The following is a 57,209-nucleotide window of genomic DNA, read 5'->3' on the forward strand; positions in this document are numbered from 1 at the left end:
TTAGAACGAAAGACTTCGTCGCCAGCAGCGCCGCCGCCCTCGTTCAGTGAGTGGGCTTATAGAACTAACCCTCCCAAACAGTCAACAGCCATGCCGAAAGTTTTTTGACAATTTTGTAACAGGCTGAAAATGAAGGGCTTTTAGCGACAGTCGCAAAAATAGACGAAATCCGCCGCCCCAATGGGTGGTTTTTGAGATTCGTTTTCGCCAAATCCTGAAGAACGGCTTCGGCGAGGGAGACAAGGTTGATATGGGAAGCCTGATGTTGAATTCCAGGTGCTTGCCTATAACGCGCCTCAGTCGCTAATTTGGCGGCGATAGACTATCCGGCGGAGTGAAGAATGCTTGTCCTCGATGAAGAACAGACGCGCGCGGCCCTGCCCTGGCCGGAACTGATCGAGGCGATTGCCCGCATGTTCCAGAGCGAATGCGTGATGCCGGTGCGCCACCACCATGAGATGGATGTGCCGGGTGAAGAGAGCGCTACACTGCTTCTGATGCCGGCCTGGCTTCCCGGACATTATGCCGGGGTGAAGACCGTCTCGGTCTTTCCTGGCAACATGCGGCGCGGCCTGCCGGCGATCTTCGGAACCTATCTTCTTTCCTCCGGCGCTACCGGCGAGATGCTGTCTGCGATCGACGGTGGCGAACTGACTGCGCGGCGGACGGCGGCAGCATCGGCGCTGGCGGCCCGTTATCTCGCCCGTGCCGATGCGGAGGAGATGCTGGTCTGCGGGACCGGTCGACTGTCGCTCAACCTGATACTTGCTCACGGCACGACCCGGCCGATCAAGAAGTACCGCGTCTGGGGTCGCAACCGGCATGCCGCGGAAACGATCGCCGCCGAAGGGCGGGCGCTGGGGCTGGATGTCGAGGCGGTTGCAGATGTTGAAGCCGCGGCGCGAACCGCCGATATCATTTCCTGCGCCACGCTTTCCAGCGAGCCGTTGATATCGGGCGAATGGTTGAAGCCCGGCGCCCATCTCGATCTCGTCGGTGCCTTCAAGCCAAATATGCGCGAAAGCGACGACGAGGCCATCCGCCGTGCTTCGGTCTATGTCGATACCCGCGCCGGCGCCGTCAGCGAGGCAGGCGATATCGTCCAGCCGCTGAAAAGCGGCGTGCTTAGGGAAAGCGACATCAGAGCAGAGCTTGCGGAACTGGTCAGCGGTGCCCATGGCGGGCGAAGCCATGGTGAGGAAATCACGTTGTTCAAATCGGTCGGCGCCGCTTTGGAAGATCTCGCCGGAGCGATTCTTGCCTATGAGACAGTGACGGGCCGAAAGTGACGATCAGTGCATCATTGCCGGAACTTCCGGTTTCACATGTTCTGCCGGCCGTCGGCGCGGCGTTGGCCAATGAGGGACGCGCCGTCCTTTCCGCGCCGCCCGGCGCCGGCAAGACGACGCTGGTGCCGCTTTACCTGCTTGACCAGGCCTGGCGCGGCGACGGCAAGATCATCCTGCTGGAGCCCCGGCGGCTGGCGGCGCGGGCGGCGGCAAGCCGGATGGCGTCATTGCTCGGCGAGCAGGTTGGCAGCACGGTCGGCTACCGCATGCGCCTCGACAACAGGATATCGGCAGCGACACGGATCGAGGTCGTGACCGAGGGGGTTTTTGCCCGGATGATCCTCGACGATCCGGAATTGGCCGGTGTCTCTGTCGTCATCTTCGACGAATTCCACGAGCGTTCGCTGGATGCCGATTTCGGACTGGCGCTGGCGCTCGACGTCCAATCGGCCCTGCGCGAGGATTTGCGTATCTTGGTGATGTCGGCGACCCTCGACGTCGAACGTGTGGCGGCCCTGCTCGACCATCCGCCTGTCATCGAAAGCCTGGGGCGCAGCTTTCCGATCGATATCCGCTACCAGGATCGGCCGGGCGGCGAGCGCATCGAGGATGCGGTCACGCGGGCGATACTCGATGCCCATGCCGATGAGACCGGCTCGATCCTCGCTTTCCTGCCCGGCCAGGCGGAAATCACCCGAACGGTGGAACGGCTGCAGGGACGATTCGGAGCCGAGACACTGATTGCGCCGCTCTATGGCAATCTCAGCCAGAAGGAGCAGGATGCGGCAATCCGACCGGCATCCACGGGAACACGCAAGATCGTGCTTGCGACGTCGATCGCCGAAACCTCCATCACCATCGATGGCGTCAGGATCGTGATCGACAGCGGGCTGCAGCGTCTGCCAGTGTTCGAAGCGTCGACCGGGATCACCCGGTTGGAGACGGTGCGCGTGTCGCGGGCTTCCGCCGATCAGCGGGCGGGCCGCGCCGGCCGAACGGAACCGGGTATCGCCGTCAGGCTGTGGCACCAGGGACAGACCGCGGCCCTGCCGGCCTTCACGCCGCCGCAGATCCTTTCCAGCGACCTTTCCGGACTGGTGCTCGATCTCGCCCATTGGGGCGTTCAGGATCCGGCGTCGCTTGCCTTTGTCGACCAGCCGCCGGAGACGACGCTCAGGGAAGCGCGGGTGCTGCTTGGCCAGCTCGGCGCGCTCGACAAGGATGGGGCGCTGACAGTACGCGGCAGGGTGATGCGTGATCTCGCTTTGCCGCCGCGGCTTGCCGCCATGGTCGTTTCTGCAGGCGAATCAGGGCACGCCCGCGATGCGGCAATGATCGCCGTGCTTCTCACCGAACAGGGGCTCGGCGGAACGAACATCGATATCGAGGAGCGGCTGCGACGCTTCAAGGCCGAGCGTGGCGAAAGAGTAGAGGCCTCGCGGCGGCTGGCGGCGCGGCTGGCGAGCGGCCTCGACACCGTTACCGCAACGGCGCCGGCACTTGCGGGCCAGCTCCTGCTGCATGCGTTCCCGGATCGGATCGCGCTTCAGCGCGGCGGGCGCGGCCGATTCGTGATGGCGAACGGGCGCGGCGCGGAGCTGCCGGAAACCGAGAGGCTGGCCGGCAGCCAGATGCTGGTTATCGCCAATCTCACCGGGCGGGCGGCGCGGGCGCGAGTATTGGCGGCAGCCGAGGTGACGCGCGGCGATATCGACGCCGAGCTGCCCGGCGAGATCAAAACCGGCGATCAGATCTTTTTCGACCGGCAAAGCCGGCAGATACGAGCGCGGCGGGCAACCCGGCTCGGTGCGATCGTCTTCGAAGAGACGCCCTTGCCACGGCCTTCCGGGGCCGCGGTCACTCAGGCACTGGTGGAGGGCGTGCGCGAGCTGGGGCTCGATCATCTCGCCTTCTCCAAGGAGGCCGTGCAACTTCGCGAGCGGATCGGATTCCTTCACAGGACGATCGGCGAGCCCTGGCCCGACGTCAGCGACGATGCCCTGCTTTCGCGGCTGGATGATTGGTTCGGCCCCTTTCAGACGGAGGCTCGCGGCCTTTCCGAGATTTCAGCAGCCGGGCTGTCGAACGGGCTGCTGTCGTTGGTGCCGCACGAGGTGCAACGCGACCTCAACCGACTTGCGCCGACCCATTTCGAAGCGCCGACCGGCCAGAGGCACCCGATCCAATATGAGGGCGAGGAGCCGGTGTTGACGATCCGCGTGCAGGAGTTGTTCGGGCTGAAGCAGCACCCGGCCATTGCCGGCGGCCGTCTGCCGCTGCTGCTCGAACTGACCTCGCCGGCGCATCGGCCGATCCAGACGACCCGCGACCTGCCCGGCTTCTGGGCGGGCACGTGGAGAGACGTGCGTGCCGATATGCGCGGACGTTATCCCCGGCATCCCTGGCCGGAGCGGCCGGAAGACGCGTTGCCGACGACACGGGCAAAACCGCGTGGTACATGAGGGCCATCCAAGGAGCCCCCGGCATGATCGACACGCCTGGCATGATTGACAAGACACAAAGCCTTACACTGGAGGACCGGTACAGCAGCCGCAGGCTGCGCCTGCAGACGCTGGTGCGGCTGCGCTGGCTTGCCGTTTGCGGCCAGGCGCTGACGGTGTTCATCGTGGCCTTCTGGTTGAAATTTTCCTTACCGCTGATTGCCAGCTCTTCGCTGATCGCTGCCCTTGCCTGGGTGAATTTCTACCTGACGATCCGCTATCCGCCGACCCACCGGCTGGGACCGCCGGCCGCCTTTGCGCTGCTCGGCTTCGATCTTCTGCAGCTCTGCGCGCTGCTCTTCATCACCGGCGGCCTTGCCAACCCTTTCGCAGCCCTCGTCTGCGTGCCCGTCATCATTTCGTTTGCCTCGCAGCCGATCCGTTACAGCACGGCGCTGATCGGCTTCGCGATGGTGTGCATCACGATGCTTGCCTTTTCGCCTTTTCCGCTGCCCTGGTTCGACGGTGTCGAGATCAACGTCCATAACGTCATGCAGTTCGGGGTCTGGTGCTCGATCGCCTCGACGATGGCCTTCGCCGCCTTCTATGCCTACCGTGTCTCGCTGGAAGCGAGCCAGCTTGCCGATGCGCTGGCTGCAACCGAACTGGTGCTGCAGCGGGAAAAACACCTTTCACAGCTCGATGGATTGGCGGCCGCCGCTGCCCACGAGCTCGGCACGCCGCTTGCGACGATCAGCGTCGTCGCCAAGGAAATGGAGCGGGAGCTCAAGGACGACGATCGTTTCCGCGAGGACGTGATGCTGCTGCGCAGCCAGAGCGAACGCTGCCGTGACATCCTGCGGCGGCTGACGACGCTTTCCTCCGAAGGCGAAGCGCATATGCGCCGCCTGCCGCTTTCCTCGATGATCGAGGAGGTCGTCGCGCCACACCGGGAATTCGGCATCATCTTGGAGCTGATCGAAAAGAGCCCGCGCAAGGACGAACCGGTGACCGACCGCAATGCCGGCATCATGTACGGGCTCGGCAACCTGATCGAAAACGCCGTCGATTTTGCGCGGGAGAAAGTGATCGTCACCGTCGAGCATGATCACGACAAAGTGCTGATCGTCATCGAGGATGACGGCAACGGCTACGCTCCCGATATTCTGACGCGGATCGGCGAGCCTTACATGACCAAGCGGCAGAAAGAGGATACGGCGGGCGGGCTCGGCCTTGGGCTTTTCATCGCCAAGACGCTGCTGGAGCGCTCGGGGGCATCGCTGATTTTCGAGAATCGCGACCCGGAAAGTGCGGGCGCGCGTATCCGAATCGAATGGCCGCGCATGCTGATCGACGCAAATTCGACAAAATGACTTTGTCGGCATAAGTAGGATATAAACGGTTGACGCAGATCGGGCGTTCAAGCGCCAGGACCAAGACGATGACAGAACAAAATCACGAAAATTTCGCCGCGGCAGATGAAGACCATATCGGTCCTGACGCTAGCCTGCTGATCGTCGACGACGACGGGCCGTTCCTGCGCCGGCTGGCCCGGGCGATGGAGACGCGCGGTTTTCAGGTGGAGACGGCCGAATCAGTGGCGGAGGGCGTTGCGAAATCGAGAGGCAGGCCGCCGAAATATGCGGTGGTCGACCTTCGGCTCGGCGACGGCAATGGGCTCGACGTCATCGAAGCTATCCGCCAGCGGCGCGACGACACCAGGATCATCGTGCTGACCGGCTATGGCAATATCGCAACCGCGGTCACCGCCGTAAAACTCGGCGCCGTCGATTACCTGGCAAAGCCAGCGGATGCCGACGACGTCTTTTCAGCGTTGACGCAGCGGCCGGGCGAAAAGGCCGACCTTCCCGAGAACCCGATGTCGGCCGACCGGGTGCGCTGGGAGCACATCCAGCGGGTCTATGAAATGTGCGAGCGCAACGTGTCGGAAACCGCGCGCCGACTCAACATGCACCGGCGCACACTGCAGCGTATCCTTGCCAAACGGGCGCCGAAATAGACGAGACATCCGTCAAACATCATCGACGGTATACGGCTTTCCGTTGGCCCATTCGGCCATCATCAGCCTCTGCGCGGCGGCACGTGAGAAATTGAGCGTGACGGATTTTCGCGTGGCCGGGGCCAAACGATGTTCCGGCGCCTCGCGAATCATATGAGCGCCATAACCGTCCGACAGGAAAAGCCCGCACTCCTCGGGAAAGATGTCGAGCGGCACACCTTCGTGAGTCGCGAAGAACAACCGGTCGCAATGCAGCCTGTATTCCGGCCATTTGCGATCCACCCTGAAATCCTCGATCGACGTCTTGATTTCTATAATCCAGACCTCGCCCTTTTCCGAAACAGTGATCAAATCGGCACGGCGGCCGCTGGCGAGCGGCAGTTCGGGCAGCACGGCATGGCGCATTTCATGCAGCAAAATCTGCGTTCCGCGCCGCACCATCATGGCTCTGTCCGATTGCCGGCCATCGATTAACGGATTGTTATTGTAAACGCTCAAAATCGTCATGGATAACCCTAGCAGGGGCTGGCGTGTTGTTGCAAAAAAACCATGCGCTTCTAATTTGCGCCGCAGATGGATTTGTCGCGCAGCAGTAGCCTTGCAAAGCGCAAGTTAATCGAAAATAAACCATAATCAACGATGGTCGAAAGACTGTTCTCCTTGCCCCAAAACTTCAAGAGTCATCTATGCGCATCCGCAATGCATTCCCGGTATTTGGCCTGCTGACGACGCTGGCACTGGCCGGTTGCTCCTCGACATCAGACAGCGCATCCGTCGACGACAAGGGCGCCGGCCCGACGGTACAGACAGCCCAGATCTTCAATGACGCCTATGGCGTGACGAAGGATTCCGGATACTCTCTGCCGGCGATCCCGATCGACCGGGTCAAGCCGCAGTTCCGCCGCCAGGTCGTCAGCTACCAGACCACCGAGCGCCCCGGTACGATCATCGTCAACACTCGCGAGCGCTTCCTCTATTACATCCTGGCCAACGGCAAGGCGATGCGCTACGGCATCGGCGTCGGCAAGCAGGGCTTCGCATGGGCCGGCACCGCCTACGTCGCCTGGAAGCAGGAATGGCCGACCTGGCACCCGCCGAAGGAAATGGCCGTTCGCCGTCCTGACGTCGCCAAGTATGTCGAAGACGGCATGGGCCCGGGTCTCAGCAATCCGCTCGGCGCACGCGCCATGTATCTCTTCAACGATGACGGCAAGGACACGCTGTTCCGCCTGCACGGCACACCGGAATGGGCTTCGATCGGCACTGCCGCTTCCTCGGGCTGCATTCGCCTGATGAACCAGGACGTCATTGACCTCTATAGCCGCGTCCGTCCCGGCAAGGGCACGTCCAAGGTCGTCGTTATCCAGTAAGCTAGATACTGAATTCGGTATAAAAAAGGCCGCCGGGCTGTCGTTCCGGCGGCCTTTTCATATTCTCACCTATGCTCTCACCCTTCTTGCTTCGCCTTGAGTTCAAGGCGGCGGCGGTGAAGCACCGGCTCGGTATAGCCGTTCGGCTGCTCCCTGCCCTTCAGGACGAGATCGAGGGCGGCCTGAAAGGCGATCGAGCCGTCGAAATTGCCGGCCATCGGCCGATAAGCGGGGTCTTGCTCGTTCTGCCGGTCGACGACAGCGGCCATGCGCTGCATCGTTTCGGCGATCTGAGCCTCGGTGACGACCTTGTGGTGCAGCCAGTTCGCCATGTGCTGGGCCGAGATGCGCAATGTCGCACGATCCTCCATCAGGCCGACATTGTTGATGTCTGGCACCTTCGAGCAACCAACGCCCTGATCGACCCAGCGCACGACGTAGCCGAGGATGCCCTGGGCATTGTTGTCGAGTTCGCGCTGGATTTCCTCCGGCGTCCAGTTCGGCCGCACCGCAACCGGCACGGAGAGAATGTCGGAGAGCTTGGCGCGCGCACGGTCCTTCAGCCCCTGCTGAACCCTGGCGACATTCACCCGGTGATAATGGGTGGCATGCAGGGTGGCGGCCGTCGGCGACGGGACCCAGGCGGTGTTGGCGCCGGCCTTCGGATGGGCGATCTTCTGCTCCAGCATCGCCGCCATCAGATCCGGCATCGCCCACATGCCCTTGCCGATCTGCGCATGGCCGGCAAGACCGCATTCGAGCCCGATGTCGACGTTCCAGTTTTCATAGGCGGCGATCCAGGCCGCCTGGCGCATGTCGCCCTTGCGAATCATCGGGCCGGCTTCCATCGAGGTGTGGATCTCGTCGCCGGTGCGATCGAGGAAGCCGGTATTGATGAAGACGACGCGCTCGCGGGCAGCACGGATGCATTCCTTGAGATTGATCGTCGTGCGGCGCTCCTCATCCATGATGCCCATCTTGATGGTGTAGCGCGGCAGGCCAAGCGCGTCTTCGACCCGCGAGAAGATCTCGTCGGCGAAGGCCACCTCTTCCGGCCCATGCATTTTCGGCTTGACCACATACATCGAGCCGGTGCGGGAATTCTTCCTGCGGCCGGCCGGGCCGATGTCGTAAAGCGAGATCAGCCCGGTGATGACGGCATCCATGATGCCTTCCGGTACTTCGAGGCCGTCGCGGTCGAGGATCGCCGGATTGGTCATCAGGTGGCCGACATTGCGCACCAGCATCAGCGAGCGGCGATGCACCTCGAACGAAGCGCCGTCCGGGCCGGTATATTGCACATCCGGATTGAGCTTGCGGATGAAGCTCGTTCCGCCCTTTACCACCTCTTCCTGGAGATCGCCCCTCATCAGGCCGAGCCAGTTGCTGTAGACGACGACCTTGTCCTCGGCGTCGACGGCAGCGATCGAATCCTCGCAGTCCATAATTGTCGTAATCGCCGATTCCAGCCAGACATCGGAGATATGAGCCGGATCGGTCTTGCCGATCGCCGTCGTCACATCGATGACGATCTCGATATGGATGCCGTTGTTCTTCAGGAGAATATGCGTCGGTGCGGCGGCATCGCCGCGATAGCCGGCAAAATGCCCGTCATCCCTCAGCATTGCCTGCTCGCCATCGATCGATCTGATCGCGAGCGCTCCGTCCTTGACGGCGAAACTGCCGATATCCTTCCAGCTGCTATCCTGCAGCGGCACAGACATATCGAGAAAATCTCGCACCCAGGCGATGACCTTCTCGCCGCGCTTCGGATTGTAACCCTTGCCCTTTTCAGCGCCGTCGGTCTCGGGAATGGCGTCCGTGCCATAGAGCGCATCATAGAGCGAGCCCCAGCGGGCATTGGCGGCGTTGAGCGCATAACGGGCGTTCATGACGGGAACGACCAGCTGCGGGCCTGCAATCGAGGCGATCTCAGGATCGACGTTATCGGTCGACACTTGGAAGTCCGATCCCTCAGGCAAGAGATAGCCGATTTCGCGGAGGAAGGACTGGTATTCGTCCATATCCGCAGGCGAGCCATGCCGGCGATACCAGTCGTCGATCTTAACCTGCAGGTCGTCGCGTTTTGCCAGCAGCGCACGATTCCTAGGGGCGAGATCATGGACGATCGCCGAAAAATCGGCAAAGAACTTGTCCGCGTCGACCGCTAGCCCTGGCAGCACCTCCTTGACGAGGAAATCATGAAGGACGGCTTCGACGGCAAGACCGTTCTTATCAATGCGGTTCATGCGGCATTCTCCTTGGCACGACTTTGAATGCTGCCACTTTGCCCGGCTTTCATTCACAGTCAATTCGGCAATAATTCGAAAGATTTATGCTTTTGTGGAAATTATGCGCGGCGTTACGCACATCGGAAGCCCATTCTGCGGCTGCGTCGTTAATTTCTGCACCGGCCAGGGATTGGTCTGAGCGGTGGAATCGAAGCGATAGCGATGCATCAGAACAGCAAGGGCAATCACCGCCTCCTGAAGCGCAAAGGTTGCGCCGATACAGACACGCGGACCGGCGCCGAAAGGCAGGAACTGGAAGCGGCCGATGGAGCCGCGATTTTCCGGCAGGAAGCGTTCCGGCATATAGGCGCGCGGCCTGTCCCAATAGAGTTCGTGGCGATGCAACGTCCAGGGCATGATCAGCAACGTGACATCGGCATCGATCTCGACCCGCTCGCCCTTAGGGCTTGTCCAGGAATCAGCCGCTATGGCGGCGCGATTGATGGATGGTGCCGGCGGATAGAGGCGTAAAGCCTCCTCGAAGGCGGCGCGCGTCAGCGGCATTAGATCCAGCCATTCCACCGGTTCGGCGCCAGTGGCGAGCACTGCGTCGATTTCTACTTCCATCGCCTCACGGATGTGCGGGCTGTTCGATACGCAATACAGCGTCCAGGCCAATGCCCGCGCTGTGGTCTCATGCCCCGCGCCGATAAACGTCAGAATATTGTCTTCGATTTCTTCTTTCGTCAGCCCGTCAGGGCCGGCCTGCTCCAAGAGCAGGGTCAGGAAATCTTCGGGCGCGGTGGCGCGATTGGCCTTCATCTTTGCCAGTCGCGTATCCATCGTGTTGCGCACAATGGCGCGGAATTTCTCCAGCACTTTCTGACCGCCGATGCGTGTCACACGTGGAACCCAGGACGGGGCGCGCATCAGATCCATCGGATCGACGCGGCCCATGCGATTCAGGAGATCATTGACATCATCGGCGAAATTGCCGCTTGAGGTGACGATTTCACCGGAGAATAACGTGTCAGCGAGAATCGCGAAGGTCAGCTCGGTCATGTCGGTGCTGATATCGAAAATCGCTCCCGCCTCGCCTGCGCTCTCATATTTGCCGGCATAGTCTTCAGACTGGCGCAACATCTGCCCGGCGAAGCCTTGGGCATGGCGGGGCGTGAAAACCGGCGCCACCGCCTTGCGTGATCTTTTCCAGACGGGACCTTCGGCGGTCAGAAGACCGTCGCGTAGGATCGGACGCAGGACGAGCTGGCGCACATCCGACATGCGGTAATTATTGGCATTGTCGACCAGCACATGCTTGATCAGGCCGGGATCATTGACGATCAGCGTCCTCTGGCCAAAGAAATTGGTGTGGATCCAGGGCAGCGTGTAAGACGGCTCGCCCCAGAGTTCGAGCGGGTTGCGCAGGATGACGCGGATGATTTCCAGCCGGCTCGGCGGTACGGTGCGCGGCAGCGGTGCCGGCGGAACGAAGGGGTCCGGACGCATGTCCATCGGAAAAGCCTTTCGGGGAAAATCTACGCTTCCCGTCAGGCGTGAAGCTAGAGCAGGCCCTTGAGTTCGTCCAGCTTGTCGTTGATCAGCCAGCCGTAATAATTCTCCTCCGGCCAGACGGTCGCGCCGGCGGAGCGGTTTTTCGCGGCAAGGGCTGCGGCGCGCTGGCGCGAGTTGCCGACATTATAAAGCGTCGCGGTCAGGCCGGGATTGCCCGAGATGTCCATGCCGGCGATCTCCTTGTAATCGTCGATCGACCGGCGGATCGAGGCGGCGACAAAGGCGAGCGAGATATCGGGATCCATGATGGACTTGTAGACGGCGCCGGCATTCTTCTCGTTCAGCTTCGGATAACCGGAGACACGGGCCACGAGATCGGAGAGCATCAGCGCCGTCAACGGATTGACCTGGCCGAGGCCGAAGGTCTGACCGGCGTAGAAGGGCTGGAAGAAGACCGCGCTGAAGCGGTTGTCGGGAAAGCTCTTGCCACCCACGGTCTTGCCGCGAAAATCACTTTCCCAGACATCTTCGCGGCAGGACCACAGCGTGTAGGAATCGCTCTTGCCTTTGCACTCGGCAAATTGCGGCCGCACCACGAAGTCGTCGATGTTTTCGCCGTCATAAGCGAAGCGGAAGCTTTCTCCAGCGTAAGAAGCAGCCTTGACATAATAGGACTGCAGCCGGTCGTAGGCGTCGACATTATAAGTGTGTTCGCCAACGATCGCGCCGACGACATGGATGGGATTGATGCCGTAAGCGCTGGAGACCTTGCGGATCTTGCCCATCAGCTCGCGATCGGTGGCCAGGAGCTCGTGGACCTTTTCATACTTCAGATCGAAGCTGCTCTTGGTTCCCTTGGTGCGCCTGACGGACGCGCCCGGAATATCCGGCTGCTCGGCATGGCGGTTGCCGGCCGGCACCGTCTGCATTGCGAAGGCGGGCGCCGAATTCACCAGGGCAACGGCAATCAAAAGGCTTGTCAAAAGGCGTCGCACGATCCGCTATCCCGTCCGGTTCCATCGTCCTGTTTGCGATGCGGCTGACTGGACCAGAATCTTGGCCGAATAAAGCCGCAGCGGAAAACAAACGGGCCTTCACTAAAAAGTAAAAGGCCCGCTGTCGAGAGTGGAGTTCGTCACAATCCGGCATTCACATCGGGAAAGACATGGACCGGTGCGCCGATATCACAGAATGAAGCGCGAGAGATCGGTATTCTGCGCGAGATCGCCGACATGTTCGCGCACATAGGCGGCATCGATCGTCACGGCCGTTCCGCCCCGGTCCGGCGCGTTGTAGGAGATCTCGTCCAGCACCCGCTCCATCACCGTCTGCAGACGGCGGGCGCCGATGTTTTCGACGGAGGAGTTCAGATGCACGGCGACATCGGCAAGCGCATCGATCGCGTCATCAGTGAATTCGAGGCTCAGGCTTTCGGTTTCCATCAGCGCACGATACTGGCGGATGAGGCTTGCTTCCGTCTCGGTCAAGATTCGGCGGAAATCCTCCTTGTTCAAAGGACGCAATTCGACACGGATCGGCAAGCGACCCTGCAGTTCCGGCAAAAGATCCGAGGGTTTGGAGACATGGAAGGCGCCGGAGGCGATGAAGAGGATATGATCCGTCTTCACCGGCCCATATTTGGTCGAGACCGTCGTGCCTTCGACGAGCGGCAAGAGGTCGCGCTGAACGCCTTCGCGCGAAACGCCGGCGCCCATGCCGCCGTCACGGGCGGCGATCTTGTCGATTTCGTCGAGGAAGACGATACCGTCATTCTCGGTGGAGCGAACGGCCTCGCGCTGGATCACCTCATTGTCGATCAGCTTGTCGGATTCGTCGCGGATCAGGTCGCTGTAGGAGGCCTTGACCGTGGTGCGGACCTTCTTGGTGCGTCCGCCCATGGCTTTGCCGAACATTTCCGACAGGTTGAGCACGCCGATATTGGCGCCCGGCATGCCGGGTATTTCAAAGCCACCCATGCCGGAACCGGCATCGGCCACCTCGATATCGATTTCCTTGTCGTCGAGTTCGCCATCCCTCAGCTTCTTGCGGAAGTTTTCGCGGGTGGCGGGCGAGGCGGTGGTGCCGACCAGCGCATCGAGAACACGCTCCTCGGCGCTGACGTGGGCCTTGGCCTGGACCTCGGTCCGCTTCTTCTCGCGCACCAGGCCGATACCGACCTCGACAAGATCGCGGATGATCTGCTCGACATCGCGGCCGACATAACCGACTTCGGTGAATTTGGTGGCTTCCACCTTGATGAAGGGCGCGCCGGCGAGTTTTGCCAGGCGGCGGGAGATCTCGGTCTTGCCGACACCGGTCGGGCCGATCATCAGGATGTTCTTCGGCATGACTTCGTCGCGAAGGCTGGGGTCCAACTGCTGGCGACGCCAGCGGTTGCGAAGCGCAATCGCGACGGCGCGTTTGGCGTCATGCTGGCCGATAATGTAGCGGTCGAGTTCGGAAACGATCTCGCGGGGGGAAAAAGTCGTCATTGCGTGTCATTCTCCTGGCGGTCCGGGGCCATCAGCACCCGGCCGTAATTCGTCTTTGCTCGCCGCCGCAGCGGCCGCAAGGCCCGAGGTTCAGCCTTCGACATCCAGCGATTCGACCACGATATTGTGGTTGGTGTAGACGCAGATGTCGGCGGCGATTTCGAGAGCGCGGCGCGCGATCTCTTCGGCCGATTTGTCGGTATCCATCAGCGCGCGGGCGGCGGCTAAGGCAAAATTGCCGCCCGAGCCGATCGCCGTCGTGCCATGCTCGGGCTCGAGCACGTCGCCATTGCCGGTGATCGCCAGCGTGATCGACTTGTCGGCGACGAGCATCATGGCTTCGAGATTACGCAGGTATTTGTCGGTGCGCCAGTCTTTGGCAAGCTCGACGGCGGCACGCATCAGCTGACCGGGATATTGCTCCAGCTTCTTTTCAAGCCTTTCGAGCAGGGTAAAGGCATCGGCAGTGGCGCCGGCGAAACCGGCGACGACTTCACCCTTGCCGATGCGGCGCACCTTGCGGGCATTGCCCTTCATGACGGTCTGGCCGAGGCTCACCTGGCCGTCGCCGGCCATCACCACCTTGCCGCCTTTTCGAACTGTAATGATCGTTGTCATCAAACACCTGTCTGCCCACGACGCGGGCGTTTACGCGAGACCACACATTGGCCCTGTTGAGCCCTATGTAAGAGGGCCGGCGCCGTTTGCAAATGGGCCGGCTTTTCTCTTGCCCGGCTTCTGGATATTTGCCGATGCGCCTGATAAGGAACGGCCTTATTCCGATGGAGGGCCATATGGCCGAGACCGCAGCAAGCCGTACGGGCAGCGTTTCCCGCAAGACCAACGAAACCTCGATTTCCGTCTCCGTCAATCTCGACGGCACCGGCAAATCGAAGATTTCGACCGGCGTCGGCTTCTTCGACCATATGCTCGACCAGCTGTCGCGGCATTCCCTCATCGATATGGAGATCGAGGCCAAGGGCGACCTGCATATCGACGACCACCACACGGTCGAGGATACCGGCATCGCCATCGGCCAGGCGATCTCCAAGGCGCTCGGCGACAGGCGCGGCATCACGCGCTACGCTTCGATCGATCTCGCCATGGACGAGACGATGACCAAGGCCGCGGTCGATCTTTCCGGCCGGCCGTTCCTCGTCTGGAACGTTGCGTTCAGCGCGCCGAAGATCGGCACGTTCGACACCGAACTCGTTCGCGAATTCTTCCAGGCGCTTGCCCAGAATGCCGGCATCACCTTGCATATTCTCAATCATTATGGCGCCAACAACCACCATATTGCCGAGACATGCTTCAAGGCCGTTGCCCGCGCATTGCGCACGGCGACAGAGATCGATCCGAGACAGGCGGGCCGTGTTCCCTCGACCAAGGGCACGCTCGTCTGAGCCCTTCAAGGGAGCGGCGACAATGACATCAAGCTATATTTTCCTGACACCACCCGGCAGCACGAGCGCCGCGGTCAACGAGACGCGAACCATCCGCGACGGCTTCACGCTGCTCGGCTTTCTCTTTCCCTGGCTGTGGCTGCTGGCCCATCGGCTTTGGCTGCCTGCGGCCGCGGCCTTTCTGCTGCAGGGCCTCGGTGGTGCGCTGATGGAAGAGCCGGATCTCGGGCTGGCGGGAGCGGCCATCATGCTAGGTGTGAATGTGCTGGTCGGGCTCGAGGGCCAGAATTTGCGTATCCGCACCCTCGCCGCCAAAGGCTGGAACGAAGACGCACTCATAGCAGCCGATACGATCGGCATTGCCGAGCAGGTCTATTTTTCGGACAGGCCGGCCATCGCGAATAGCGATGACGCCGCGGCACCGGACTGGGACAACAAGACCCGGCCGAACAGCCCGCCTGGCCATGCCACATCGCTTGGCCTCTTTGGTTTTGATGGAGGACGCTGACGATGCGCGTCGCGATTATCGACTACGGCTCCGGTAACCTTCGCTCGGCGACCAAGGCTTTCGAGCGGGCCGCCCGCGAGGCAGGCATCAATGCGCATATCGATCTCACCGATAGGGCAGAGGATGTTGCCGCGGCCGATCGTATCGTGCTTCCCGGTGTCGGCGCTTATGCCGATTGCCGGCGCGGCCTCGATGCGGTGCCTGGAATGGCCGAGGTGTTGATCGAGGCTGTCGAGAAGAGGGCACGGCCGTTCCTCGGCATCTGCGTCGGCATGCAGCTGATGTCCTCGCGCGGCCTCGAGAAGACCGTGACGCATGGTTTTAACTGGATTGCCGGCGACGTCGTCGGGATGACGCCTGATGATCCTCAACTGAAGATCCCGCAGATCGGCTGGAACACGCTCGACCTGAAGCGCGACCATCCCCTCTTTGATGGTATCGCGACCGGCCCGGAGGGACTGCATGCCTATTTCGTGCACTCCTACCAGCTTGCCGCCGAAAACGACGACGACGTCATCGCGACCGTTGACTATGGTGGTGCAATGACCGCCGTCGTCGGGCGCGACAACATGGTGGGCGCCCAGTTTCACCCTGAAAAGAGCCAGAAGCTCGGGCTGGCGCTGATCACGAATTTCCTGCGCTGGAATCCGTGATACCTCCGCCTTATTTCCCCTTTAAGGAAACGGCGGGACAGGAGTGCGCTCGATGCCGGCGTCGCGGAAATCAGGCAAGGTAATCTACACGTTGCGGCCTTCCAGAGAGGGCCTGCCTGCCTTTTCTGATATCAAGCTTCCGGGCGGCACGATCATTCGCCGTGTCGATGAGGCCCTCCACAGGAAGGCGCTTTTCAATGCGACCAAGGCGCTGAAAGAAAGGCTGGACCGATGACCCACGAATTCCTTGCCGGCAACGAAAATTCGCAGCTGCGCGCCAACGGGATCAACGCCGGCGACGTCGCAGAGGCCGTGCTGGAATTCTATATCGAAGGCGAGGACGATCTGATCGGCTTGCTAGCCTACGCCCTCTACGAGCGACAGAAGCGTGATTTCGTTGTCAGCCATCGCAAGCGCAACGCCGGCCGTTCGCCCAATGAAGCCGAGCTTGCCGCCGTCACCAGCAATTATCTCTCGACCGACTTGCGCAATACGCTGCGCGACCGGGCCTCGCAGATCCTTTCGAGCTATGCCGAAACCTATGTGGAGGCGATGGAACCGGAGATCCGGCTGGCCGCCGTCAACAATGATGCGCTGCGAAAGATGCGTGACATCGAAAAATCGATGAAGCGGCGCCTCGGCTTCTGGCGCCAGGTCCGTGCCGGCTTTGTCGTCGCCCTGCTGCTGCTTCTGCTTTTCGGCGCGGCCACCTTTGCCGCTGTCTTTTTCCACTCGGATATCGTAGATGCGTGGAATGCGCTGATGGTACCGACCACTCTACGGACGTAAGACGACATGATCCTTTTTCCCGCGATCGACCTGAAGGGCGGCCAATGCGTCCGCCTGAAGCTCGGCGACATGCAGCAGGCGACGGTCTACAACACCGATCCGGCCGCCCAGGCGAGATCCTTCGAAGACCAGGGGTTCGAATGGTTGCACGTGGTCGATCTCGACGGCGCCTTTGCGGGGCATTCGGCCAATGGCGACGCCGTCGAGGCGATCCTGAAGGCGACGAAAAATCCGGTGCAGCTCGGCGGCGGCATCCGCACCCTCGATCATATCGAAGCGTGGCTGTCGCGCGGGCTGCGGCGCGTCATTCTCGGCACCGTCGCGGTCAGAAATCCTGATCTGGTCATCGAGGCCTGCCGGAAATTCCCGGGCCATGTCGCCGTCGGCATCGATGCCAAGGGCGGCAAGGTCGCCGTCGAGGGCTGGGCGGAGGCTTCCGAACTCGGGATCATCGAGCTCGCCAGGAAATTCGAGGGCGCCGGCGTCGCCGCGATCATCTACACCGATATCGACCGAGACGGCATCCTTGCCGGCATCAACTGGACCTCGACGCTGAAACTTGCCGACGCCGTCTCCATTCCCGTCATCGCCTCCGGCGGCCTTGCCTCTCTCGATGATGTCAGACGTATGTTGCAGCCCGATGCGCACAAGCTCGAGGGGGCGATTTCCGGCCGGGCGCTTTATGACGGCCGCATCGATCCCAAGGAAGCCCTGGCGCTGATCCGGGTGAACAGGGCAAAGGAGACCGCGTAAATGACCCTTAAAGCCCGTGTCATTCCCTGCCTCGACGTCAAGGACGGCCGCGTCGTCAAGGGCGTCAACTTTCTCAATCTCGTTGATGCCGGCGATCCGGTCGAAGCGGCGAAGGCCTATGATGCGGCCGGCGCCGATGAACTTTGCTTTCTCGACATCACTGCGTCCTCGGACAATCGCGAGACGATCTTCGATGTCGTGTCGCGCACAGCCGACCAATGCTTCATGCCGCTGACAGTCGGCGGCGGGGTGCGCACCATCGCTGATATCCGCAAGCTCTTGCTGTGCGGCGCCGACAAGGTCTCGATCAATTCGGCGGCGGTCAGCAATCCCGACTTCGTCGCTGAAGCGGCCGACAAGTTCGGCGACCAATGCATCGTCGTTTCGATCGACGCCAAGCGCAGGCGCACACGGGCGGTCGGCGGCGACAATCTCAGCGCCTGGGAAATCTATACGCATGGCGGCCGCAACGCGACGGGCCTCGACGCCGTCGAATTCGCCCAGAAGATGGTAGAGCGCGGCGCCGGCGAGCTGCTGGTCACCTCGATGGACCGCGACGGCACCAAGGTCGGCTACGATCTGGAACTGACGCGGGCGATCGCCGATGCGGTGCGTGTGCCGGTCATCGCGTCGGGCGGCGTCGGCGACCTCGACGATCTCGTCGCCGGGGTGAAGGAAGGCCATGCCAACGCGGTGCTCGCCGCCTCGATCTTCCACTTCGGTACCTATACCGTCGGCGAGGCGAAACACTATATGTCGAAGTGCGGCATCGACATGCGTCTGGACTGAACCTTGAAAGCGGACCTATGAGCGGATTTTCTCTTTCCGATCTCGAAAGCATCGTCGCAGAACGGTCGAAAGCCTCGCCAGAGCAATCCTGGACAGCGAAGCTCGTGGCCGCCGGTCAGCCGAAAGCGGCAAAGAAGCTCGGCGAGGAGGCGATCGAAGCCGTGATGGCGGCGGTGACCGGCGACCGCGATAATCTGACCTATGAAGCCGCCGATGTGCTCTATCACCTATTGGTCGTATTGAAGATTGCTGAAATACCGTTAGAGAATGTCATGGCCGAACTCGAGCGCCGAACCGCGCAGTCCGGCCTCAAGGAAAAGGCCGGCCGGCAGAGTTCATGAGTATCGCGACTGAGATCATCGGGGTGCCGGAAACGTTGGATCATTTCCAGTCGGACTCCTATTCGCCCTACCACTTCTTCTCTTCCGAACAATGGGCGAAATTCCGCGCCGATACGCCGCTGACGCTGACCAGCGACGAGGTCAAACGGCTGCGTTCGATGGGCGATCCGATCGATCTCGACGAGGTCCGGCGGATCTATCTGTCGCTGTCGCGGCTGCTGTCGGCGCATGTCGAATCTTCGCAGATGCTGTTCGAACAGCGCAACCGCTTCCTCAGCCTGTCCGATGTGACAAAGACGCCCTTTGTCATCGGCATCGCCGGCTCGGTCGCCGTGGGAAAATCGACCACGGCCCGTATCCTCAAGGAGCTCCTGGGGCGCTGGCCTTCCAGCCCCAAAGTCGATCTCGTTACTACCGACGGCTTCCTCCATCCGAACGCCGTGCTGCAGCGGAAAAAGCTGATGCAGCGCAAGGGTTTTCCGGAGAGTTACGACACGGCGGCGATCCTGCGCTTTCTCTCGGCGATCAAGGCCGGACAGCCGGATGTGAAGGCGCCTAGCTATTCGCACCTTGTCTACGACGTGCTGCCGGACGAATACAAAATTGTCGACCGGCCCGACATCCTGATCTTCGAGGGCATCAACGTGTTGCAATCGCGCGACCTGCCGGCCGGTGGCAAGATCGTGCCGATGGTCTCCGACTTCTTCGACTTCTCGATCTATATCGATGCCGCGGAAGACCAGATCCACAACTGGTACGTCGCACGTTTCATGCGGCTGCGCGAGACCGCCTTCCGCGATCCGAACTCCTATTTCCATCGCTACGCCTCGATCAGCGACGCGGAAGCGCTCGAAATCGCCGGGGATCTGTGGGCGAATATCAACCTGAAAAACCTGCGGCAGAACATCCTGCCGACGCGGCCGCGTGCCGATCTCATCCTGAAAAAGGGCAAGGATCATCTGATCGAGCAGGTCGCGCTGCGGAAACTATAGCAGGCGATCCTATGCTGATTGTCAGTTCGGGGGATTGACGCGGCGTAACGTCAGATTGATGCGCCCGCCATTCTTCAAGAGCGTCGAGGTCGCCGGATGAATGCGGTCGACGCCGTGGAAACAAAGTCTCCCCTCGCCGCCCAGAACGACCAGATCGCCGCTCGAAAGTTTGAAGGATAGCGTAGGATCATTGCGGTTGAGGCCGCCGACGCGGAAGAGGCAGCTGTTGCCGAGCGAGATCGAGACAACCGGCGCCTGCAGATCCCTCTCGTCCTTATCCTGATGCAGGCCCATGCGCGCGTCGTCGGCGTAAAAATTCACCAGACAGGCTTCGGGCGGTTTGTCGTAGCCGGCAACATCATTCCAGATATCAAGCAATTCCCGCGGCATGTCAGGCCAGCGCCTGCCGGTTGCCGAATGCGTCGGCTGATAGCGATAGCCGCGCTCCTTGTCGGTCACCCAGCCGAGCGGCCCGCAATTGGTCATGCGCACCGACATCGGCTTGCCGGTGCCGGGCATGACGGGCACATAAAGCGGCGCCTCAGTGACAATAGTGCGGATTACCTCGACCAATGCCTCCTGACGCGCCCGGTTGAGGTAGCCGGGGAGATGGCGAATGCCGCTCAAGAGCTCCGGCATGTCATTCGCCTCCGCTGCCGCCAGGGCGGCCACGCATTTTCTTGACTTCAGAACGGCCGGATTTTTCCTTCAGGCGGCGCTCGACCGAACCCTTGGTCGGCCTGGTCTTCTTGCGTGGTGGCGGCGGCGGCTTGGCGGCCTCCAGTAACAATTCCTTCAGCCGGTCGCGCGCATCCTCGCGGTTGCGGTCCTGGCTGCGAAACCGGCTCGCCTCGATCATCAGCACGCCTTCCTTCGAAAGGCGGCGGCCGGCAAGCTTGACCGCATTGGTTTTGACACGATCATTGAGGGACGGCGAATTCGGGATATTGAAAAACAGCTGGACCGCGGTCGAGACCTTGTTGACATTTTGCCCGCCGGGACCGCCCGCCAGAACGAACTGTTCCGTCAGCTCCCATCCGGCGATGGTGATTCTGTCGTCGATATAAAGTGCGTCGCTGGCCATGCGGCGTTCTATCTCACATCGGCGGCGAATTGAAAATATCGGCTGCAATCAAAGAAAACCCGGCGATCCTGCGATACCGGGTTTCACGTGAGTCAGAGAATTTTGTTGTTCTTATTCGGCGGCGACCTTTACGCCGGGGGCCGCATCGCGGACGCCGCCGTCGACGTGACCCTCGAACTTGGCGAAGTTGGCGATGAACATCGAGACCAGCTTTTCGGCCTGCACGTCATAGGCCGATTTGTCGGTCCAGGTCGAGCGCGGATCGAGAATGCTGCCGTCGACGCCGTTGACGGAGACCGGCACAGCGAAGCCGAAGTTGGTATCCGCACGGAACTCCACCCGGCCGAGTTCGCCGGTGAGAGCCGCAGCGAGAAGGGCACGCGTCGCCTTGATCGGCATGCGCTTGCCAGTGCCGTAAGCGCCGCCGGTCCAGCCGGTATTGACCAGCCAGCACTGGACGCCATGGCGGCCGATCAGCTCCTTGAGCAGATTGCCATATTCGGCCGGATGCCGCGGCATGAACGGGGCGCCAAAGCAGGTGGAGAAGGTCGCTTCCGGCTCAACCACACCCTTTTCGGTGCCAGCCACCTTGGCGGTATAGCCGGAGAGGAAGTGATACATCGCCTGATCAGGCGTCAAGCGAGCGATCGGCGGCATGACGCCGAAGGCATCGGCGGTCAGCATGATGATCGTCTTCGGATGCCCGGCCCGGCCGGTTTCCGAAGCGTTCGGGATGAAATCCATCGGATAGGCGCAACGGGTGTTCTCGGTCAGCGAGCCGTCATTGAAATCCGGCTCGCGGCCTTCGTTCAGAACGACGTTTTCGAGCACGGTGCCGAAGCGCTGCGTCGTCGCATAGATTTCCGGCTCGGCCTCGGCCGACAGACGGATGGTTTTGGCGTAGCAGCCGCCTTCGAAGTTGAAGATGCCGTTTTCACTCCAGCCGTGTTCGTCATCGCCGATCAATGTGCGGGCCGGATCGGCCGAAAGCGTCGTCTTGCCAGTGCCGGAAAGGCCGAAGAACACCGCGGCGTCACCGTTCGGACCGACATTGGCCGAGCAGTGCATCGGCATCACGCCCTTGGCCGGCAGCAGGTAGTTGAGCACGGTGAAGACCGATTTCTTCATTTCGCCGGCATAGGAGGTACCGCCGATCAGAACGAGACCGTTGGTCAGGTCGCAGGCAATCACCGTTTCCGAACGGCAGCCGTGGCGGGCCGGATCGGCCTTGAAGCTCGGCAGATCGATGATCGTCAGTTTCGGCGCGAAGCTGGGCAGCGCTGCGGCATCGGGGCGGATCAGCAGATTGCGGATGAACAGCGAATGCCAGGCAAACTCGGTGACGACCCTTGTCGGCAGAGCATGGCCTTCCTCGGCGCCGCCGACGAGATCCTGGACGAACAGGTCCCTACCCGCGGCGTGCGCCAGCATATCCTCGCGCAGCAGGGCGAAATGTTCCGGCGAGATCGGCTTATTGTTGTCCCACCAGATTTCGCTGTCGGTATTGCTGTCGCGAACGACGAACTTGTCGCGCGGCGAACGGCCGGTGTGCTGGCCGGTGATAGCCCGCAGCGCACCCTGAGCAGTCAGTTCGGCTTCGCCCCGGCGGATCGCTTCTTCATAGAGCGCGGCGGCAGAAAAGTTGTAGCGAACGCTGGCTGCGCCGCCCAATCCAACCGTTGCCAGCTCTGTTGCCGGGTTATGAACTCCGAACATTTCCATGGCTAATTCCCTTCGCTCAGGCTCGGTGCCGTTTAACTAAGCGCGAAAATACGGGCAGGATTTTTAAAACACAAGACGCTAAATTTGATAAAATGTAGTAATATCAGATATTTAATCGATTTAAATTTATTGCTTCTATTTTAAATCGTTTTAAAGACCGCGTTGAAACATTTTGCCGCACTACTCCAGATTGCTGGAGAATTTCACGACAATCTTTCCCTTTATCTTTGCCACAATTTGTTCCACCTTTATCCTCCATAAGCGCATCCGGTCACTGAGACCGCCTGGGGAGAGCAAATCCGGGAGATTGCGCACTGATGACGGAGACCAACACCATGCCGACAATCGCGCTCGTTGATGACGACCGCAACATCCTCACCTCGGTGTCGATCGCGCTGGAGGCCGAAGGATACAAGGTCGAGACTTATACGGATGGAGCTTCGGCGCTCGACGGCCTTCTGGCGCGGCCACCGCAGCTGGCGATCTTCGACATCAAGATGCCGCGCATGGACGGCATGGAATTGCTGCGCCGTCTGCGGCAGAAGTCGGATATTCCCGTCATCTTCCTCACCTCCAAGGATGAGGAGATCGATGAACTCTTCGGCCTGAAGATGGGCGCCGACGATTTCATCACCAAGCCTTTTTCGCAGCGCCTGCTGGTCGAGCGCGTCCGCGCCGTGTTGCGCCGCGCCTCAAGCCGTGAAGCCGCAGCCGCCGGCACCAGCCCCGCCGGCGCGCCGAAGAACGGCGCTGTGCAGCAGGCCCGATCGCTGGAGCGCGGGCAACTGGTCATGGACCAGGAACGCCATACCTGCACCTGGAAGGGTGAGGCCGTGACCCTGACGGTGACCGAATTTCTGATCCTGCATTCGCTGGCGCAGCGCCCCGGCGTCGTCAAAAGCCGCGACGCGCTGATGGACGCCGCCTATGACGAACAGGTCTATGTCGACGACCGGACCATCGACAGCCACATCAAGCGGCTGCGCAAGAAATTCAAGATGGTCGACAACGACTTTGATATGATTGAAACGCTCTACGGAGTGGGATACCGCTTCCGCGAAGCGGCCTGAGCCCACGCGGCGCAGGGCGACTGCATAATTCCCTAGACAGAGTTATGCAGCAGTTCAAAGTGTTACAGCCTCCTTTGCGCGTCTGAAAAGACGCGCGGCGCTGTCGGAATTGTTGAGGGCTGCGGGCCGATTTATCCGGCCCCGCCCTTCGAAAGGGCCTGTCGTTGGCACAGTTGGTGCAGGAAAGGGATCTCGACGATGCGGAGGGCGTGAGCGCCCCTCGCGTCAAGGGCCGCCGTTGGTCGCATCCCTTCACGCTGATACGCCGTATCTTCGGCAATGCCGTGTTTTCGAGCCTGACGCGGCGCATCCTGTTCTTCAATCTCGTCGCGCTGGTAGTGCTTGTCTGCGGTATCCTCTACCTCAACCAATTTCGCGAGGGACTGATCGATGCCCGCGCCGAGAGCCTGTTGACGCAGGGCGAAATCATCGCCGGCGCTATTTCGGCTTCCGCATCGGTCGATACCAACTCGATCACCATCGATCCGCAAAAGCTGCTGGAGCTGCAGGCCGGACAGAGCATCACCCCGGTGCCGAACGACGAGGACCTCGAATTCCCGATCGATCCCGAGAAGGTCGCGCCGGTTCTGCGCCGGCTGATCTCTCCGACGCGCACACGCGCCCGCATCTTCGATGCCGATGCCAATCTGCTGCTCGATTCGCGCCATCTTTATTCGCGCGGCCAGGTGCTGCGTTTTGACCTGCCGCCGGTCGAAGAGGAGAAGCAGACCTGGAGCGAGTGGTTCGCGACCCTGTTCAACAAGGCGCTGCAGCCCGGCAACCTGCCGCTCTACAAGGAAGCGCCGGGCGGTGACGGCTCGATCTATCCAGAGGTGATGAATGCACTCACCGGCGTGCGCGGCGCCGTCGTGCGCACGACCGAAAAAGGCGAGCTCATCGTTTCCGTCGCCGTGCCGATCCAGCGTTTCCGCGCCGTGCTCGGGGTGCTGTTGCTGTCGACACAGGCTGGCGATATCGACAATATCGTGCATGCCGAGCGGCTTGCCATCATGCGCGTCTTCGGTGTCGCGACGCTCGTCAACGTTCTGCTTTCGCTGGTGCTCTCGTCGACGATCGCCAATCCGCTGCGCCGCCTTTCGGCCGCCGCCATCCGGGTGCGGCGCGGCGCCAAGGCGCGCGAGGAAATTCCTGACTTTTCTGCCCGTCAGGATGAAATCGGCAATCTTTCCATTGCATTGCGCCAGATGACGACAGCGCTCTACGACCGCATCGATGCGATCGAGAGTTTCGCGGCCGATGTCAGCCACGAGCTCAAGAATCCGCTGACTTCGCTACGCAGCGCCGTCGAAACGCTGCCGCTTGCCAAATCCGACGATTCCAAGAAGCGGTTGATGGACGTCATCCAGCACGATGTCCGCCGCCTCGACCGGCTGATCAGCGATATCTCCGACGCCTCCCGCCTCGATGCCGAACTCGCTCGTGTCGATGCCGGTTCCGTCGACATGGAAATGCTGTTGCGCGACCTCATCGAGGTTTCGCGCCAGGTCAGGAGCACCAAGAAGCAGGTGGAGATCGAATATGCGATCGAACGCAAGCCGAACGTCAAGACGCGCTTCGTCGTCAACGGCCACGATCTGCGCATCGGCCAGATCATCGCCAACCTGATCGAGAACGCCCGCTCCTTCGTACCGGAAAAGGGTGGAAAGATTACCGTGCGGCTGGTGCGGACACGGTCGCGCTGCGTCACCACGATCGAAGACAACGGACCCGGCATCCAGGCCGAAAATATCGACCGCATCTTCGAGCGCTTCTATACGGATCGACCGGAATCGGAAGGTTTCGGCCAGAATTCGGGGCTCGGCCTGTCGATCAGCCGCCAGATCGCCGAAGCCCATGGCGGCTCGCTGAGAGCAGAGAACATCACCGATGCCGAAGGCGGACAGGTGCTCGGGGCCCGCTTTATCCTCGCTCTGCCTGTCGGCGCCGCCGCATGACGACGGCTCCGAACATCCATGCGACGGCGATCATCGTCGGCAGAACGGGGCTGCTGTTCAGCGGACCTTCCGGCTGGGGAAAATCAATGCTGGCCTTCACCTGCATGACCGAGGCACGCCGGCTCGGGCTGTTCACGGCGCTGGTCGCCGACGACCAGGTTCTTTTGTCTGAAGAGGCCGGCACGGTGATCGCGGCATGTCCGCCGTCGATCGCCGGGCTGATCGAACTTCGCGGCACCGGCATCGTCCGGCAAGATCATATTCCACGGGCGCCGATGCACTACGCCGTGCTTCCGGGCAGCGCCACTGGTGAGGAGCGCGTGCCCCCCGAAGGCGAAATCGTCAGCCTCGCAGCCGGTCTTTCGCTTCCCGCATTGCGGTTGCTCACTGGCGTTTCGTCACCCCTTGCAATCCTGATGGCGAAAGCACCCGATATCGGGCATTGAAGCCTTCCGGATTGATCAATCTGCCTTATATATTCGCATTTTTATCTTGCACTTCGGCTTTTCATGGCCAAGATGTGCCCCCACCGGTGGACGTAATTGCTGCATTGCGATATTGGGGCCACCGTTGGCGTATATGGGAGCAGTAATATCATGATCGGACTTGTGCTTGTCACTCATGGCAAGCTGGCTGAAGAGTTTCGTCATGCTGTCGAGCACGTCGTCGGTCCTCAGAAATTCATCGAGACGGTCTGTATTGGCCCCGAAGACGACATGGATCAAAGACGGCAGGACATTCTCGAAGCTGTTTCCGGTGCCGATGATGGCCATGGCGTCGTCATTCTGACCGACATGTTCGGCGGCACGCCGTCCAATCTTGCCATATCCGTCATGAGCAGCGGCCATACCGAGGTCATTGCCGGCGTCAACCTGCCGATGCTGATAAAGCTCGCCGGCGTGCGTGGCGAGAACAACATGGAGAAGGCGCTGGTGGAGGCTTCCGAAGCCGGGCGGAAATATATCAATGTCGCGAGCCGCGTGCTTAGCGGAAAATAACGGCCCTCCATGACATCGCTATCCCGAGAACTCCTGATTATCAACAAGCGCGGTCTCCACGCCCGCGCCTCGGCCAAATTCGTGCAAATGGTCGAGACCTTCGATGCCGCCATCACCGTTTCCAAGGACGGAATGACGGTCGGCGGCACCTCTATCATGGGCCTGATGATGCTTGCGGCCAGCCCCGGCTCGAGCGTCGTCGTCTCGGCAAGCGGCAGCCAGGCCGAGCAAGCGCTGGAGGCCCTGGACCAGCTGATCCAGAACCGGTTCGGCGAAGAGATGTGATCGCCAACAGCGATCATATAAACATATAAAGACTTCTTTATATCCTTATTGCCTTCCCATTCGAAGCCTGCTAAACGGCGGATATGCCGTGCGCTAAAGTGCGATGCATCGAACTTGCTTCATGCGGACGCGCTTAGCTCTCTGTCCTTGTGCATGTCGTTATCCCGGAGCCACTGCACACGTCCGGGCGATATACATGAACACGCGGCCCATCCGTCGCGCGGCCATCTTCGCGCCTGCGCCAATTTTTGAGACGTTTTTCAGCCTGGAGACCCCTATGAGCACTGAAAAAGATTATGTCGTCGCCGATCTCGGGCTTGCGGATTTCGGCCGCAAGGAAATTACGATCGCCGAAACCGAAATGCCGGGGCTGATGTCCTGCCGCACCGAATTCGGCCAGGCAAAGCCGCTGAAGGGCGCGCGCATCACCGGCTCGCTGCACATGACCATCCAGACGGCCGTGCTCATCGAGACGCTGGTGGCGCTCGGTGCCGAAGTCCGCTGGGCCTCGTGCAACATCTTCTCGACGCAGGATCATGCCGCTGCCGCGATCGCCGCCGCCGGCGTGCCTGTCTTCGCCATCAAGGGCGAGTCACTTGAGGATTACTGGGTCTATACCGACAAGATCTTCCAGTGGGCCGATGGCGGCCTTTCCAACATGATCCTCGATGACGGCGGCGATGCAACCATGTACATCCTGCTCGGCGCCCGCGCCGAAGCCGGTGAAGATGTGCTGTCGCATCCGCATTCCGAGGAAGAGGAAATCCTCTTCGCACAGATCAAGAAGCGCCTTGCCGCCTCTCCGGGTTGGTTCACCAAGCAGCGCGACGCGATCAAGGGCGTCACCGAGGAAACGACGACAGGCGTCAACCGCCTCTATCAGCTCAGCCAGAAGGGCCTGCTGCCCTTCCCGGCGATCAACGTCAACGACTCGGTCACCAAGTCGAAGTTCGACAACAAGTACGGCTGCAAGGAATCGCTGGTCGACGGCATCCGCCGCGGCACCGACGTGATGATGGCCGGCAAGGTTGCCGTCGTCTGCGGCTACGGCGACGTCGGCAAGGGTTCTGCCGCTTCGCTTTCCGGCGCCGGCGCCCGCGTCAAGGTGACCGAAGCCGATCCGATCTGCGCATTGCAGGCTGCGATGGACGGTTATGAAGTCGTGCTGCTCGAGGACGTCGTTTCCTCTGCCGATCTCTTCATCACCACCACGGGCAACAAGGACGTCATCCGCATCGACCACATGCGTCAGATGAAGGACATGGCGATCGTCGGCAATATCGGCCACTTCGACAACGAAATCGAAGTCGCCGCGCTGCGCAATCTCAAGTGGACCAACGTCAAGCCGCAGGTCGACCTGATCGAATTCCCCAAGGGCAACCGCATCATCCTTCTTTCCGAAGGCCGTCTGCTCAACCTTGGCAACGCCACCGGTCACCCGTCCTTCGTGATGTCGGCTTCCTTCACCAACCAGACACTGGCGCAGATCGAGCTCTTCACCAAGCCCGACCAGTATTCCAACCAGGTCTATATCCTGCCGAAGCATCTCGATGAGAAGGTCGCACGCCTGCATCTCGACAAGCTCGGCGTGAAGCTGACTGAGCTTTCCGAGGAGCAAGCTGCCTATATCGGCGTCTCGCCCAAGGGTCCGTTCAAGGCCGACCACTACAGATATTGATCTTATCGTTAATATCCACAAGATGTAGAAGCCGCGGCATTGACAACTGCCGCGGCTTATTTTTTGGGCGCTCCCTTCCCGCCGATTCCCATCCGAAGTATTGTTTTAAGACTTGATTCGTGGCGCCGGACCCTGTCCGACCGCTCCGAAAATGGGATGTCTTGTCGTAATGCGGCACATTGAAGGACGGAGACATACCGCGGATGTCGGAAATGAAAAGCAGCCTGCCCGGTCAGGCGGATGACGGCGTTCGCGCCGGCCGCCGCCCGCTGATGGCGGGCCAAGAGCACAAATCTGCAACGGCACACGAGGCCGCCAAGCAAGAGCATGGATCATTGGCGCGCTTTCTGAAAGCTTGCGCGGCCGGCACGGCGCTTGCGGCGCTGGCGCGGCCGGTTCTGGCACAGACAGAGCAACAGGCGGCAGCCTCGGCTCACCTCTTCACATCCTCGCAGGTCGTCGGCGTTTCCGTGGTCATCGGCGTCATATCGGCAGCACTGCTTTCGACGCTGTGGCTGGTGCGCCAGCGCGGCAATCTGGAAAGTGAGAGCCGGGAAATCCGCTCGGCGCTTTCCGATGCCCAGCAGCGCATTTCGCAATACCAGGCTTTGATCGCCGACAAGAACCGGCGGATCGTCATCTGGGACGGCAATGCGCGCCCCGAACTGCTCGGCCAGCTTCCGCCCGAAACCGGCGCACCGCAGGACGGTGAGTTCCTGGCCTTCGGCCTCTGGCTGAAGTCCCGCTCGGCCTCCGAGCTGGAAAAGGCGATCGACCGGCTGCGCGACGGAGCACAGAGTTTCGACATGGTGGTCGAAACCATCCGCGACGAAATCCTCGAGGCGCAGGGCCGGGTTTCCGGCGGGCGCGCCTTCGTCCGTTTCGTGGCGCTTAACAATCTGCGCGCCGAGCTGGCAGAGCTCAGGATCGAGCGCGACCGGCTGATGACGTCGATCTCGGCCTTCCAGACCATGCTTGACGCGATCGACATGCCGGCCTGGCAACGCGACCCGGCGGGTCTGCTGACCTGGGTCAACCAGGCTTATGGCGAGGCGGTCGAAGCGCGATCGCCGCAGCAGGCGATCAATGAAGGCCGCGAAATGCTGACGACCGTGGCGCGCGAACGTATTCGCGCGGCGACGACGCCGGAATCACCCTTCCACGACACGATCTCGACGGTCGTGCGCGGCAACCGCACATTCTTCGACGTCGTCGACGTCAGGCTGCCCAGCGGCTCGGCCGGTATTGCGATCGACGTGTCCGACATAGAGGCGGTGCGTGCCGAGCTGGAACGGACGCTCAAGAGCCACGCCGAAACCCTCGACCATCTCGCCACGCCCGTTGCCATCTTCGACGGCGACCGCCGCCTGCAATTCTATAACCAGGCTTTCGTCGCGCTCTGGGAGCTGGATATCGCCTTCCTCGAAGGCCGGCCGGACAATAGCGAGCTGCTCGAGCGGCTGCGGGCTGCCAAGAAGCTGCCGGACCAGCTCAACTGGAAAAGCTGGAAGGAAGCAGCCCTTTCCGTCTATCGCGCGCTCGACACGCAATCCGATCTCTGGCACCTGCCGAACGGGCAGACATTGCGCGTCTTCGCGACCGCCCATCCGCAGGGTGGGGCCACCTGGGTGTTCGAAAACCTGACCGAGCAGGTCGATCTCGAAACGCGCTACAACACACTGGTCAAGGTGCAGGGCGAAACGATCGACCATCTTTCCGAAGGTGTGGCGGTGTTCGGCCCGGATGGACGCATCCGCCTGTCGAACCCGGCCTTCCGCGCACTCTGGGGAATCACCGAAACCGAAGCCAAGCCCGGCACGCATATCCGCGGACTGGGCGAGGCCTGCGCGCCGTCCTATGACCGGCCGGACGGCTGGAAGGCGTTCGCGGAACTGATCACCAGCTTCGACGACGAACGCCGCTCGGGCCAGGGGACGCTGGAACTCTTCTCCGGCCTCGTGCTCGACTTTGCCGTCATCCCGCTGCCGAACGCGCAGACCATGCTGACCTTCGTCAATATGACGGACAGCGTGCGTGCCGAGCGGGCGCTAACCGAGAAGAACGAAGCGCTGCGCAAGGCCGACGAGCTGAAGAACGACTTCGTCCAGCATGTGTCTTACGAGCTGCGCTCGCCGCTGACCAATATCATCGGCTTCACCGATCTACTGCGGACGCAGGGCGTCGGGCCGCTGAACGAACGGCAGGCCGAATATATCGACCACATCTCGACCTCGTCCTCCGTTCTGCTGACGCTCGTCAACGATATCCTCGACCTTACGACCGTCGATGCCGGCATCATGCGCCTCAACTATGCGGATATCGATCTCAACGATCTGCTCGACGACGTCTCGATGCAGATCGCCGATCGCCTGCACGAAAGCGGCGTCGCGCTCGAAATCACCGCGCCGGCCTATCTCGGCTCGATCGTCGCCGATCCGCAGCGGCTGAAGCAGATCCTTCTGAAGCTGCTTTCCAACGCAGCGAATTTTTCGCCGGAAGGCACCTCGATCGCGCTGGAGTGCCATCGCGAAGGCACGGATTTCGTCTTCTCCGTCAGCGATCGCGGCCCCGGCATCTCGCCTGACATGATCGCTACCGTCTTCGACCGGTTTGCGACCGGTGCGAAAAGCGGCAAACGCGGCGGCGCCGGCCTCGGCCTTTCGATCGTCGACAGCTTCGTCACTCTGCATCATGGCGACGTGACGATCGACAGCGAGCCGGGCAAGGGCACCACCGTCGTCTGCCGTATCCCCTCGATCAATGTCCCGCATACCGCGGCTGCCGAATGACGACCAGCGATACGATCTCGCTTTTTCTGAAAGACGAGGCGGCTACATCTCGACTGGGTGAAGACCTGGCGCTGGCCTTGAAAGCCGGCGATTGCCTCGCCCTTTCCGGCGATCTCGGCGCGGGGAAATCCTCGCTGGCACGGGCGATCCTGCGCGCCATGGCCGATGACGAGGGGCTCGAGGTCCCGAGCCCGACCTTCACCCTGGTGCAATCCTACGATCTGCGCCTCCCGGTTTCGCACTTCGATCTCTACCGGCTCGGCAATCCCGCCGAATTGACCGAACTCGGCTTCGATGAAGCCCTGGAGAACGGGATCTGCCTCGTCGAATGGCCTGAGATGGCTGAGGGCGAACTACCGGCCGAGCACATCACGCTGAGGCTCGCACATGAAGGCAGCGGCCGCCGAGCAACAATCAAAGCCGCCGGCGCACACGCCTTCCGCATCCATCGTGTCCTGGCGATCCGCGATTTCCTCGACAAAGCCGGCTATCCCGAAGTCAAACGCCGCTTCCTGACCGGCGATGCGTCGTTGCGCGCCTATGAAGCGATCTATCCGAACGCTGCTCAACGAAAAATACTGATGGATTGGCGCCCGCATCCCGAGGGACCGCCCGTCTATGACGGCAAGCCGTATCCCAAGGTCGCGCATCTCGCACAGAATGCCTATCCTTTCGTCGCGATCGCCAATGTGTTGCGCGAGCGGGGATTTGCGACGCCGGAGATCTATCAGGTCGACTATGAACAGGGCATCCTGCTGATCGAGGATCTCGGCACCGAGGGCGTGCTCGATGACGACGGACGGCCGGTCACCGAACGTTACCGGCAAAGCGTCGCCTGCCTTGCCCATCTTCATTCCATGCAGATTCCGCAGGATATCCCGGTTTCCGCGATACATACGCATCACATTCCGGACTTCGATCGCACGGCAATGAAGATGGAAGTGCAGCTTGTGCTCGATTGGCATATTGCCTGGAAGCGCGGTACAGCACCCACGGATGCCGAACGTGCGGACTATCTGGCGATCTGGGACTCGCTGATCGACGAGCTCGCGGCGGCCGAGAAGAACCTGTTGCTGCGCGACTTCCATTCGCCTAATATCATCTGGCGCGAAGAGGAAAGCGGTATTGGCAAGGTGGGCCTTATCGATTTCCAGGACGCGATGATCGGCCCCACCGCCTATGATCTCGCCTCGATCGTTCAGGATGCGCGAGTGACAATCGAACCGGATCTCTTCCGGCAGCTGATGGACGATTATCTCGCCCTTCGCCGAGGCCAGGGCGGCTTCGACGAAGCCGGATTCATGAAGGCCTGGTCCATCATGTCGGCGCAACGTAATTGCAAGCTTGCCGGTCTCTGGGTGCGGCTGCTGCAGCGTGACGGCAAGCCCGGCTATCTCAAACATATGCCGCGAACGCTCACCTATCTGCAGGTCGCACTCGAGCATGAAGCGCTTGCCCCCTTGCGCGATTGGTGCGCAAGGGCTGGAATAGGCCAACGCGAATCATAAGTTCCGGATCAGCATGAGCATCAGACAAGCTATGGTACTGGCCGCGGGTCTCGGGACCCGCATGCGCCCGATCACCGAGACGATCCCGAAGCCGCTGGTGAAAATCGACGGCAAGCCGATGATCGACTACGCGCTGGATTCGCTGGTGGCGGCCGGCATCGAACGAGCCGCCGTCAACGTTCATCACCACGCCGACCAGATGCTCGATCATCTGAAGAATTATCCTGGCCTCGACATCGTGATTTCCGACGAGCGGGACGCGCTGATGAACTCCGGCGGCGGACTGGTGAAGGGGCTGAGGCTGCTGACCCGCGACGATATCTTCGTCATGAATGCCGACCTGTTCTGGATCGGCGAACAGCCGGGGCGGCCAACGAACCTGCAACGCTTAGCCGGATTCTTCGATGCCAAGCGCATGGACATGGCGCTGCTTTGTGTGATGATAGAGGATACGACGGGCCACAACGGCAAGAACGATTTCAGCCTCGCAGCCGATGGCCGGCTGACGCGTTATCGCGACGATCCGTCCAATCCCGTCGTTTACGCCGGAGCGATCGCCATGAACCCATCGCTGTTCGACAACGCGCCGCAGGATGCCTTCAACCTCAATACCTATTTCGACAAGGCAATCGCACGCGGCCGCCTTTTCGGCATGGTGCTCGACGGCCATTGGCTGACAGTGGGAACGCCGGAGGCGATCGGCGAGGCGGAGGAAACGATCCATCGGTTGCGGGCGTTTGCGTGAGCCATGGCGGAGCGGCATCAGCCACGCATTCTGACGATCCCGGCGGGCCTCTCCTTTCTGAAAACGCTGGCGACGACGCTTTGCGACGGCCGCCTGACGCCGCTCTTCCGGCATCAGGCCGATGATCCGCTGTCGCTCGCCAGGGTAACGATCTATCTGCCGACCCGGCGTGCCGTGCGTGTGCTGCGCTCGGAATTCGTCGACCTGCTCGGCGGCCGCTCGGCGATCCTGCCGGTCATCCGTCCTCTCGGCGAAACCGATGACGACAGCGGCTATTTCGACGAGGCGCTGCCGGCGACGATCGACCTCGCCCAACCGCTGTCGAATACCGCCCGTCTGTTGGAGCTTGCGCGGCTCATCCTCGCCTGGCGAAACAAACTGCCCGAAATCGTTCGCCACATTCATTCGGACTCACCGCTCGTTGCGCCGGCAAGCCCGGCAGATGCGATCTGGCTCGCCCGCAACCTTGCGGAACTGATCGATTCCATCGAAACCGAGGATCTCGACTGGTCTGAATTGTCGAAACTCGACACCGGCGACTATGCCGCCTGGTGGCAGCTGACGGCGGAGTTTCTGCAGATCGCCAGCGCCTTCTGGCCGGAGAGGCTTTCCGAACTCGGCAAATCCTCGCCGGCGCGGCACCGAAACGCCATCCTGCGGGCCGAAGCATCAAGGCTTTCCACGACGAAACCGACTGGGCCGATCATCATTGCCGGTTCGACGGGCTCGGTTCCCGCCACCGCCGATCTCATCGCCGCCGTCGCCAATCTGCCTGAGGGTGTGATCGTGCTTCCGGGGCTCGATCTCTCTATGCCCGAAAGGCACTGGCAGATGGTGGCGCCAGAACCGGCACCCGGCCAACATGCCAATCCTGCAAACCGGAGCCATCCGCAATACGGCCTGTCGTTGCTGCTCAAGCGGCTGAAGCTCACGCGTGCCGACGTGACCCTTCTTGAACGGCCCGAGGCCGATCTTGAGCGGCGCGCCGAAATCCTGTCTCGGACGCTCGTCCCGGCGGAGGCGACCAGCGATTGGGGCGCTTGGAAGAGCGACCTGCCCGATGGCAGCCTGTCTTCCGCCTTTGCCGATGTTTCGCTGATCGAAGCCGCCAACGAACGCGAGGAAGCGACCGCGATTGCGATTGGGCTGCGGCTGGCGTTGGAAAAGCCGGGGCAGGACGGCGAAAGCCGGGCTGCCCTCATTACCCCGGACCGCAATCTCGCCCGACGGGTTATGGCGGAGCTTTCCCGCTTCGACATCCTCGCCGACGATTCGGCCGGCACACCGCTTGCAGCCATGCCGCAGGGCACGCTGCTGCAATTGCTGCTGGAAGCAGCGCTGCGCCCGGGCGATCCGGTGGCGATTATTTCGCTGCTCAAACATCCGCTGGCCCGTTTCGGCCTGGAACGCGACGCATTGATTTCCGCTACCGAGGCGCTCGAGCTGCTGGCCCTGCGCGGCGGCGTGGCGGAGGTGGATATCAGCAGGCTCGAGCCGCTGCTGACCCATCAGCTTGCCGAACAGGCCCAGGACAGGCACGCACCGCAATGGCGAAAGGCGCTTTCGGCTGACGCTGCCGATGCCGCGTACGATCTTGCCCGGCGGGTCACACAAGCGACCGAGCCGCTGGCTTCGACGCTGATCCGGCACCGGCCGGAAGATCGCGCAAGGACGGTAAGCTTGTCTTTGTCGGAATGGGCGGAGCGTAGCGGTCGTTCGCTCGAAGCAGTCGCGGCCGATCCGCACGGCAATCTCGCCGATCTCTGGTCTGGTGAAGCGGGAGATGCGCTCGCCGCCCTGCTCGGCGAGGTCATCGGCACGGACGGCCAGATGGAAGCCGACGGGCCGCAATGGATCGACATTATGGCAGCACTTGCTGCCGGCCATGTGGTGAAGCCACGGGCACTCAGTCATCCCCGCCTCTTCATTTTCGGCACGCTGGAAGCCCGCCTGCAGAGCGTCGATACGCTGATCCTCGGCGGCCTGAACGAGGGCACCTGGCCAGGGCAGACCGCCAACAATCCCTTCATTCCGCGCATGATGAAGACGGAGATCGGCCTCGAGCCGCCGGAACGGCGTATCGGCCAGCTGGCGCATGACTTCGAGATGGCGAATGGCACGCGCCATCTGATCTATTCGCGCGCGCTGCGCCAGGGCTCGACACCGACGGTCGCCTCCCGTTGGCTGCAGCGGCTGCTAGCGCTCGCCGGAGAGGCGTTCGAAGCGGAGTTGAAGGGACGCGGCAACCGGTTCCTCCAATGGGCCGGCCTGATCGACCGTGGAGAAGCCCAGGCACCGACGCAACGCCCCTCGCCGAAACCACCGTTGGCACTGCAGCCGAAATCCTACTCCTTCAGCGAAGTCGGCCGGCTGCGCCGGGACCCCTATGCCATCTATGCGCGCCGCATCCTGCGCCTCGATCCCGTCGATACATTCAACCGCGATCCAGGAGCGGCCGAACGCGGAACGCTCTATCATAAGATCATCGACCGGTTCATTCGCGAAGCCCATGTCGCCGGCACGCCGGATGCGGCAGCGGCGATGGAGCGCATCCTTTCCGAGCTTTTCGACATGGAGCAGCTGCCGGCGCATATCGATGCCGTGTGGCGGCCGCGCTTCCGCGCGGTTGCCCGCGCCTTCCTCGAATGGGAAACCGGACGGCGACCCGGCATCCACAAAACACTGACGGAGGTGCGTGGCGGCTTCGAATTGGAGCCGATCAATATCCGGCTTAACGGAGTTGCGGACCGGATCGACATCACCGGACCGAACGCCGCCGATATCATCGATTACAAGACCGGCTACAATCCGTCGCCAGCGCAGGCCCGCGTGCTTCTCGATCCGCAGCTTGCGCTCGAAGCGGCGGCCTTGAGCGCCGGCGCCTTCCGTGATGCCGGTCGTCTTGTGCCGCAGGACCTGCTCTATGTGCGCCTGCGGCCGGGACGTCGTTTTCAGGTCGACACCGTCAACAACGAAAGCTCGGCACGCAGCGACAAGGCGAAATCGGCGATGGATCTCGCCGAGGAATCGATCGACCAGTTGGTCAAGTTCGTCGGATTGCTGCAGTCCGGGGAGAAAGGCTTCACCTCGCGGCTCATTCCGGCGCAGCAATTCGATTTCGGCGGCGACTATGATCACCTCGCCCGCGTCTCCGAATGGTCGACAGCCGAAACCGACGAAGGCGGCAGCGATGAGTGATGTAACGCCTCTTCCCAACGACGATGATCCTGGCGCCTGGATCGGCTGGACGACGATCCAGCAGGCGATTGCCTCCGATCCCTTGCGTTCGGCATGGGTCTCGGCCAATGCCGGCTCCGGCAAGACGCATGTGCTGACACAGCGCGTCATCCGTCTTCTGCTGGTCGGGGCGCGGCCTTCTGCCATTTTGTGCCTCACCTATACCAAGGCTGCGGCTTCCGAAATGTCGAACCGCGTCTTCGAGCGGCTGGCGGACTGGGTGGTGCTTGACGATGAAGACCTTAGCCGGCGGATCACCCAGATCGAGGGGACGGCTCCCGATGGACTGAAGCTTGCCGAGGCCCGCCGGCTGTTCGCGAAGGCGCTGGAGACACCCGGCGGGCTGAAGATCCAGACGATCCATGCTTTTTGCGAGGCGCTGCTGCACCAGTTTCCACTGGAGGCCAACGTCGCCGGGCATTTCTCGGTTCTCGACGACCGCGCGGCGGTGGTGCTGCTTTCCGATGCGCGCCGGGCGCTGCTGACGGCAACCGCGCCGGAGGGAGACAGCGCGCTTGCCGAGGCGTTCGCCTATGTGCTCGATCTCGGCGACGAATCCGGACTGGAGAACCTGCTCGGCGACATCGTCGCCAATCGCAACGCAATCCGTCGTTTCACGGCAATCGCCGAACGGCAGGGCGGCGTGGAAAAGGTCCTGCGAGAAAGGCTTGGCCTTGCCGCCGGCGACACGGAAAGCCGGATCGCCGCGCAATATTGGCCTTTGCCGGAGCTTTCGGGCGGCATGCTGGAGCTTTATCTGTCGCTTGCCGACCAGAAGGGCGGCACGAAAGCGCAGGAGGTTGCCTACGGCCTCAAGCTTGCCGGGCGGGAACGCGATGACGCAAGGCGCGCTGAGTTTCTCGAGAAAATCTTTTTGACAGCCAAGGGCGAGCCGAAGGCGGACTCGCAATTCTCAGTCAAGGCGATGCTTGCCGACGCACCGCAGCTGGCGGGCGCCATTGCCGCTGCCCGCGCCCATGTCGCCGCAAGCCGCGACCGGCTGAAACTGATGCGGATGTACGGCGCCACACATGCAGCGCTCGTGCTCGCCGACCGGCTGAACCACGACTACGAAGAACTGAAGAAACAGCGCAGCCAGCTCGATTTCGAGGATCTCATCACCCGCACCGCCGACCTGCTGACGAAAAGCGGCGTCGGCCCCTGGATCCACTACAAGCTCGATCGCGGCATCGACCATATCCTCGTCGATGAAGCGCAGGATACCAGCCCGATCCAGTGGAGCGTCATCCAGTCGCTCGCCGAGGATTTCTTCTCCGGCGAAAGCGCCCGGCCGATCGTGCGCACGCTGTTTGCCGTCGGCGACGAGAAACAGTCGATCTATTCCTTTCAAGGAGCGCGGCCTGAGCGTTTTTCCGAGGAAAGCGACCGAACGCGGCGGCGGGTGTCCGACAGCGGGCAGAGCTTTTCCTCGGTCCGGCTGCCGCTTTCCTTCCGCTCGACCGCGGATGTGCTCGAGGCCGTCGACCATATTTTCAGGGAACCAAACAATGCGCGCGGCCTCAGCGCGCTCGGCGAACCGTTGGTGCATCGCTCCAGCCGCATCGGACATCCCGGCGCCGTCGATCTCTGGGAGATGGTCGCGCCGGAAGCGGTGATGAAGGAGGAGGATTGGACGGCGCCCTTCGACGCAACGCCGGAAAGCGCGCCAGCCGCAATCCTGGCGCGGCGGATCGCCCATTCGATCGGCACGCTGGTCGGGCGCGAGACGATCGTCGACAAGGGCAAGGAGCGTCTGATCGAAGCCGGCGACATCCTTGTGCTGGTGCGCAAACGCGACGCCTTCGTCAATGCGTTGACGCGCGCGTTGAAGCGCCGCGGCGACATTCCGGTCGCCGGCGCCGACAGACTGGTGCTGACCAGCCATATCGCCGTGCAGGATCTGCTGGCGCTCGGCCGTTTCCTGCTTCTGCCGGAAGACGACCTTTCGCTCGCCGCCGTGCTCAAGAGTCCGCTGTTTGATCTTTCCGAGGACGACATCTTTGCGATCGCCGCGCTACGCGGCGATAATGAGAGCGTCTGGCACCATCTCAAAAGTTTCGCCGCCGATGGCACCGAGCGTTTCCGCGCAGCCGTCGAGAGGCTTGAATTGTTCCTTCGCCAATCCAGGAGCCTGTCGGTCCACGATTTCTATGCGCGTGTGCTCGGCAGCCATGGCGGGCGGCGGCAATTCCTTGCCCGGCTCGGCACCGAGGTCAGCGATATCCTCGACGAATTCCTGACCTTCACGCTCGACCACGAGAGCTCCGGCCTCCCCGGGCTGCAGTCCTTCATCTCGACGCTGGAGCTCGAAGCGCCCGTGGTCAAGCGCGAGCAGGACAAGGGGCGCAATGAAGTGCGGATCATGACGGTGCATGCCTCCAAGGGTCTTGAGGCACCGATCGTTTTCCTCGTCGACGGCGGTTCGAAGGCTTTTACCCATACCCATCTGCCGAAGCTTCGCCTGATCGAGACCGACGCCGACGAGCCGCCGATGCCCGTCTGGGTTCCTGTCTCCGATCTCGCCAATTCGCTGACCCAGGACGATGCTGCGCGTATCCAGATGCTGGCGGAGGAAGAATATCGCCGATTGCTCTATGTCGCCATGACGCGAGCCGCCGACCGGCTGGTCGTCTGCGGCTATCGCGGCGTGCGTGTGAACAACGACACCTGGCATCTGATGATTTCGACGGCACTGCGCGACAATCATCCGCTGGTGGAGACGACCACATTCTCGAGTCCCGATGGGGAATGGCCGGGTATCAAATGGCGCGTGCCGCGGGTGGAACGACGCTTCGAACGCACCGACCGCAGCCAGGAGCGCGACAGCATGGACACCCTGCCGGACGGTCTGTTGCGGCCGTTGCCGCCGCAGGCCGGGCTGCCCCGGCCGCTCAGCCCCTCCGGCGCCGGGACGATCATCGATGAAGACGCGGGTGGCTTGCTCGTCGTTTCGCCGCTGTTTGGCGAGAAGCACCGCAGCGATCGTTCGCTGGAGAAGGGCAGGCTGATCCACCGCATGCTGCAGGCGCTTCCCGAAATTCCGCTTGCCGAACGGCCTGATGCCGCAGGCCGCTATGCCGAACGAGCGGCTCGGTTCTGGCCGGAAGCCGAACGGCGCAAACTTGTTGATTCGGTTCTGAAACTATTGGACGAAGAGGGTCTGCAGTCCGTCCTCGGTGCGCAGGCCCAGCCCGAGGTCTCGATCATGGGAACGTTGACGCTCGAAGACAGGCGCTATGCCGTCTCCGGCCGCATCGACCGGCTTGCCGTCCTTGCCGATCGCGTCGTCATTCTCGACTACAAGACCAATCGGGTGCCGCCGGCGACAGAGGAGGCTATCCCCTTCGCGCACCGGGCGCAGCTGGCGATCTATCGCGAGATCCTGGCGCCGCTCTATCCTGATAAGCGTATCGATTGCATGCTTGTCTATACCGAGAACGCCTCGCTCTACACGCTGAGCGAAAAGGCGCTCGGTTTGGCGCTTGCAGCAGTCAAGACAAAGTGAAATACCGGACATTGAAAATTCGGCACCGCAGCATCACATGTGGTTCAACACCGAGACAAAGGAGCAGCCCATGGCTACCGTGAAAGTCGATATCAACAACTTCCAGTCGGAAGTTCTGGAATCCGCAGAACCCGTCGTCGTCGATTTCTGGGCTGAATGGTGCGGCCCGTGCAAGATGATTGCGCCGAGCCTCGAAGAAATCGCCGTTGAGATGGAAGGCAAGGTCAAGGTGGCCAAGCTGAATATCGATGAGAACCCGGAACTCGCCGCACAGTTTGGTGTGCGCTCTATTCCGACCCTGGCGATTTTCAAGGGCGGCGAAGTCGCCGATATCTCCGTGGGCGCCAAGCCGAAGACCGCGCTTTCGAACTGGATTTCGAGCGCCGCCTGACTGATATCGCTTAAATTAAATCGCATTGGCGAAAAAGCCCGGCATCGACCGGGCTTTTTCAATTTGCCTTCATTTCGGCGGCGTGCCGTTGTCGGAAAGCACATCGCCGACGAGATAGAGAGAGCCGCCGATGAGGATGCGCGGGGGTAAACCCTCCGGATCGACGACGGCTTTTATGGCTTCCAGCGCATCGCCGACCGTCGACATCGGTTCGGCAACCAAGCCGGCATCATAAGCGGCATTCGACAATATCACCGGGTCGATTATCGCGTCGCTGCCACGGATCGGCACACAGAAAACCTTCTCGACCAAGCCGGCGAAGGCCTTGAAATAGCCGATTGGATCCTTGGTATTAATCATGCCGGTAATGAGGAAAAGCGGCCGAGACTGGCGTTCCTCGAAATTGGCCATGGCTTCGGCGATCACTTCGCCTGCCCCGGGATTATGCCCGCCGTCGATCCAGATCTCGGCGCCGGCGGGTGCATGCGGCAGCAACCGGCCTTCGTTCAGACGCTGCAGCCGGCCCGGCCATTCCACAGAACTCATCGCCTTTTCCATCATCGCCTCGGTGACGGTGAAACCCGCCGCCTTGACGGCGCGAATGGCGGCGGCGGCATTGGCATATTGGTGGCGGCCGGGAAGCCGCGGCAGCGGCAGGTCGGCAAGACCGAATTCATCCTGATAGACGAGCCGGCCATATTCCTCATGCGCCATGAAATCCTGGCCGAAGACGGCGCTGGGACAATGCAGCCGTTCGGCCGTCGCCATCAGCACGTGGAGCGCCGCGTCATATTCCTGATGACCGATGACAACCGGAAATCCCGGCTTCATGATGCCGGCCTTTTCGGCGGCGATCAGCTCGACCCTGTCCCCGAGATAGGGCTGGTGATCGAGTGAGATCGGCATGATCACCGAGACGGCCGGATCGGAAATGACATTGGTGGCGTCGAAGCGGCCGCCGAGACCGACTTCGATGATCGCGGCATCGGCCGGCTGTTCGGAAAACAGGATGAAGGTGACCGCCGTCAGGATTTCGAAGACGGTGATGTGCTGTCCGGCATTGGCATCGGCCACACGACGCAGGGCCTTGGCAAAGACGGCGTCATCGACAAGCTGCCCGCGCCCGCCCTTGACGCCGATGCGGTAACGCTCGTGCCAATTGACGAGATGCGGCGAGGTGTGAACATGAGCGCTGTAGCCGCCGGCTTCGAGCAGAGCGCGGCAGAAGGCGGTGACCGACCCCTTGCCGTTGGTGCCGGCGACATGGATCACCGGCGGCAGATTCCGGTGCGGATTGCCGAGCACATCGAGAAGACGGGTGATGCGATCGAGAGACAGATCAAAACCCTTGGGATGTAACCCCATGAGCTTGTCGATCTCCTGTGCTGCCTCGCTCACCGCGGTTTGGCCTCTGGGTATCAATTCGGCACCCCGCTTGCTTGTCGGTTTTCAGGCGCTCGCCGCCAGAGCGATCGCACCGCTATTCATGTCGTTCGCCGCCGAAACCGGCTTCTTCGTCAGGATCTTCAGGACGCGCGCCAGCGTTTCCGGGATATCGTGACGTTTGACGACCATATCGACCATACCATGCTCCAGCAGGTATTCGGAGGTCTGGAAGCCTTCGGGCAGTTTTTCGCGCAGCGTCTGCTCGATGACGCGCTTGCCGGCAAAGCCGATTTCGGCGCCGGGCTCGGCCAGATGAATATCGCCCAGCATGGCATAGGAGGCCGTGACGCCGCCGGTGGTCGGGTTGGTCAGCACGACGATATAGGGTTGGCCGGATTCCTTGAGCAGGTCGAGGGCAACGGTCGTGCGCGGCAGCTGCATCAGCGACAGGATGCCTTCCTGCATGCGCGCGCCGCCGGAAGCGGGGAACATCACCAGCGGGCACTTTTCAGACGTCGCACGTTCGAAAGCCTTAACGATCGCCTCGCCGGCAGCCATGCCGAGCGAACCGCCGATGAAGTTGAATTCGTGCACCACCGCCACGAGTTTCAATCCCTGCACCTTTCCGACGCCGGCGAGGATGGTATCCTCCTGCTCAGTCTTCAGGCGGCTGTCGCGCAGGCGATCGCTATATTTCTTAGAATCGCGGAACTTCAGAGGGTCCTGGGCGACCTTCGGCTGCGGCAGCGATTCGAACTCGCCGTTGTCGAACAGATCGATCAGGCGGGCCTTGGCCGGCATCTTCATGTGATAGCCGGAGGCTGGAATGACCCATTTGTTGCCTTCCAGATCCTTGTGGAAGACCATCTCGCCGGTTTCCGGGCACTTGATCCAGAGGTTCTCCGGCACTTCGCGACGGCCCAGCATGGAATTGATCCGCGGGCGAACGTAGTTGGTGATCCAGTTCAACTCGAATACTCCTGATTGACGAAAGCGCGTCGCGATCTTTCAGATCGTTTGCCACACTTTGAGGTCTTCGGTTTCCCGCATGTCGTTGCCGCAAGACCGCTGCACATTTTGCGCGACATTGCTTTGCTCCAATGTGGGCAAACTATTCGGCAGCAACAAGGCGCGCCGAACGTGTTCCCGTGGAAAGTCCGCGGACCAGTGTGGCAACGGCCTGAACGGTATCGGCCGTTGCCTTGCCGTCGCCCGTCAGACTGGTCGCGACCTGATTGACGATGGCGGTGCCGACCACGACGCCGTCGGCCGAACCGCCGATGACCTTTGCATGTTCCGCCGTCTTGACGCCGAAGCCGACGCAGACGGGTAGCTTGGTGTGCTGCTTGATGCGTTCGACCGCGCCCGACACCAGCGACGGATCCGGCAGCGCCGAACCGGTGATGCCGTTCATCGAGACGTAATAGACGAAGCCGGAGGTGTTCTTCAAAACCTTCGGCAGGCGCTTCTCATCCGTCGTCGGCGTCGCCAGGCGGATGAAATTGATGCCTTTGCGGATCGCCGGAATGCAGAGTTCGTCATCCATCTCAGGCGGCAGATCGACAACGATCAGACCGTCGATGCCGGCAGCAATCGCGTCGTCGAGGAATTTTTCGACGCCATAAATATAGATCGGGTTGTAGTAGCCCATCATCACGATCGGCGTCGCATCATCGGTTTTGCGGAAATCGGCCGCCAGCTGCAACGTCTTCTTCAGCGTCTGGCCGCCTTTCAGCGCACGCTGACCGGCGAGCTGGATTGCCGGGCCATCGGCCATCGGATCGGAAAAGGGCATGCCGAGCTCGATGATGTCGGAGCCCGCCTCCGGCAGCGCCTTCATGATGCCGAGCGAGGTATCGTAATCAGGATCGCCGCCCATGAAATAGGTCACAAGCGCCGGACGGCCCTCGGCCTTCAGCTCGGCAAAGCGTTTGTCCATGCGTGCGGTCATGTCTTACAGTCCCATTCCCAGAATCTTGCCGACGGTGAAGATATCTTTGTCGCCTCGACCGGAGAGGTTCATCAGGATGATCTCGTCCTTGCCCATCTTCGGTGCGCGCTTGATCACCTCGGCAATCGCATGCGACGGCTCGAGCGCCGGGATGATGCCTTCGAGGCGGGTCAGGGTCTGGAAGGCCTCGAGCGCTTCGTGATCCATGATCGGCACATAGTCGACGCGGCCGGTATCGTTCAGCCAGGAATGTTCGGGGCCGATGCCGGGATAATCGAGACCGGCTGAAATCGAATGGCCTTCCTTGATCTGGCCGTCGCCATCCTGCAGCAGATAGGTGCGGTTGCCATGCAGCACGCCCGGCGAACCGGCGGTGATCGACGCGCAATGGTCATCGCCCTGCAGGCCCTTGCCGCCCGCTTCGACGCCGACCATCTTGACGGTGGGATCATCGAGGAAAGGATGGAAAATGCCGATCGCGTTCGAACCGCCGCCGACGGCAGCGACGACGAGATCCGGCAGGCGGCCTTCGGCTGCCAGCATCTGCTCTTTCGCTTCGGTGCCAATCACCGACTGGAAATCGCGGACCATCTCCGGATAGGGATGCGGACCGGCCGCCGTTCCGATCAGGTAATAGGTATCCTCGACATTGGTGACCCAGTCGCGAAGCGCCTCGTTCATGGCGTCCTTCAGTGTGCCGCTGCCTGCCGTGACCGGTTTGACCTCGGCGCCGAGCAGTTTCATGCGGAAAACGTTCGGTGCCTGACGCTCGACGTCGGTGGCGCCCATATAGACGACGCAAGGAAGGCCAAAGCGGGCGGCAACGGTGGCGGAGGCAACGCCGTGCTGGCCGGCGCCGGTTTCGGCGATAATGCGGGTCTTGCCCATGCGCTTGGCGAGCAGGATCTGGCCGATGCAGTTGTTGATCTTGTGCGAACCGGTGTGGTTCAGCTCCTCACGTTTGAAATAGATCTTCGCGCCGCCGAGTTCGGCCGTTAGCCGCTCGGCGAAATAGAGCGGGCTCGGGCGACCGATATAATGGGCGCCGAGATGCTTCAATTCGGCCTGGAATGCCGGATCGTTCTTCGCCCTGTCCCACTCATCCTGCAGATCGAGGATCAGCGGCATCAACGTTTCGGCAACGAAACGACCGCCATAAATGCCGAAACGGCCATCTTCATCGGGGCCAGAGCGGAAGGAATTCGGTTTAGGCGTCTCGTTCACTCTCAACTCCCTGAGGCCATGACAGGCGCATCCGCCTCTTCGACCGCATCGAAAAATTCATCGATCATTGCGACGCTCTTCACGCCAGGTGCGGTTTCGACACCCGAGGAGACGTCGATACCACGTGCCTTGGTGTTCGCCAGCGCATCCGCGACATTGTTCTTGTTCAGCCCGCCGGACAGCATGTAGTCGATGCTGCCGTCGAGCCAGCTAAGAAGGCTCCAGTCGAAGGAAACGCCATTACCACCCGGCAATTCGGAACCCTTCGGCGCTTTTGCATCGAAGAGGAAACGATCGGCGATGCCGATATAGGCCTCGACGCGCTTCAGATCATCGGCCGTGCGCACCGAAAATACCTTCATGACAGGCAGACCATAGAGCGCCTTTATGGTCAGCACATGTTCGGGGCTCTCGTTGCCATGCAGCTGCAGAATATCCGGCCTCAACAGCGAGACAATCTCGTCCAGATCGTCATTGGTGGGATCGACGACGACGGCGACGATCTTCGCCTTGCCGCGCGCGGGTTCGGCAAGCTTTGCCGCCAGGTCCGGCTCGATATAACGTGGGCTCTTTTCGAAGAAAATAAAACCGATATGGGTCGCGCCGCGCTTCAGTGCGCGATCAACAGCATCAGGCGTCGTCAAGCCGCAAATTTTGATATCCGGTTTCATGGCAGCGAAGTGACACGAAATGCGTCAGGAGTCGAGCCAATTTGCATGGAAAGCTGCATTTAGAGCGGCTTTCGGCTAAAGCGCGTCGCGTTCTTTCAGATTCGCTCCTCGCGCTTTAGCCCTTTATTTTACGCATGTCGTTAGCGCCAAACCGCTGCACACTTTTGCGCGACATGCTCTAGTCGAAATCGATGGCATGCAACTGGCTGCCGTGCCGTTTCAGCCAGGATTTTGCCTCCTCCATGCCCGGGCAAAGCTTACGGCAGAGCGCCCAGAAGTGCGGGCCATGATTCATTTCCTTGAGGTGGGCGACCTCATGGGCGGCGAGATAATCGATCACCGAAGGCGGCGCCATGACGACGCGCCAGGAAAAGCTCAGATTTCCCTCCGACGAGCACGAGCCCCAGCGGCTGCGGGTATCCTTCATCGAGATTGAGCGGATCGGCGCCCGGATCGTTCCGGCATGCATCGTCGCCAGTCTTACGAGGTCGGCGCGCGCCTCTTTCTTGAGAAAGGCCGCGATGCGCCGTCCAACATGTTCCGCCATTCCGCTGACGCGCAACACCGGTCTGCCATCTATCAAAACCGCTTCCGTCAGGCCGCGCAAGCTGCCGGTATGCTGGATGCGATGGGACACGCCGCGAAAGAGAATTTCGCCGCCGTCGCGCAGGCCGGCATCGGTCGAAAACTTGGCAAGTTTGGTGAGCAGCCACCCCTGGTGCCGATCGAGAAATGCATTGACCTCGCGCGCCGCAAGGCCTTTCGGCACCGTCATCTTCAAGGCCCGGCCGCCCGGCTCTATGCGCAAGGTGATGCGCGTCGCACGGTCGTGCTGCTTGATGGTCAGCGGCATGAGCCGGCCGGCCACATCAAGCGTCCGCGTTTCGGGCGGAGCCGGTTTCCGGACTTTCGGCCTTGTCTTCAGAAGCGAGAACATGGTTGTTTTCTATCCGATTCGCCGGGGGAGCGGACATAGAAAAACCGGCATCGCAAGATGCCGGTCATCAATTCAGCGTTCAGGCCTTCATGGCGTCTGGTATTCGGCAACCGGGCCGTTGTCGTCACGCTTGGCGTTCCTGCGGTCACGCATGAAGCGATCGAACTCTTCCTGGTCCTTGGCGCGGCGAAGTTCGCGCATGTAGGCGTCGAATTCCTCGCGCATTTCGTCGAGCTTGCGGCGCTCTTCTTCGATCCGGTCGATCTCGGCCTTGCGCCAGTCGTCGAAGGCGACATTGCCGGTCGAGAAGTGCGGGCGGTGACGGCCGTTCGGACGGCGGCAGGAGGCAAAAAAGCCATCGGTCGCTTGGTTGACGTCACGCTTGAAGCCGCGCAGACGGTCGCCGAAGATGATGTAGGCAAGCATGGCAAGACCCAGAGGCCAGAAAACCATGAAGCCGAGAATCATCAGGGCAATGGTAGCCGGAGTCCAATCCGGTCGAAGCAATGCTGACTGGTTCATCGTGCGGGTATCCCTCGCTTTCCGCGCCCGGCAGGATGCCGAGTGCTGAAATCGATGTGGTTACCGCAACAATGGCCTTCAAGACGATTGCCCGCGAAATCGGACAAAGCCTTGAATCCATTTTACTAATTCAGCTGTCGCTGATTCAGGCGATGCGGCCGCCCTTGATCACCCGCGGGACCCGAGGCTTGACGACGGAACGGGAATGCTCTCGGACAAAATTGATGATGCGCGGCGCGATCTCGCGGCGGAACCGCGAGCCGTTGAAAACACCATAGTGGCCGACATCCGGCTGCAGATAATGCATGCGCATCTCTTCAGGAATGTTCACGCAGATCGTCTGCGCCGCCTTTGTCTGGCCGACCCCTGAGATATCGTCGTTCTCACCTTCGACGGTCAAAAGCGCAACGTTGCGAATTGCCGCCGGATCGACGCGTTTGCCGCGATGCATCAGTTCGCCCTTCGGCAGGGAATGCTTGATGAAGACCTGCTCGACCGTCTGCAGGTAGAATTCGGCGGTCAGATCCATGACGGCGAGATATTCGTCGTAGAATTCCCTATGTCTTTCCGGTTCGCCGTCGTTCTTCACGAGATGCATGAAGAATTCCTTGTGGGCGACGAGATGACGGTCGAGGTTCATCGACATAAAGCCCGAAAGCTGCAGAAATCCTGGATAGACCGGGCGCATGAAGCCTGGCTGCGGCCAGGGCACGTTCATGATGACATTGTCGGAGAACCACTGCAGCGACCGCTCCTGGGCGAGCTTGTTGACCGCCGTCGGGTTGATGCGCGTGTCGATCGGGCCGCCCATCAGCGTCATCGACGCTGGTGAAAGCGGATCGTTGGCTTCCTCCATCACCGCAGCGGCGGCCAGCACCGGAACTGAAGGCTGACAGACGGCGATGACATGCGTGTCGTCACCGAGGAAATGCAGCATCTCGATGACATAGTCGACATAATCGTCGAAATCGAACGTGCCTTCGGTCATCGGCACCATGCGAGCGTCGATCCAGTCGGTGATGTAGACATCGGCGCTCGGCAGCAGTGCCTCCACCGTGCCGCGCAGCAGCGTGGCATAGTGGCCGGACATCGGCGCGACGATCAGGATGCGCGGATCATTGCCGCGAGCACGCGGATCGTTGCGGGCGAAATGCAGGAGATTGCAGAAGGGCCGCGACCAGACGATCTCTTCGCGGACGGAAACCGTTCGTTCACCAATCGTCGTCTGCTTCAGTCCGAATTCCGGTTTGCCATAGCGGCGCGTCGTGCGTTCGAACATTTCGAGACTTGCCGCCATCGTGCGGCCAAACGGCGTGTGGGAAAACGGATTCAACGGATTGGCATAGGCAAACCGCATGATATCGGCCGCGGCGCGAAACGGCGCCATGGCGGCATGGTTCAATTCATAAAGCTGATAAAACATTGGAAGGCGCCACCTTTCTCTATCGAAAAGATGACGCCGATTGAGGGGCATCGGATCTTTCCGTTACGCGGGCACGTAACGCAGACTAACAGTTTTTTGTTGCACAGCAACATGGACGAACCAGACCCGCACAAGAAATGCCGGAGAATTGATCCCCGGCATGATAATCGACCTGAAAACTTAAGTTTCTCAACACGAAGCGTCGTTAACGATCCGCTATAAAGGTCTGCTTCTGCGTGCCGAGACCTTCGATGCCGAGTTCGACCACGTCGCCCGCCTTGAGATAACGCGGCGGCTTGAGGCCCATGCCGACGCCGGGAGGCGTGCCGGTCGAGATCACGTCACCGGGATGCAACGACATGAACTGGCTGAGGTAGGAGACGAGGAAAGCAACGCCGTACACCATCGTCTTCGATGAGCCGTTCTGCATCTTCTGGCCGTTGACCGTCAGCCACATGCCGAGGTTCTGCGGCTGCGGAATTTCGTCCTTGGTGACGAGCCATGGGCCGATTGGGCCAAACGTGTCGCAGGATTTGCCCTTCGTCCATTGTCCGGATCGCTCGGTCTGGAAAGCGCGCTCGGACACGTCATTGGAGACGCAATAACCGGCGACGTAATCCAGCGCTTCGGCTTCCGTTACATATTTGGCAGTCTTGCCGATGACGACGCCCAGCTCGACTTCCCAATCGGTCTTTTCCGAACCGCGGGGAATGATGACATCCTCGTTCGGTCCGACGATTGCCGAGGTTGCTTTCATGAAGATGATCGGCTCGGGCGGAACGGTGGCGCCGGTTTCGGCAGCATGATCCGAATAATTCAAGCCGATGCAGATGAATTTGCCGGTGCCGGCGACGCAGGCGCCGATGCGGCCGGGGGCAAGTTCCGGAAGGCTCTTCGGATCGATCGCCGCTATCCTTGCCAGGCCTGCCGGCGTGATCACCTCGCCGCCGATATCGGCGACGTGACCGGACAGATCGCGGATCTTGCCATCGGCATCGAGAAGCGCGGGTTTTTCATTGCCAGCTTCGCCAACACGCATCAGCTTCATGGGAATTCCTCCTCATCGAAAAACGAATTGCAGCCACCTATGAACGAATTATTCACCGGTGTCATTACGGCTTTGCCGCGAAGCGGTACGGCTTTCCTTGAATTCGGATCGATTTCGGCCCAAACCGCATGAATCGCGGCCTTATGCTTTGAAAATTTCTGCAAGGTCGGGACCGACGGGAACGATCTTTGTCGGGTTAAGATTTTCGATCGAGTAGTAGCCGCGCTTGATGTGGTCGAGGTTGACTGTTTCCGCGATGCCCGGCCAATCCAGCATGCGGCGGCAAAAAACGCGCAGGTTGGCATAGTCGGAAAGCCGGCGCAGATTGCATTTGAAGATACCGTGATAAGCGACGTCGAAGCGCACAAGGGTGACGAAGAGCCGGATATCGCTTTCGGTCGGATGCCCGGCGAAAAGAAAAGACCGATCCTGGAACTGCGGCTCGACCCAGTCGAGGCAGGCAAAGACCTCGGCGAAGGCTTCTTCATAGGCAGGCTGCGTGGTGGCGAAACCAGCGCGATAGACGCCGTTGTTCAGGGCCGGATAGATGCGGTCGTTGAAAGCATCGATCGCGCTGCGTCTTTCGGCTGGATACAGATCGATCGGATTTTTCGCTAGGTCGCCGAAGCCGCTGTTCAGCATCCGCAGGATATCGGCGGATTCATTGTTGACGATGGTCTTTCTCTGCTTGTCCCAGAGAACCGGCACGGTGGCCCGCCCGGTGAAACCCGGCGCCGTCCGCGTATAGATTTCGTGCATATAGGTCGCGCCGTTGACATGATCCTCCGTCGCACCGGGATAATCGCCGAAGCGCCAGCCCTGTTTTGTCAGCATCGGCTCGACGACGGAAACGGAAATGGCGTCTTCCAGCCCCTTGAGCGTACGGCCGATCAGGGTGCGCGAGGCCCAGGGACAGATATAGGCGACATAGAGATGGTAACGGCCGGCACCTGCTTTGAAGCCGCTCTTGCCCGTCGGCCCGGCGGCGCCATCCGGCGTCACCCAGTTGCGGAAACTCGAGGTCTGCCTGACGAAACCGCCCTTCTCGTCCTTTGCCTGAACGGGCTGCCAGTCCTCCGTCCATTTTCCCTTTACCAGCATGCGCAACTCTCCGATCGATTGACTGAAGGGTTCCTTATCCTGCTTCGCCGACGGCGTGAGGCCGCTTTTATGAAGACAGTCTGTACACCCCGACTGCGACGACGATGCGCTTGCCAAGCCTGTGATGCAGGAAATATGACTGGCTGCAGTCCAAGATGAGATGGAGTTCGACATGCACCTCTCCCAGGCCGTCGTGCGCACCGAACATGCAAGCCGCTATCTGCAGCAGCTCTGCAAACACTGGAGCCATAAATTCAGCGTCGATTTCGACCCGCACAGGGGCCGGGTGCCGTTCAGCGAGACGGCCGAGGTAACGTTCACCGCCGACGATGCGGCGCTGACCATAATACTTTCCGTCGCCGATCCCGCACGGCAGGCAAGGATGCAGGGCGTCATCGACGATCATCTGAAGCGCTTCGCCTTCCGAGAGGAACTCGACATCGTCTGGACGGACTGATCCAAGCCCCGATCCGAATTCTGCCTGCAACTCCCGGAACCAGCATGACAAAAAGCAACAGCCGCGAATCCCAATATCCAATCGATCCGATGTTTCTCGACCGCTGGTCGCCCCGCGCCTTCACCGGCGAAATCATCGAGGAGGCGCAGCTGCTGAACCTGCTCGACGCCGCCCATTGGGCGCCCTCCTCGTCCAATCACCAACCCTGGCGCTTCATCTATGCGCTTAAGGGTTCTGAGCATTGGGAGAAATTCGTGGCATTGCTCGTCGATGCCAATCAGGAATGGGCGAAGAATGCGTCGGTGCTGATCTTCGTCGTGTCGCGCAGCTTCACCGGCGCGGCCGGCTCTGCTGAGGAAAAGCCGAGCTATACCCATTCCTTCGACGCCGGTACTGCCTGGGGATATTTGGCGCTTCAGGCCCGTCTCTCCGGATTCTATGCCCATGGCATGGGCGGCATCAAACACGAGGAAATCAGCAAGACGTTTGGCATTCCCGAGGGCTACCGGGTCGAGGCCGGCGTTGCCGTCGGCCGCCTGGCCGACAAGAGCGTTCTTTCTGAGCGCAATCAAGCGCGCGAATTCCCCAGCCAGCGTAAACCGCTGTCCGAAGTTGCCTTCAACGGCCATTTCATCGCAAGCTGAGCTAAGCACCAACACGCAAAAACCCCGCCATCTCGGGACGGCGGGGTTTTTGCGTGTAAAAATAACAATCAGATATCGAGGTTTGCGACGCTTAGCGCGTTTTCCTGGATGAATTCGCGCCGCGGCTCGACTTCGTCACCCATCAAACGGGCGAAGAGGCCGTCGGCATCAGTTGCGTCGGGGACCTTGACCTGCAGAAGGGAACGGACGTTCGGGTCGAGCGTCGTTTCCCAGAGCTGTTCGGCATTCATCTCGCCCAGACCCTTGTATCGCTGCATGGTGAGGCCCTTGCGGCCGGTGGCAAAGATTGCGTCTAGCAGGGCCCGCGGGCCCGAGATCTCTATGTCGCCTTCGCGGCGGTGCAGCGACGGCGGCGTCTGATAGATTTCCTTGAGACGTGACGTCAACTGATCGATGTGTCGGGCATCCGAGGAACCGATCAGCGCCATATCGAGCACGACGATTTCCCTGACGCCGCGGACCATGCGTTCGAGCCGCAGACCGCCATCGCTGGCCAGATCGCCATGCCAGCCGCGTTCGGTTTCCTCGGCGATAATGTCGAGACGGCTTGCGACCTCGCTCGTCAATGCCTGTGCTCTTACGCGGTCGCTGACGAGTTCCGCATTGAGGGCACCGGCGATTGCCGCCTGTTCGACGACGGCGCGATTGTAACGCGAGTGGAGATTGTCGAGCAAAGCGCGCATGCGTAACGCGTCGAGGATGACCTCGCGCAGATCCTGGCCGGTGCGGACCTCACCGCTGCCAAGTTTCAGCGCGGCGTCTTCCAGGCCCTGGCTGATGAGATATTCCTCCAGCGCCTTTTCGTCCTTCAGATACTGCACCGACTTGCCGCGCGAGACCTTATAGAGCGGCGGCTGGGCAATATAGAGATGGCCGCGCTCGATCAGTTCCGGCATCTGGCGGAAAAAGAAGGTCAGCAGCAGGGTGCGGATGTGGGCGCCGTCGACGTCAGCATCCGTCATGATGATGATCTTGTGATAGCGCAGCTTTTCGACGTTGAATTCGTCCTTGCCGATGCCGGTGCCGAGCGCGGTGATCAGCGTGCCGATTTCCTGGCTCGACAGCATCTTGTCGAAACGCGCACGCTCGACATTCAGGATCTTGCCGCGAAGCGGCAGGATCGCCTGGTTTTCACGCGAGCGGCCCTGCTTGGCTGAGCCGCCAGCGGAATCGCCCTCGACGAGGAAGACTTCGGATTTTGTCGGATCACGCTCTGAGCAGTCGGCGAGCTTGCCGGGCAGCGAAGCGATGTCGAGGGCGCCCTTTCGGCGGGTCAATTCGCGGGCCTTGCGGGCCGCTTCGCGTGCGGCGGCCGCCTCGACGACCTTGCCGACGAGAATCTTGGCTTCGCTCGGATGCTCCTCGAACCAGGTGTTCAGCGCTTCGTTGACGAGACTTTCGACAACAGGGCGGACTTCCGAGGAAACCAGCTTATCCTTGGTCTGCGACGAGAATTTCGGATCAGGCACCTTGACCGACAGGACCGCCGTCAGCCCTTCGCGGCAATCCTCGCCCTGCAGCGTCACCTTTTCCCTTTTGGTGATGCCGGAACTGTCGGCATAGGATACGACTTGGCGCGTCAACGCCGCGCGGAAACCGGCCATATGCGTGCCGCCGTCGCGCTGCGGAATGTTGTTGGTGAAGCAGAGCACGTTCTCGTGATAGCTGTCGTTCCACCACATCGCCACTTCGACGGTGATGCCGTCCTTTTCGCCATGGATGGCAACCGGTTTATCGACCAGCGACTTCTTGGCGCGGTCGAGATAGGCAACAAAAGCCTCGAGGCCGCCGTCATAACGCAGTTCTTCCTGCTTGATATCGGAATGGCGCTTGTCGGTCAGCAGGATACGCACGCCTGAGTTCAGGAAGGCGAGCTCGCGAAGACGATGTTCCAGCGTGCCGTAGTCGAACTCCGTCATCGTGAAGGTGCCGGTGCTCGGCATGAAGCTCACTTCCGTGCCGGTCTCATTGGGGGCTTCGCCCGTGACCTTCAGCGGAGCATCGGCCACGCCGTGGGTGAAGCTCATTTCATGGATCTTGTCGTGGCGGCGGATCTTCAGCTTCAGCCAGACGGACAGCGCGTTGACGACCGAGACGCCGACGCCGTGCAGGCCGCCGGAGACCTTGTAGGAATTCTGGTCGAACTTGCCGCCGGCATGGAGCTGCGTCATGATGACTTCGGCCGCCGACACGCCTTCGCCGGTATGAATGTCCGTCGGGATGCCGCGTCCGTTATCGGTGACCGTCACTGAACCATCCGGATTGAGGGTGACGGTGACAATGTCGGCATGACCGGCAAGCGCTTCGTCGATCGCGTTGTCGACGACTTCATAGACCATGTGATGAAGGCCCGAGCCATCGTCGGTGTCGCCGATATACATGCCGGGACGTTTGCGCACGGCATCGAGGCCCTTCAGAACCTTGATGGAATCTGCGCCATATTCGGTGCTTACGCCGTTTTCCGTCGCGGATGTATCGCTCATTCTGTCGAGATTTTCCCTGTTGTCGTAAAGCTGCGGCGCGCCTTGCGAATCACCGGCTTTCTTCACTCTCGTATATAGGTTTTTTGAACCAACTTCCCAATGGCAGGCCCCCGAAACATGGCATAAAGCAGGGGATTATGACGCTTTTCCGTCGCCTTTGCCGTCATTTTCGAGAAGAGCCGATAACCGGCCTATCTTTGCACTGTCAAGGTTGCGAATCCGCCGCGCCAGCCGGTTGGCAAATTCGGTATATTCCGGAGGCAGGCCGGAGGTGTCGATCACGACGCGCGGGTCGGACGAGCGGGCGAGCAGAAACAGTTCCTCGGCTTCATCCCAGATGATGTTGAAATAGCCGGCGATGCGCTGCAGCAGATCGAATGTCGGCAAACCGCGCTTTCCATGTTCGAGCGCCGAGAGATAGGCGGGAGAGACATTCAACGCTTCCGCCATTTCCTTCTGCGAGACACCCTTGCGCGCTCTCAGCCGGCGAACCGCCTCTCCAAAGGGAGTCATGGTCTTTCCCCGTGCCGCCGCGACAGGCGAATGTAAAGCGCGCCCTCCCCGCCATGATGCTGTGCGGCCGACTCATAGGACGAGATCAGGTAGCGGAATTCCGGCTTCGAGAACCAGAGGGGAACGGCCCGCTTGAGCGCGCCGGCGCTGCCCATGGAGCTGCCTTTACCGGTGATGACCAAGACATGACGCATGCCGCGCTCGTGGGCGCGGATCAGGAAATCGAGAAGGATGACATGAGCTTCGCTCTGCACCAGCCCATGCAGGTCAATCCGCGCTTCGAGCGCCAGCCGGCCCTTGGCGATCTTGCGCTTGACCGGCTTTTCCAGCGGATGATGTACCCCGGCCGGCGGTTTCGATGTCGATGGTACGGTCGGCTGCGGCGGCATGGCCGGGGTGAGTGTCTGTTTTTGCTGTTCCCGTTCGGACGCCGCTTCGGCTTCGGCAAGAAACGCATCGAGCTCGGTCAAATCACCCGCCTTGCCGGGCATCGGTCGCGTGCTGCGGGCAACCTTGCCCCAGAGGATCCTCTCATCCGCACTGAGTTTGCGATCCTTGGCCATCAGGCGAATCTTCCGGCGGCGGCTTTGGGAATAAGGATGGTGAAATCGGCGTCGTTGCGGACGGTGCCGGCCCTTTCTCCCGCCATATCCCCCGAGCCGGTGAAGATATCGCCGCGTACCGGCCCGACGATTGCCGAGCCGGTATCGAGCGCCAGCATCAGCCGGCGGAAGGGCCGACCCTGGTCGAGATGGGTGTCGAGATGGGTCAGGCTTTCGGCGCGGATGAAAAAGGGAAAACCGAACGTATGGATCATCCGATCGACGGCAAGCGACCGCCCGGCGAGAAGCGGCACCTTGGCGGCTGCGATCGGACCTGCCTCAGGATCGGCGGTTCGCAGGCTGATGGCCCGCGAGGGCGTCTCGCGAAAGAAGATATAAGAGCGATTATGCCACAGCACTTCGTCGACCTGCTCGGGATTGCGCGCCAGCCAGGCACGGATCGTCTGCATCGAGATGTCGGCGCGAGCAATCTCGCCTCGGTCGATCAGCAGCTTGCCGACCGCCGAGAACGGATGGCCAGCCTTCGCCGCATAGGTGATGCGGCCAATACGGCCATCGCTGTAACGCAAACGGGCCGCACCCTGCACATGCACGAAGAAGAGATCGACCTTCGACTTCGCCCAGGCGATTTCGAGACCGTGGCCTTCGAGGAAACCCTGATCGATGGCGCAGCGGTCCGGATAGGCGGTGATGCGGCCGTCATGCAGACGGCCGAAAGCATAGGACCTGTCGAGCCCGGCGGGGCGATTGGTGTCGTCGAGATCGACCAGATCGTCCGGGCGCCTGTAGAAAGGGAAACGGAAAACCTCGTCCGGCCGCTCAGACACCTCGATATCAGGTTCGTAGAACGCGGTGACGAAGCCGGAATTGCCATCGCTGCGGCGGATCAGGAAGGGCCGACAGTGGGTCTCGAAAAAGGCGCGCGCCGACGATGGCGACGACGGCGTGAAATCTTCGGCGGCCACCAGCAGCGGAAGCAGGTCTTCCGAGCTCAGGCCAAGAGAACCGGTGCGGTAGGGTTTGACATCGGTGATCTGCCGACGGCAGCTTCGCATGCCTTCAAAAAGGCCGGAGGGATCATCATCCTTCCAGCCTTCCAAAGTGTCGAAGCTTATGGCCTGCAGGACGAAGTCCGATGCGTGGTCACTCATGTTCCGATTCGGTCGCCACGAGTTTCCAGTTCGGATCGCGCGAGCGGGTGTCGCGGGCGAAGGTCCAGAGGTCGTTGACCTCGGCGACGTTTTCGGCGTCGCCTTCGATCAGCACATCCGCCTTGTCGTAGGTGGCCGATATCAGCTGGCTGATGATACGAACGGTGATCTGTGCTTCGCTGCCCTTCGTCTCCGCATGGGTGATTTCGGCCTTGTCTATGCCGACGAAGGTGGACTTGACCTTCTCGCCCCGCGCTTCACGCTCGCCGATCGCAGCATCGAACCCGTCATAGACTTCGCGGGACAATAAATTCTTCAGCGTTTTCCGGTCGCCATCCGCATAGGCCATGACGATCATCTCGTAAGCCATGCGGGCGCCGTTGAGAAACTCCTTCGGGCTGAAGGCGGAATCGGCCTTGTTCAGCGCGCGCAGCGATTCGTTGAGTGGCGTTCCGGGTGCGGCGAAGGCATCGATGGCGGCGAAGCGATCCTCATCCTCCGTCGTCGTGTCGCGGCGCGGCAGCGTCACGACCTTGCCGGCATCGGCGGCTTCTGCCGGAG

At 61.2% G+C, this 57,209-nt stretch carries 53 protein-coding genes (1 of these 53 running past the window's edge); 28 read left to right on the forward strand and 25 right to left on the reverse strand.

The annotated features are described in order from the left end of the window. The first annotated feature begins 341 nt into the window (after positions 1-341). The 4 genes from HJB83_RS12090 to HJB83_RS12105 all read left to right on the forward strand — a co-directional run bounded on the left by HJB83_RS12090 (position 342) and on the right by HJB83_RS12105 (position 5,750). Entirely contained in the window at positions 342-1,289 is a 948-nt protein-coding gene (locus HJB83_RS12090; protein WP_221131568.1) for an ornithine cyclodeaminase family protein, read from the forward strand. Then, entirely contained in the window at positions 1,286-3,751 is a 2,466-nt protein-coding gene (gene hrpB / locus HJB83_RS12095; protein WP_221131569.1) for an ATP-dependent helicase HrpB, read from the forward strand. The genes HJB83_RS12090 and hrpB overlap by 4 nt, the downstream gene beginning before the upstream one ends. A 23-nt stretch (positions 3,752-3,774) precedes the next feature. Further along, positions 3,775-5,103 carry an ActS/PrrB/RegB family redox-sensitive histidine kinase gene (locus tag HJB83_RS12100; RefSeq protein ID WP_221131570.1) on the forward strand — a complete coding sequence of 443 codons (1,329 nt, stop codon included), beginning with the start codon at positions 3,775-3,777 and terminating at the stop codon, positions 5,101-5,103. A gap of 68 nt (positions 5,104-5,171) precedes the next feature. Continuing rightward, positions 5,172-5,750 (forward strand): ActR/PrrA/RegA family redox response regulator transcription factor, encoded by a 579-nt coding sequence (locus HJB83_RS12105; RefSeq protein ID WP_207582360.1) that lies wholly within the window; start codon positions 5,172-5,174, stop codon positions 5,748-5,750. Positions 5,751-5,762: 12 nt separating this feature from the next. Here the strand turns inward: HJB83_RS12105 and HJB83_RS12110 are convergent, their stop codons facing one another. Continuing rightward, positions 5,763-6,257: an MmcB family DNA repair protein gene (locus tag HJB83_RS12110; RefSeq protein ID WP_207582359.1), complete on the reverse strand. Its 495-nt coding sequence runs from the start codon at positions 6,255-6,257 to the stop codon at positions 5,763-5,765. Between the two features lie 179 nt (positions 6,258-6,436). On the opposite strand from HJB83_RS12110, the gene HJB83_RS12115 reads away from it, so the two are divergent. Beyond that, positions 6,437-7,120 carry a L,D-transpeptidase gene (locus HJB83_RS12115; RefSeq protein ID WP_207582358.1) on the forward strand — a complete coding sequence of 228 codons (684 nt, stop codon included), beginning with the start codon at positions 6,437-6,439 and terminating at the stop codon, positions 7,118-7,120. Positions 7,121-7,197: 77 nt separating this feature from the next. Here the strand turns inward: HJB83_RS12115 and HJB83_RS12120 are convergent, their stop codons facing one another. From HJB83_RS12120 to hslV, 5 genes are all read right to left on the reverse strand, one after another. Next, positions 7,198-9,369 carry a malate synthase G gene (locus tag HJB83_RS12120; RefSeq protein WP_221159556.1) on the reverse strand — a complete coding sequence of 724 codons (2,172 nt, stop codon included), beginning with the start codon at positions 9,367-9,369 and terminating at the stop codon, positions 7,198-7,200. 84 nt (positions 9,370-9,453) lie between these two features. Beyond that, on the reverse strand, positions 9,454-10,866 hold the full coding sequence (locus HJB83_RS12125; RefSeq protein ID WP_221115373.1) for a cytochrome P450: 1,413 nt from the start codon (positions 10,864-10,866) through the stop codon (positions 9,454-9,456). A 47-nt stretch (positions 10,867-10,913) separates the two neighbouring features. Next, positions 10,914-11,861, reverse strand: coding sequence for a DUF1402 family protein (locus tag HJB83_RS12130; protein WP_207582356.1), 948 nt, complete (start codon positions 11,859-11,861; stop codon positions 10,914-10,916). A gap of 189 nt (positions 11,862-12,050) precedes the next feature. Continuing rightward, on the reverse strand, positions 12,051-13,358 hold the full coding sequence (hslU, locus tag HJB83_RS12135) for an ATP-dependent protease ATPase subunit HslU (protein ID WP_007632042.1): 1,308 nt from the start codon (positions 13,356-13,358) through the stop codon (positions 12,051-12,053). Between the two features lie 90 nt (positions 13,359-13,448). Next, a complete protein-coding gene (gene hslV, locus HJB83_RS12140; protein WP_164015464.1) occupies positions 13,449-13,976 on the reverse strand; it encodes an ATP-dependent protease subunit HslV in 528 nt (175 codons plus the stop codon). Positions 13,977-14,152: 176 nt separating this feature from the next. Here hslV and hisB point away from each other — a divergent pair, with 176 nt between their 5' ends. From hisB to coaA, 9 genes are read left to right on the forward strand one after another with little or no spacing between them, the layout of a single operon-like run. Continuing rightward, positions 14,153-14,761, forward strand: coding sequence for an imidazoleglycerol-phosphate dehydratase HisB (gene hisB / locus HJB83_RS12145; protein WP_003583306.1), 609 nt, complete (start codon positions 14,153-14,155; stop codon positions 14,759-14,761). 22 nt (positions 14,762-14,783) lie between these two features. Beyond that, a complete protein-coding gene (locus HJB83_RS12150; RefSeq protein ID WP_221131572.1) occupies positions 14,784-15,269 on the forward strand; it encodes a DUF2628 domain-containing protein in 486 nt (161 codons plus the stop codon). A gap of 2 nt (positions 15,270-15,271) precedes the next feature. Further along, positions 15,272-15,922, forward strand: a complete 651-nt coding sequence (gene hisH, locus HJB83_RS12155) for an imidazole glycerol phosphate synthase subunit HisH (RefSeq protein ID WP_221131573.1) — start codon at positions 15,272-15,274, stop codon at positions 15,920-15,922. 52 nt (positions 15,923-15,974) lie between these two features. Continuing rightward, positions 15,975-16,157 (forward strand): hypothetical protein, encoded by a 183-nt coding sequence (locus tag HJB83_RS12160; RefSeq protein ID WP_221131574.1) that lies wholly within the window; start codon positions 15,975-15,977, stop codon positions 16,155-16,157. After that, complete coding sequence (locus HJB83_RS12165; RefSeq protein WP_221131575.1) at positions 16,154-16,711, forward strand: hypothetical protein; 558 nt, start codon at positions 16,154-16,156, stop codon at positions 16,709-16,711. Before HJB83_RS12160 ends, HJB83_RS12165 begins: the two co-directional genes overlap by 4 nt. A 6-nt stretch (positions 16,712-16,717) precedes the next feature. Further along, the gene (hisA, locus tag HJB83_RS12170) at positions 16,718-17,464 is read left to right on the forward strand and encodes a 1-(5-phosphoribosyl)-5-[(5-phosphoribosylamino)methylideneamino]imidazole-4-carboxamide isomerase (RefSeq protein WP_221131576.1); all 747 of its coding nucleotides are present in this window, start codon (positions 16,718-16,720) and stop codon (positions 17,462-17,464) included. Then, positions 17,465-18,253, forward strand: a complete 789-nt coding sequence (gene hisF, locus HJB83_RS12175) for an imidazole glycerol phosphate synthase subunit HisF (protein ID WP_207582350.1) — start codon at positions 17,465-17,467, stop codon at positions 18,251-18,253. Between the two features lie 17 nt (positions 18,254-18,270). Continuing rightward, positions 18,271-18,594 carry a phosphoribosyl-ATP diphosphatase gene (locus HJB83_RS12180; RefSeq protein WP_003571373.1) on the forward strand — a complete coding sequence of 108 codons (324 nt, stop codon included), beginning with the start codon at positions 18,271-18,273 and terminating at the stop codon, positions 18,592-18,594. Then, positions 18,591-19,586: a type I pantothenate kinase gene (gene coaA / locus HJB83_RS12185; protein ID WP_207582349.1), complete on the forward strand. Its 996-nt coding sequence runs from the start codon at positions 18,591-18,593 to the stop codon at positions 19,584-19,586. The genes HJB83_RS12180 and coaA overlap by 4 nt, the downstream gene beginning before the upstream one ends. Before the next feature lie 21 nt (positions 19,587-19,607). On the opposite strand, the gene HJB83_RS12190 is transcribed toward coaA, so the two are convergent. From HJB83_RS12190 to HJB83_RS12205, 4 genes are all read right to left on the reverse strand, one after another. After that, positions 19,608-20,225, reverse strand: coding sequence for an alpha-ketoglutarate-dependent dioxygenase AlkB (locus HJB83_RS12190; RefSeq protein ID WP_221131577.1), 618 nt, complete (start codon positions 20,223-20,225; stop codon positions 19,608-19,610). A gap of 1 nt (position 20,226) precedes the next feature. Continuing rightward, complete coding sequence (gene arfB / locus HJB83_RS12195; protein ID WP_207582347.1) at positions 20,227-20,670, reverse strand: alternative ribosome rescue aminoacyl-tRNA hydrolase ArfB; 444 nt, start codon at positions 20,668-20,670, stop codon at positions 20,227-20,229. A 111-nt stretch (positions 20,671-20,781) separates the two neighbouring features. After that, positions 20,782-22,392, reverse strand: coding sequence for a phosphoenolpyruvate carboxykinase (locus HJB83_RS12200; RefSeq protein ID WP_221131578.1), 1,611 nt, complete (start codon positions 22,390-22,392; stop codon positions 20,782-20,784). Positions 22,393-22,495: 103 nt separating this feature from the next. Next, complete coding sequence (locus HJB83_RS12205) at positions 22,496-22,651, reverse strand: hypothetical protein (RefSeq protein ID WP_207582345.1); 156 nt, start codon at positions 22,649-22,651, stop codon at positions 22,496-22,498. A gap of 76 nt (positions 22,652-22,727) precedes the next feature. Here HJB83_RS12205 and HJB83_RS12210 point away from each other — a divergent pair, with 76 nt between their 5' ends. The 12 genes from HJB83_RS12210 (at position 22,728) to trxA (ending at position 40,553) form a co-directional block, all read left to right on the forward strand. Then, the gene (locus HJB83_RS12210; RefSeq protein WP_007632058.1) at positions 22,728-23,462 is read left to right on the forward strand and encodes a response regulator transcription factor; all 735 of its coding nucleotides are present in this window, start codon (positions 22,728-22,730) and stop codon (positions 23,460-23,462) included. Between the two features lie 164 nt (positions 23,463-23,626). Next, positions 23,627-25,417 carry a sensor histidine kinase gene (locus HJB83_RS12215; RefSeq protein ID WP_207582344.1) on the forward strand — a complete coding sequence of 597 codons (1,791 nt, stop codon included), beginning with the start codon at positions 23,627-23,629 and terminating at the stop codon, positions 25,415-25,417. Further along, positions 25,414-25,863: an HPr kinase/phosphorylase gene (locus HJB83_RS12220; protein WP_207582343.1), complete on the forward strand. Its 450-nt coding sequence runs from the start codon at positions 25,414-25,416 to the stop codon at positions 25,861-25,863. The genes HJB83_RS12215 and HJB83_RS12220 overlap by 4 nt, the downstream gene beginning before the upstream one ends. Before the next feature lie 150 nt (positions 25,864-26,013). Beyond that, positions 26,014-26,415 (forward strand): PTS sugar transporter subunit IIA, encoded by a 402-nt coding sequence (locus HJB83_RS12225; protein ID WP_003544139.1) that lies wholly within the window; start codon positions 26,014-26,016, stop codon positions 26,413-26,415. Between the two features lie 9 nt (positions 26,416-26,424). After that, positions 26,425-26,700, forward strand: coding sequence for an HPr family phosphocarrier protein (locus tag HJB83_RS12230; protein ID WP_164015495.1), 276 nt, complete (start codon positions 26,425-26,427; stop codon positions 26,698-26,700). A 277-nt stretch (positions 26,701-26,977) separates the two neighbouring features. Beyond that, positions 26,978-28,378, forward strand: coding sequence for an adenosylhomocysteinase (ahcY, locus tag HJB83_RS12235; protein ID WP_207582342.1), 1,401 nt, complete (start codon positions 26,978-26,980; stop codon positions 28,376-28,378). A 203-nt stretch (positions 28,379-28,581) separates the two neighbouring features. Beyond that, on the forward strand, positions 28,582-31,167 hold the full coding sequence (locus tag HJB83_RS12240) for a PAS domain-containing sensor histidine kinase (protein ID WP_207582341.1): 2,586 nt from the start codon (positions 28,582-28,584) through the stop codon (positions 31,165-31,167). Continuing rightward, the gene (gene tsaE, locus HJB83_RS12245; protein ID WP_221115376.1) at positions 31,164-32,675 is read left to right on the forward strand and encodes a tRNA (adenosine(37)-N6)-threonylcarbamoyltransferase complex ATPase subunit type 1 TsaE; all 1,512 of its coding nucleotides are present in this window, start codon (positions 31,164-31,166) and stop codon (positions 32,673-32,675) included. The genes HJB83_RS12240 and tsaE overlap by 4 nt, the downstream gene beginning before the upstream one ends. Positions 32,676-32,688: 13 nt before the next feature. Beyond that, positions 32,689-33,420 carry a nucleotidyltransferase family protein gene (locus tag HJB83_RS12250; RefSeq protein ID WP_221159557.1) on the forward strand — a complete coding sequence of 244 codons (732 nt, stop codon included), beginning with the start codon at positions 32,689-32,691 and terminating at the stop codon, positions 33,418-33,420. A gap of 3 nt (positions 33,421-33,423) precedes the next feature. Then, positions 33,424-36,618, forward strand: a complete 3,195-nt coding sequence (addB, locus tag HJB83_RS12255) for a double-strand break repair protein AddB (protein ID WP_221131579.1) — start codon at positions 33,424-33,426, stop codon at positions 36,616-36,618. Next, the gene (gene addA / locus HJB83_RS12260) at positions 36,611-40,162 is read left to right on the forward strand and encodes a double-strand break repair helicase AddA (RefSeq protein ID WP_221131580.1); all 3,552 of its coding nucleotides are present in this window, start codon (positions 36,611-36,613) and stop codon (positions 40,160-40,162) included. Before addB ends, addA begins: the two co-directional genes overlap by 8 nt. Before the next feature lie 70 nt (positions 40,163-40,232). Then, positions 40,233-40,553 (forward strand): thioredoxin, encoded by a 321-nt coding sequence (trxA, locus tag HJB83_RS12265; protein ID WP_003544118.1) that lies wholly within the window; start codon positions 40,233-40,235, stop codon positions 40,551-40,553. 69 nt (positions 40,554-40,622) lie between these two features. Here trxA and HJB83_RS12270 read toward each other — a convergent pair whose 3' ends face one another. From HJB83_RS12270 to HJB83_RS12315, 10 genes are all read right to left on the reverse strand, one after another. Beyond that, the gene (locus HJB83_RS12270; protein WP_221115381.1) at positions 40,623-41,975 is read right to left on the reverse strand and encodes a folylpolyglutamate synthase/dihydrofolate synthase family protein; all 1,353 of its coding nucleotides are present in this window, start codon (positions 41,973-41,975) and stop codon (positions 40,623-40,625) included. A gap of 27 nt (positions 41,976-42,002) precedes the next feature. Then, on the reverse strand, positions 42,003-42,908 hold the full coding sequence (gene accD / locus HJB83_RS12275; RefSeq protein WP_164015509.1) for an acetyl-CoA carboxylase, carboxyltransferase subunit beta: 906 nt from the start codon (positions 42,906-42,908) through the stop codon (positions 42,003-42,005). Between the two features lie 142 nt (positions 42,909-43,050). Further along, positions 43,051-43,890, reverse strand: coding sequence for a tryptophan synthase subunit alpha (gene trpA, locus HJB83_RS12280; RefSeq protein ID WP_207582335.1), 840 nt, complete (start codon positions 43,888-43,890; stop codon positions 43,051-43,053). Between the two features lie 3 nt (positions 43,891-43,893). Beyond that, positions 43,894-45,114, reverse strand: coding sequence for a tryptophan synthase subunit beta (trpB, locus tag HJB83_RS12285; protein WP_207582334.1), 1,221 nt, complete (start codon positions 45,112-45,114; stop codon positions 43,894-43,896). Positions 45,115-45,116: 2 nt separating this feature from the next. Beyond that, a complete protein-coding gene (locus tag HJB83_RS12290; RefSeq protein ID WP_221131581.1) occupies positions 45,117-45,785 on the reverse strand; it encodes a phosphoribosylanthranilate isomerase in 669 nt (222 codons plus the stop codon). 178 nt (positions 45,786-45,963) lie between these two features. Continuing rightward, positions 45,964-46,722, reverse strand: coding sequence for a M48 family metallopeptidase (locus HJB83_RS12295; RefSeq protein WP_207582332.1), 759 nt, complete (start codon positions 46,720-46,722; stop codon positions 45,964-45,966). 87 nt (positions 46,723-46,809) lie between these two features. Further along, positions 46,810-47,244 (reverse strand): DUF2852 domain-containing protein, encoded by a 435-nt coding sequence (locus HJB83_RS12300; RefSeq protein WP_207582331.1) that lies wholly within the window; start codon positions 47,242-47,244, stop codon positions 46,810-46,812. 145 nt (positions 47,245-47,389) lie between these two features. After that, entirely contained in the window at positions 47,390-48,667 is a 1,278-nt protein-coding gene (locus tag HJB83_RS12305; protein ID WP_207582330.1) for a polyhydroxyalkanoate depolymerase, read from the reverse strand. Between the two features lie 205 nt (positions 48,668-48,872). Further along, positions 48,873-49,715, reverse strand: coding sequence for a fumarylacetoacetate hydrolase family protein (locus tag HJB83_RS12310; protein WP_207582329.1), 843 nt, complete (start codon positions 49,713-49,715; stop codon positions 48,873-48,875). 141 nt (positions 49,716-49,856) lie between these two features. Then, positions 49,857-50,816 (reverse strand): glutathione S-transferase family protein, encoded by a 960-nt coding sequence (locus HJB83_RS12315; protein ID WP_221131582.1) that lies wholly within the window; start codon positions 50,814-50,816, stop codon positions 49,857-49,859. 172 nt (positions 50,817-50,988) lie between these two features. Between HJB83_RS12315 and HJB83_RS12320 the strand changes: the two genes are divergently transcribed. Together HJB83_RS12320 and HJB83_RS12325 are read left to right on the forward strand one after the other, a co-directional pair. Continuing rightward, complete coding sequence (locus HJB83_RS12320) at positions 50,989-51,273, forward strand: DUF2218 domain-containing protein (protein ID WP_221131583.1); 285 nt, start codon at positions 50,989-50,991, stop codon at positions 51,271-51,273. 44 nt (positions 51,274-51,317) lie between these two features. After that, complete coding sequence (locus HJB83_RS12325) at positions 51,318-51,917, forward strand: nitroreductase family protein (protein WP_221115382.1); 600 nt, start codon at positions 51,318-51,320, stop codon at positions 51,915-51,917. Positions 51,918-51,985: 68 nt separating this feature from the next. Here the strand turns inward: HJB83_RS12325 and gyrB are convergent, their stop codons facing one another. The 5 genes from gyrB to HJB83_RS12350 form a co-directional block, all read right to left on the reverse strand. After that, positions 51,986-54,421 carry a DNA topoisomerase (ATP-hydrolyzing) subunit B gene (gyrB, locus tag HJB83_RS12330; protein WP_221131584.1) on the reverse strand — a complete coding sequence of 812 codons (2,436 nt, stop codon included), beginning with the start codon at positions 54,419-54,421 and terminating at the stop codon, positions 51,986-51,988. A 135-nt stretch (positions 54,422-54,556) separates the two neighbouring features. Continuing rightward, positions 54,557-54,934: a helix-turn-helix domain-containing protein gene (locus HJB83_RS12335; protein WP_207582325.1), complete on the reverse strand. Its 378-nt coding sequence runs from the start codon at positions 54,932-54,934 to the stop codon at positions 54,557-54,559. Then, positions 54,931-55,497: a Smr/MutS family protein gene (locus tag HJB83_RS12340; RefSeq protein ID WP_207582324.1), complete on the reverse strand. Its 567-nt coding sequence runs from the start codon at positions 55,495-55,497 to the stop codon at positions 54,931-54,933. Before HJB83_RS12340 ends, HJB83_RS12335 begins: the two co-directional genes overlap by 4 nt. Continuing rightward, the gene (locus HJB83_RS12345) at positions 55,497-56,648 is read right to left on the reverse strand and encodes a murein transglycosylase A (protein WP_207582323.1); all 1,152 of its coding nucleotides are present in this window, start codon (positions 56,646-56,648) and stop codon (positions 55,497-55,499) included. The genes HJB83_RS12340 and HJB83_RS12345 overlap by 1 nt, the downstream gene beginning before the upstream one ends. Continuing rightward, positions 56,641-57,209, reverse strand: the 3' portion of a protein-coding gene (locus HJB83_RS12350; RefSeq protein WP_207582322.1) for a Tim44/TimA family putative adaptor protein. It continues 136 nt past the right edge of the window; 569 of the gene's 705 nt are visible here — the last part of the coding sequence; its start codon lies off the right edge, out of view — the gene reads right to left on this strand; its stop codon occupies positions 56,641-56,643. The genes HJB83_RS12345 and HJB83_RS12350 overlap by 8 nt, the downstream gene beginning before the upstream one ends.

This window comes from Rhizobium sp. NZLR11 (assembly GCF_019685115.1).
GTDB lineage: Bacteria > Pseudomonadota > Alphaproteobacteria > Rhizobiales > Rhizobiaceae > Rhizobium.

Excerpts from the sequence above, each read along its gene's own strand:
- HJB83_RS12205 (WP_207582345.1), bottom strand. The coding sequence starts at position 22,651 with ATGGAGGATAAAGGTGGAACAAATTGTGGCAAAGATAAAGGGAAAGAT.
- HJB83_RS12150 (WP_221131572.1), top strand. The coding sequence starts at position 14,784 with ATGACATCAAGCTATATTTTCCTGACACCACCCGGCAGCACGAGCGCC.
- trxA (WP_003544118.1), top strand. The coding sequence starts at position 40,233 with ATGGCTACCGTGAAAGTCGATATCAACAACTTCCAGTCGGAAGTTCTG.
- hisH (WP_221131573.1), top strand. The coding sequence starts at position 15,272 with ATGCGCGTCGCGATTATCGACTACGGCTCCGGTAACCTTCGCTCGGCG.
- HJB83_RS12230 (WP_164015495.1), top strand. The coding sequence starts at position 26,425 with ATGACATCGCTATCCCGAGAACTCCTGATTATCAACAAGCGCGGTCTC.
- HJB83_RS12090 (WP_221131568.1), top strand. The coding sequence starts at position 342 with ATGCTTGTCCTCGATGAAGAACAGACGCGCGCGGCCCTGCCCTGGCCG.
- addA (WP_221131580.1), top strand. The coding sequence starts at position 36,611 with ATGAGTGATGTAACGCCTCTTCCCAACGACGATGATCCTGGCGCCTGG.
- hslV (WP_164015464.1), bottom strand. The coding sequence starts at position 13,976 with ATGACAACGATCATTACAGTTCGAAAAGGCGGCAAGGTGGTGATGGCC.
- HJB83_RS12110 (WP_207582359.1), bottom strand. The coding sequence starts at position 6,257 with ATGACGATTTTGAGCGTTTACAATAACAATCCGTTAATCGATGGCCGG.
- HJB83_RS12290 (WP_221131581.1), bottom strand. The coding sequence starts at position 45,785 with ATGAAACCGGATATCAAAATTTGCGGCTTGACGACGCCTGATGCTGTT.
- gyrB (WP_221131584.1), bottom strand. The coding sequence starts at position 54,421 with ATGAGCGATACATCCGCGACGGAAAACGGCGTAAGCACCGAATATGGC.
- arfB (WP_207582347.1), bottom strand. The coding sequence starts at position 20,670 with ATGGCCAGCGACGCACTTTATATCGACGACAGAATCACCATCGCCGGA.
- hslU (WP_007632042.1), bottom strand. The coding sequence starts at position 13,358 with ATGACGACTTTTTCCCCCCGCGAGATCGTTTCCGAACTCGACCGCTAC.
- HJB83_RS12120 (WP_221159556.1), bottom strand. The coding sequence starts at position 9,369 with ATGAACCGCATTGATAAGAACGGTCTTGCCGTCGAAGCCGTCCTTCAT.
- HJB83_RS12165 (WP_221131575.1), top strand. The coding sequence starts at position 16,154 with ATGACCCACGAATTCCTTGCCGGCAACGAAAATTCGCAGCTGCGCGCC.
- HJB83_RS12295 (WP_207582332.1), bottom strand. The coding sequence starts at position 46,722 with ATGTTCTCGCTTCTGAAGACAAGGCCGAAAGTCCGGAAACCGGCTCCG.
- HJB83_RS12125 (WP_221115373.1), bottom strand. The coding sequence starts at position 10,866 with ATGGACATGCGTCCGGACCCCTTCGTTCCGCCGGCACCGCTGCCGCGC.
- HJB83_RS12105 (WP_207582360.1), top strand. The coding sequence starts at position 5,172 with ATGACAGAACAAAATCACGAAAATTTCGCCGCGGCAGATGAAGACCAT.
- HJB83_RS12160 (WP_221131574.1), top strand. The coding sequence starts at position 15,975 with ATGCCGGCGTCGCGGAAATCAGGCAAGGTAATCTACACGTTGCGGCCT.
- HJB83_RS12305 (WP_207582330.1), bottom strand. The coding sequence starts at position 48,667 with ATGTTTTATCAGCTTTATGAATTGAACCATGCCGCCATGGCGCCGTTT.
- HJB83_RS12190 (WP_221131577.1), bottom strand. The coding sequence starts at position 20,225 with ATGCCGGAGCTCTTGAGCGGCATTCGCCATCTCCCCGGCTACCTCAAC.
- HJB83_RS12200 (WP_221131578.1), bottom strand. The coding sequence starts at position 22,392 with ATGGAAATGTTCGGAGTTCATAACCCGGCAACAGAGCTGGCAACGGTT.
- HJB83_RS12250 (WP_221159557.1), top strand. The coding sequence starts at position 32,689 with ATGAGCATCAGACAAGCTATGGTACTGGCCGCGGGTCTCGGGACCCGC.
- HJB83_RS12345 (WP_207582323.1), bottom strand. The coding sequence starts at position 56,648 with ATGAGTGACCACGCATCGGACTTCGTCCTGCAGGCCATAAGCTTCGAC.
- tsaE (WP_221115376.1), top strand. The coding sequence starts at position 31,164 with ATGACGACCAGCGATACGATCTCGCTTTTTCTGAAAGACGAGGCGGCT.
- HJB83_RS12210 (WP_007632058.1), top strand. The coding sequence starts at position 22,728 with ATGCCGACAATCGCGCTCGTTGATGACGACCGCAACATCCTCACCTCG.
- coaA (WP_207582349.1), top strand. The coding sequence starts at position 18,591 with ATGAGTATCGCGACTGAGATCATCGGGGTGCCGGAAACGTTGGATCAT.
- HJB83_RS12115 (WP_207582358.1), top strand. The coding sequence starts at position 6,437 with ATGCGCATCCGCAATGCATTCCCGGTATTTGGCCTGCTGACGACGCTG.
- hisF (WP_207582350.1), top strand. The coding sequence starts at position 17,465 with ATGACCCTTAAAGCCCGTGTCATTCCCTGCCTCGACGTCAAGGACGGC.
- HJB83_RS12220 (WP_207582343.1), top strand. The coding sequence starts at position 25,414 with ATGACGACGGCTCCGAACATCCATGCGACGGCGATCATCGTCGGCAGA.
- HJB83_RS12335 (WP_207582325.1), bottom strand. The coding sequence starts at position 54,934 with ATGACTCCCTTTGGAGAGGCGGTTCGCCGGCTGAGAGCGCGCAAGGGT.
- HJB83_RS12225 (WP_003544139.1), top strand. The coding sequence starts at position 26,014 with ATGATCGGACTTGTGCTTGTCACTCATGGCAAGCTGGCTGAAGAGTTT.
- HJB83_RS12310 (WP_207582329.1), bottom strand. The coding sequence starts at position 49,715 with ATGAAGCTGATGCGTGTTGGCGAAGCTGGCAATGAAAAACCCGCGCTT.
- HJB83_RS12320 (WP_221131583.1), top strand. The coding sequence starts at position 50,989 with ATGCACCTCTCCCAGGCCGTCGTGCGCACCGAACATGCAAGCCGCTAT.
- HJB83_RS12240 (WP_207582341.1), top strand. The coding sequence starts at position 28,582 with ATGTCGGAAATGAAAAGCAGCCTGCCCGGTCAGGCGGATGACGGCGTT.
- addB (WP_221131579.1), top strand. The coding sequence starts at position 33,424 with ATGGCGGAGCGGCATCAGCCACGCATTCTGACGATCCCGGCGGGCCTC.
- HJB83_RS12325 (WP_221115382.1), top strand. The coding sequence starts at position 51,318 with ATGACAAAAAGCAACAGCCGCGAATCCCAATATCCAATCGATCCGATG.
- HJB83_RS12100 (WP_221131570.1), top strand. The coding sequence starts at position 3,775 with ATGATCGACACGCCTGGCATGATTGACAAGACACAAAGCCTTACACTG.
- hisB (WP_003583306.1), top strand. The coding sequence starts at position 14,153 with ATGGCCGAGACCGCAGCAAGCCGTACGGGCAGCGTTTCCCGCAAGACC.
- HJB83_RS12340 (WP_207582324.1), bottom strand. The coding sequence starts at position 55,497 with ATGGCCAAGGATCGCAAACTCAGTGCGGATGAGAGGATCCTCTGGGGC.
- HJB83_RS12180 (WP_003571373.1), top strand. The coding sequence starts at position 18,271 with ATGAGCGGATTTTCTCTTTCCGATCTCGAAAGCATCGTCGCAGAACGG.
- ahcY (WP_207582342.1), top strand. The coding sequence starts at position 26,978 with ATGAGCACTGAAAAAGATTATGTCGTCGCCGATCTCGGGCTTGCGGAT.
- hisA (WP_221131576.1), top strand. The coding sequence starts at position 16,718 with ATGATCCTTTTTCCCGCGATCGACCTGAAGGGCGGCCAATGCGTCCGC.
- HJB83_RS12315 (WP_221131582.1), bottom strand. The coding sequence starts at position 50,816 with ATGCTGGTAAAGGGAAAATGGACGGAGGACTGGCAGCCCGTTCAGGCA.
- HJB83_RS12300 (WP_207582331.1), bottom strand. The coding sequence starts at position 47,244 with ATGAACCAGTCAGCATTGCTTCGACCGGATTGGACTCCGGCTACCATT.
- trpA (WP_207582335.1), bottom strand. The coding sequence starts at position 43,890 with ATGACCGCACGCATGGACAAACGCTTTGCCGAGCTGAAGGCCGAGGGC.